The sequence below is a fragment of the Micromonospora fulviviridis genome (genome assembly GCF_014648395.1).
GTDB classification, from domain to species: domain Bacteria; phylum Actinomycetota; class Actinomycetes; order Mycobacteriales; family Micromonosporaceae; genus Micromonospora; species Micromonospora fulviviridis.
Window position 1 is genome coordinate 1 of the sequence record NZ_BMRA01000005.1, and the last position, 55,438, is coordinate 55,438.

General features: G+C 74.3%; 54 protein-coding genes (1 of these 54 cut by a window edge). 34 read left to right on the top strand and 20 right to left on the bottom strand.

From position 1 onward, the window contains the following. Positions 1 to 206 precede the first annotated feature (206 nt). Positions 207 to 860 (bottom strand): NADPH-dependent F420 reductase, encoded by a 654-nt coding sequence (locus tag IEY96_RS14110; RefSeq protein ID WP_189195299.1) that lies wholly within the window; start codon positions 858 to 860, stop codon positions 207 to 209. 164 nt (positions 861 to 1,024) lie between these two features. Between IEY96_RS14110 and IEY96_RS14115 the strand changes: the two genes are divergently transcribed. Beyond that, the gene (locus IEY96_RS14115) at positions 1,025 to 1,597 is read left to right on the top strand and encodes a TetR/AcrR family transcriptional regulator (protein ID WP_189195300.1); all 573 of its coding nucleotides are present in this window, start codon (positions 1,025 to 1,027) and stop codon (positions 1,595 to 1,597) included. Positions 1,598 to 1,642: 45 nt separating this feature from the next. Here IEY96_RS14115 and IEY96_RS14120 read toward each other — a convergent pair whose 3' ends face one another. Beyond that, positions 1,643 to 2,317, bottom strand: a complete 675-nt coding sequence (locus IEY96_RS14120) for a response regulator (protein ID WP_189195301.1) — start codon at positions 2,315 to 2,317, stop codon at positions 1,643 to 1,645. Beyond that, positions 2,314 to 3,960: a sensor histidine kinase gene (locus IEY96_RS14125; protein ID WP_229791597.1), complete on the bottom strand. Its 1,647-nt coding sequence runs from the start codon at positions 3,958 to 3,960 to the stop codon at positions 2,314 to 2,316. The genes IEY96_RS14120 and IEY96_RS14125 overlap by 4 nt, the downstream gene beginning before the upstream one ends. A 99-nt stretch (positions 3,961 to 4,059) precedes the next feature. Here IEY96_RS14125 and IEY96_RS14130 point away from each other — a divergent pair, with 99 nt between their 5' ends. The 6 genes from IEY96_RS14130 (at position 4,060) to rraA (ending at position 9,363) form a co-directional block, all read left to right on the top strand. After that, positions 4,060 to 5,067 carry a Bug family tripartite tricarboxylate transporter substrate binding protein gene (locus tag IEY96_RS14130; RefSeq protein ID WP_189195303.1) on the top strand — a complete coding sequence of 336 codons (1,008 nt, stop codon included), beginning with the start codon at positions 4,060 to 4,062 and terminating at the stop codon, positions 5,065 to 5,067. 5 nt (positions 5,068 to 5,072) lie between these two features. Then, positions 5,073 to 5,771: a tripartite tricarboxylate transporter TctB family protein gene (locus IEY96_RS14135; protein ID WP_229791598.1), complete on the top strand. Its 699-nt coding sequence runs from the start codon at positions 5,073 to 5,075 to the stop codon at positions 5,769 to 5,771. Beyond that, the gene (locus tag IEY96_RS14140) at positions 5,772 to 7,274 is read left to right on the top strand and encodes a tripartite tricarboxylate transporter permease (RefSeq protein WP_189195305.1); all 1,503 of its coding nucleotides are present in this window, start codon (positions 5,772 to 5,774) and stop codon (positions 7,272 to 7,274) included. Beyond that, positions 7,271 to 7,663, top strand: coding sequence for a universal stress protein (locus IEY96_RS14145; RefSeq protein WP_189195306.1), 393 nt, complete (start codon positions 7,271 to 7,273; stop codon positions 7,661 to 7,663). The genes IEY96_RS14140 and IEY96_RS14145 overlap by 4 nt, the downstream gene beginning before the upstream one ends. 70 nt (positions 7,664 to 7,733) lie before the next feature. Beyond that, entirely contained in the window at positions 7,734 to 8,867 is a 1,134-nt protein-coding gene (locus tag IEY96_RS14150; RefSeq protein WP_229791599.1) for an MFS transporter, read from the top strand. Positions 8,868 to 8,880: 13 nt separating this feature from the next. Continuing rightward, positions 8,881 to 9,363 (top strand): ribonuclease E activity regulator RraA, encoded by a 483-nt coding sequence (gene rraA / locus IEY96_RS14155; protein ID WP_189195307.1) that lies wholly within the window; start codon positions 8,881 to 8,883, stop codon positions 9,361 to 9,363. Here rraA and IEY96_RS14160 read toward each other — a convergent pair. Further along, positions 9,360 to 10,169 carry a DUF3109 family protein gene (locus IEY96_RS14160; RefSeq protein ID WP_107078047.1) on the bottom strand — a complete coding sequence of 270 codons (810 nt, stop codon included), beginning with the start codon at positions 10,167 to 10,169 and terminating at the stop codon, positions 9,360 to 9,362. The two genes, rraA and IEY96_RS14160, sit on opposite strands and share 4 nt — an antisense overlap. 74 nt (positions 10,170 to 10,243) lie before the next feature. On the opposite strand from IEY96_RS14160, the gene IEY96_RS14165 reads away from it, so the two are divergent. Then, positions 10,244 to 11,188, top strand: a complete 945-nt coding sequence (locus IEY96_RS14165) for a Ppx/GppA phosphatase family protein (RefSeq protein WP_189195308.1) — start codon at positions 10,244 to 10,246, stop codon at positions 11,186 to 11,188. A 97-nt stretch (positions 11,189 to 11,285) separates the two neighbouring features. Next, on the top strand, positions 11,286 to 12,092 hold the full coding sequence (locus tag IEY96_RS14170) for a sugar phosphate isomerase/epimerase family protein (protein WP_189195309.1): 807 nt from the start codon (positions 11,286 to 11,288) through the stop codon (positions 12,090 to 12,092). Positions 12,093 to 12,110: 18 nt separating this feature from the next. Here the strand turns inward: IEY96_RS14170 and IEY96_RS14175 are convergent, their stop codons facing one another. Genes IEY96_RS14175 through IEY96_RS14185 form a run of 3 tightly spaced genes read right to left on the bottom strand, consistent with a single transcriptional unit; the run spans position 12,111 to position 14,149 of the window. Continuing rightward, positions 12,111 to 12,686 carry a CGNR zinc finger domain-containing protein gene (locus tag IEY96_RS14175; RefSeq protein ID WP_189195310.1) on the bottom strand — a complete coding sequence of 192 codons (576 nt, stop codon included), beginning with the start codon at positions 12,684 to 12,686 and terminating at the stop codon, positions 12,111 to 12,113. Between the two features lie 19 nt (positions 12,687 to 12,705). Continuing rightward, entirely contained in the window at positions 12,706 to 13,872 is a 1,167-nt protein-coding gene (locus IEY96_RS14180; RefSeq protein WP_189195311.1) for a glutathionylspermidine synthase family protein, read from the bottom strand. Position 13,873: 1 nt separating this feature from the next. Then, positions 13,874 to 14,149, bottom strand: a complete 276-nt coding sequence (locus IEY96_RS14185) for a hypothetical protein (protein WP_189195312.1) — start codon at positions 14,147 to 14,149, stop codon at positions 13,874 to 13,876. 118 nt (positions 14,150 to 14,267) lie between these two features. Between IEY96_RS14185 and IEY96_RS14190 the strand changes: the two genes are divergently transcribed. After that, positions 14,268 to 15,188, top strand: coding sequence for a proline dehydrogenase family protein (locus IEY96_RS14190; protein WP_189195313.1), 921 nt, complete (start codon positions 14,268 to 14,270; stop codon positions 15,186 to 15,188). A gap of 1 nt (position 15,189) precedes the next feature. Here IEY96_RS14190 and IEY96_RS14195 read toward each other — a convergent pair whose 3' ends face one another. Then, positions 15,190 to 15,594 (bottom strand): VOC family protein, encoded by a 405-nt coding sequence (locus IEY96_RS14195; protein WP_189195314.1) that lies wholly within the window; start codon positions 15,592 to 15,594, stop codon positions 15,190 to 15,192. Positions 15,595 to 15,671: 77 nt separating this feature from the next. On the opposite strand from IEY96_RS14195, the gene IEY96_RS14200 reads away from it, so the two are divergent. The 11 genes from IEY96_RS14200 to IEY96_RS14250 all read left to right on the top strand — a co-directional run bounded on the left by IEY96_RS14200 (position 15,672) and on the right by IEY96_RS14250 (position 25,916). Next, a complete protein-coding gene (locus IEY96_RS14200) occupies positions 15,672 to 16,466 on the top strand; it encodes an alpha/beta fold hydrolase (protein ID WP_189195315.1) in 795 nt (264 codons plus the stop codon). Continuing rightward, entirely contained in the window at positions 16,459 to 17,028 is a 570-nt protein-coding gene (locus IEY96_RS14205) for a TetR-like C-terminal domain-containing protein (RefSeq protein ID WP_189195316.1), read from the top strand. The genes IEY96_RS14200 and IEY96_RS14205 overlap by 8 nt, the downstream gene beginning before the upstream one ends. After that, positions 17,025 to 17,360, top strand: a complete 336-nt coding sequence (locus tag IEY96_RS14210; RefSeq protein WP_189195317.1) for a YrdB family protein — start codon at positions 17,025 to 17,027, stop codon at positions 17,358 to 17,360. Before IEY96_RS14205 ends, IEY96_RS14210 begins: the two co-directional genes overlap by 4 nt. Before the next feature lie 211 nt (positions 17,361 to 17,571). Beyond that, entirely contained in the window at positions 17,572 to 19,266 is a 1,695-nt protein-coding gene (locus tag IEY96_RS14215) for a hypothetical protein (protein ID WP_229791600.1), read from the top strand. A gap of 29 nt (positions 19,267 to 19,295) precedes the next feature. Further along, positions 19,296 to 20,690, top strand: a complete 1,395-nt coding sequence (locus tag IEY96_RS14220) for an efflux RND transporter periplasmic adaptor subunit (RefSeq protein ID WP_189195318.1) — start codon at positions 19,296 to 19,298, stop codon at positions 20,688 to 20,690. Next, positions 20,687 to 21,565, top strand: a complete 879-nt coding sequence (locus IEY96_RS14225) for an ABC transporter ATP-binding protein (protein ID WP_189195319.1) — start codon at positions 20,687 to 20,689, stop codon at positions 21,563 to 21,565. Before IEY96_RS14220 ends, IEY96_RS14225 begins: the two co-directional genes overlap by 4 nt. Continuing rightward, positions 21,562 to 22,746 carry an ABC transporter permease gene (locus tag IEY96_RS14230; RefSeq protein WP_189195320.1) on the top strand — a complete coding sequence of 395 codons (1,185 nt, stop codon included), beginning with the start codon at positions 21,562 to 21,564 and terminating at the stop codon, positions 22,744 to 22,746. Before IEY96_RS14225 ends, IEY96_RS14230 begins: the two co-directional genes overlap by 4 nt. A gap of 229 nt (positions 22,747 to 22,975) precedes the next feature. After that, a complete protein-coding gene (locus IEY96_RS14235; RefSeq protein WP_046564428.1) occupies positions 22,976 to 23,185 on the top strand; it encodes a helix-turn-helix domain-containing protein in 210 nt (69 codons plus the stop codon). A gap of 221 nt (positions 23,186 to 23,406) precedes the next feature. Beyond that, a complete protein-coding gene (locus IEY96_RS14240) occupies positions 23,407 to 23,508 on the top strand; it encodes a 30S ribosomal protein bS22 (RefSeq protein WP_007465623.1) in 102 nt (33 codons plus the stop codon). 120 nt (positions 23,509 to 23,628) lie between these two features. Further along, the gene (locus IEY96_RS14245; protein WP_189195722.1) at positions 23,629 to 24,702 is read left to right on the top strand and encodes an NAD-dependent epimerase/dehydratase family protein; all 1,074 of its coding nucleotides are present in this window, start codon (positions 23,629 to 23,631) and stop codon (positions 24,700 to 24,702) included. A 356-nt stretch (positions 24,703 to 25,058) separates the two neighbouring features. Then, the gene (locus IEY96_RS14250) at positions 25,059 to 25,916 is read left to right on the top strand and encodes a lysophospholipid acyltransferase family protein (RefSeq protein WP_189195723.1); all 858 of its coding nucleotides are present in this window, start codon (positions 25,059 to 25,061) and stop codon (positions 25,914 to 25,916) included. 15 nt (positions 25,917 to 25,931) lie between these two features. Here the strand turns inward: IEY96_RS14250 and IEY96_RS14255 are convergent, their stop codons facing one another. The 3 genes from IEY96_RS14255 to IEY96_RS14265 all read right to left on the bottom strand — a co-directional run bounded on the left by IEY96_RS14255 (position 25,932) and on the right by IEY96_RS14265 (position 29,049). Beyond that, positions 25,932 to 26,864: an HAD family hydrolase gene (locus IEY96_RS14255; protein WP_308429913.1), complete on the bottom strand. Its 933-nt coding sequence runs from the start codon at positions 26,862 to 26,864 to the stop codon at positions 25,932 to 25,934. A gap of 60 nt (positions 26,865 to 26,924) precedes the next feature. Next, positions 26,925 to 27,779: a DUF5667 domain-containing protein gene (locus IEY96_RS14260; RefSeq protein WP_189195322.1), complete on the bottom strand. Its 855-nt coding sequence runs from the start codon at positions 27,777 to 27,779 to the stop codon at positions 26,925 to 26,927. 289 nt (positions 27,780 to 28,068) lie between these two features. Beyond that, entirely contained in the window at positions 28,069 to 29,049 is a 981-nt protein-coding gene (locus IEY96_RS14265) for an ECF subfamily RNA polymerase sigma factor, BldN family (RefSeq protein WP_189195323.1), read from the bottom strand. A gap of 619 nt (positions 29,050 to 29,668) precedes the next feature. Between IEY96_RS14265 and IEY96_RS14270 the strand changes: the two genes are divergently transcribed. The 3 genes from IEY96_RS14270 to IEY96_RS14280 are packed head-to-tail and all read left to right on the top strand — an operon-like array spanning position 29,669 to position 32,212. Beyond that, the gene (locus IEY96_RS14270) at positions 29,669 to 31,300 is read left to right on the top strand and encodes an AMP-binding protein (RefSeq protein ID WP_189195324.1); all 1,632 of its coding nucleotides are present in this window, start codon (positions 29,669 to 29,671) and stop codon (positions 31,298 to 31,300) included. Beyond that, positions 31,290 to 31,544: a glutaredoxin family protein gene (locus IEY96_RS14275; RefSeq protein WP_189195325.1), complete on the top strand. Its 255-nt coding sequence runs from the start codon at positions 31,290 to 31,292 to the stop codon at positions 31,542 to 31,544. Before IEY96_RS14270 ends, IEY96_RS14275 begins: the two co-directional genes overlap by 11 nt. Before the next feature lie 20 nt (positions 31,545 to 31,564). Beyond that, positions 31,565 to 32,212: an HAD family hydrolase gene (locus tag IEY96_RS14280; protein WP_189195326.1), complete on the top strand. Its 648-nt coding sequence runs from the start codon at positions 31,565 to 31,567 to the stop codon at positions 32,210 to 32,212. Between the two features lie 15 nt (positions 32,213 to 32,227). On the opposite strand, the gene IEY96_RS14285 is transcribed toward IEY96_RS14280, so the two are convergent. Further along, entirely contained in the window at positions 32,228 to 32,890 is a 663-nt protein-coding gene (locus tag IEY96_RS14285) for a response regulator (RefSeq protein WP_189195327.1), read from the bottom strand. Between the two features lie 98 nt (positions 32,891 to 32,988). Then, the gene (locus IEY96_RS14290) at positions 32,989 to 34,293 is read right to left on the bottom strand and encodes a sensor histidine kinase (RefSeq protein ID WP_189195328.1); all 1,305 of its coding nucleotides are present in this window, start codon (positions 34,291 to 34,293) and stop codon (positions 32,989 to 32,991) included. A 412-nt stretch (positions 34,294 to 34,705) separates the two neighbouring features. Here IEY96_RS14290 and IEY96_RS14295 point away from each other — a divergent pair, with 412 nt between their 5' ends. The 5 genes from IEY96_RS14295 to hemB are packed head-to-tail and all read left to right on the top strand — an operon-like array spanning position 34,706 to position 40,340. Further along, on the top strand, positions 34,706 to 35,443 hold the full coding sequence (locus tag IEY96_RS14295; protein ID WP_189195329.1) for a redox-sensing transcriptional repressor Rex: 738 nt from the start codon (positions 34,706 to 34,708) through the stop codon (positions 35,441 to 35,443). Then, positions 35,440 to 36,801: a glutamyl-tRNA reductase gene (locus IEY96_RS14300; RefSeq protein ID WP_189195330.1), complete on the top strand. Its 1,362-nt coding sequence runs from the start codon at positions 35,440 to 35,442 to the stop codon at positions 36,799 to 36,801. The genes IEY96_RS14295 and IEY96_RS14300 overlap by 4 nt, the downstream gene beginning before the upstream one ends. Continuing rightward, a complete protein-coding gene (gene hemC, locus IEY96_RS14305; RefSeq protein WP_189195331.1) occupies positions 36,798 to 37,766 on the top strand; it encodes a hydroxymethylbilane synthase in 969 nt (322 codons plus the stop codon). Before IEY96_RS14300 ends, hemC begins: the two co-directional genes overlap by 4 nt. Next, positions 37,763 to 39,343, top strand: coding sequence for a bifunctional uroporphyrinogen-III C-methyltransferase/uroporphyrinogen-III synthase (locus IEY96_RS14310; RefSeq protein WP_189195332.1), 1,581 nt, complete (start codon positions 37,763 to 37,765; stop codon positions 39,341 to 39,343). The genes hemC and IEY96_RS14310 overlap by 4 nt, the downstream gene beginning before the upstream one ends. 13 nt (positions 39,344 to 39,356) lie before the next feature. Continuing rightward, positions 39,357 to 40,340: a porphobilinogen synthase gene (hemB, locus tag IEY96_RS14315; protein ID WP_189195333.1), complete on the top strand. Its 984-nt coding sequence runs from the start codon at positions 39,357 to 39,359 to the stop codon at positions 40,338 to 40,340. On the opposite strand, the gene IEY96_RS14320 is transcribed toward hemB, so the two are convergent. Continuing rightward, entirely contained in the window at positions 40,334 to 41,500 is a 1,167-nt protein-coding gene (locus IEY96_RS14320; RefSeq protein WP_189195334.1) for a hypothetical protein, read from the bottom strand. The two genes, hemB and IEY96_RS14320, sit on opposite strands and share 7 nt — an antisense overlap. Positions 41,501 to 41,502: 2 nt before the next feature. Next, on the bottom strand, positions 41,503 to 42,036 hold the full coding sequence (locus IEY96_RS14325) for an RNA polymerase sigma factor (protein ID WP_189195335.1): 534 nt from the start codon (positions 42,034 to 42,036) through the stop codon (positions 41,503 to 41,505). A 505-nt stretch (positions 42,037 to 42,541) separates the two neighbouring features. Here IEY96_RS14325 and IEY96_RS14330 point away from each other — a divergent pair. Then, positions 42,542 to 43,114 carry a helix-turn-helix domain-containing protein gene (locus IEY96_RS14330; RefSeq protein ID WP_189195336.1) on the top strand — a complete coding sequence of 191 codons (573 nt, stop codon included), beginning with the start codon at positions 42,542 to 42,544 and terminating at the stop codon, positions 43,112 to 43,114. A gap of 33 nt (positions 43,115 to 43,147) precedes the next feature. Here the strand turns inward: IEY96_RS14330 and IEY96_RS14335 are convergent, their stop codons facing one another. The 3 genes from IEY96_RS14335 to IEY96_RS14345 form a co-directional block, all read right to left on the bottom strand. Continuing rightward, the gene (locus tag IEY96_RS14335) at positions 43,148 to 46,420 is read right to left on the bottom strand and encodes a lamin tail domain-containing protein (protein ID WP_189195337.1); all 3,273 of its coding nucleotides are present in this window, start codon (positions 46,418 to 46,420) and stop codon (positions 43,148 to 43,150) included. A 94-nt stretch (positions 46,421 to 46,514) separates the two neighbouring features. Further along, on the bottom strand, positions 46,515 to 47,531 hold the full coding sequence (locus IEY96_RS14340; RefSeq protein WP_189195724.1) for a GNAT family N-acetyltransferase: 1,017 nt from the start codon (positions 47,529 to 47,531) through the stop codon (positions 46,515 to 46,517). Between the two features lie 72 nt (positions 47,532 to 47,603). Beyond that, a complete protein-coding gene (locus IEY96_RS14345; protein ID WP_189195338.1) occupies positions 47,604 to 48,887 on the bottom strand; it encodes a lytic transglycosylase domain-containing protein in 1,284 nt (427 codons plus the stop codon). 38 nt (positions 48,888 to 48,925) lie between these two features. Between IEY96_RS14345 and IEY96_RS14350 the strand changes: the two genes are divergently transcribed. Both IEY96_RS14350 and IEY96_RS14355 read left to right on the top strand, forming a co-directional pair. Next, positions 48,926 to 49,147 carry an FmdB family zinc ribbon protein gene (locus IEY96_RS14350; RefSeq protein WP_107076575.1) on the top strand — a complete coding sequence of 74 codons (222 nt, stop codon included), beginning with the start codon at positions 48,926 to 48,928 and terminating at the stop codon, positions 49,145 to 49,147. A 156-nt stretch (positions 49,148 to 49,303) separates the two neighbouring features. Then, positions 49,304 to 52,102, top strand: a complete 2,799-nt coding sequence (locus tag IEY96_RS14355; RefSeq protein ID WP_189195339.1) for an ATP-binding protein — start codon at positions 49,304 to 49,306, stop codon at positions 52,100 to 52,102. 68 nt (positions 52,103 to 52,170) lie between these two features. On the opposite strand, the gene IEY96_RS14360 is transcribed toward IEY96_RS14355, so the two are convergent. Further along, positions 52,171 to 52,710, bottom strand: coding sequence for a phospholipase (locus tag IEY96_RS14360; RefSeq protein WP_189195340.1), 540 nt, complete (start codon positions 52,708 to 52,710; stop codon positions 52,171 to 52,173). 175 nt (positions 52,711 to 52,885) lie between these two features. Here IEY96_RS14360 and IEY96_RS14365 point away from each other — a divergent pair, with 175 nt between their 5' ends. Then, positions 52,886 to 53,659, top strand: coding sequence for a PadR family transcriptional regulator (locus IEY96_RS14365; RefSeq protein ID WP_189195341.1), 774 nt, complete (start codon positions 52,886 to 52,888; stop codon positions 53,657 to 53,659). Positions 53,660 to 53,822: 163 nt separating this feature from the next. After that, positions 53,823 to 54,509 carry a class I SAM-dependent methyltransferase gene (locus IEY96_RS14370; RefSeq protein WP_229791601.1) on the top strand — a complete coding sequence of 229 codons (687 nt, stop codon included), beginning with the start codon at positions 53,823 to 53,825 and terminating at the stop codon, positions 54,507 to 54,509. Positions 54,510 to 54,564: 55 nt separating this feature from the next. On the opposite strand, the gene IEY96_RS14375 is transcribed toward IEY96_RS14370, so the two are convergent. Beyond that, a protein-coding gene (locus IEY96_RS14375; protein WP_189195342.1) for a glycoside hydrolase family 10-like protein crosses the window boundary here: on the bottom strand, positions 54,565 to 55,438 show its 3' portion. Its footprint extends 785 nt past the window's final position; the window shows 874 of its 1,659 coding nt (coding positions 786-1,659); its start codon lies off the right edge, out of view; the stop codon is at positions 54,565 to 54,567.

Sequence of the window (55,438 nt, forward strand, 5' to 3'; positions counted from 1 at the left end):
GTCGGCCTACCCGGACGCGTACGCGCAGTGGGAGCAGCAGGCCGCCGACATCGTCGCCCACAACTGGAACAGCTGACACAACGAACGCTGGCCGGCACCCCGAACCAGGGGGTGCCGGCCAGCGGCCTCTCCGGATCTTGGACAGTTACCGTTTCAGGCGAACGGAAACTGTCCAAGATCTCGGGTGGAGCGGGCAGGACGTGGTGTCAGCGGACGACCTTGATGTTGAACAGGGCGGTGCCGAGCCCGCCGTACAGGCGCAGCCAGAGCGGTAGCAGCATCTCGGTGCCCCGGGCGGTGGTGATGTCGCCCAGGTCGATCACGTCGGTGTGGCCGAAGCTGGCGAGCAGTTCGGTGACCACCTTCTTCGCCTCCGCGTCGTCGCCGGAGACGAAGACGCTGTGGTCGCCGTCGGCGAGCTGCCGGGGGTGGGTCATCAGGTCGGCGGTGAGGGTGTTGAGCGCCTTCACCACCCGGGTACGCGGGAACGCCCGCTGGATCCGCTCGCCCAGCGAGTCGTCGTTCAGCACGGACAGGGTGGGCGGGAAACCCTTGCTGAAGTCGAGTGGGTTGGCGATGTCGAGCAGAACCTTGCCGGCCAGGTTCTCCTCGCCCGCGGCGGTCAGCGCGGGGAGGGCGCCGTCGCCGCTGGTCGCGTTCACCACCAGCTCGGCGTCGACCGTGGCGTCGGCGTAACCGGCCAGGTCGATGCCCGGGTGGGCGGTGGCCCAGTCGGCCCAGTCGCCGGCCCGGGTGGCCGCCACGTCGCGGGTGCCCACGGTGACGTCGTGGCCCAGCTCGGCCGCGCGCGCGGCGATCGCCCGACCGACCATGCCGGTGCCCAGTACTGCGATGCGCATGTCGAGTCCGTCCTCCGGTGATCGCGCGACGCCGATGCGACGCGCTCGGTGCGACCGAGACTAACAGACAGGTCTGTCTACCGCGATACCCGAAGTCAGGAGTGCATGGCGAGCTAGGCAGACGTACCGGTCTGTAGACTTCAGCGGAGATCAAGGGAGGACTGATGACGCGTACCCCCGCCGGCTCCGCCCGGGAGCGCATCCTGGACACCGCGTTCCGGCTCTTCTACGCCCACGGGCCGCGTGGCGTCGGGGTGGACACGGTGATCGCCGAGTCGGGCGTCGCCAAGGCCACCCTCTACAAGCACTTCCCGAGCAAGGACGAACTGGTGCTGGCGTACCTGGACAAGGTCGACCAGGCGTGGTTCGGGGCGCTGCGGGCCGCCGCCCGGGAGGCCGGGGACGACCCCCGGGAGCAGCTCGTCGGCATGTTCGACGCGCTGGGTGGGGCCTGCCGCCGGGAGGGCTACCACGGCTGTGCGTTCATCAACACCGCCGCCGAGTCACCGAGCGGCAGCCCGGTGCACGCCCGTACCGTCGAGCACAAGAACGTGGTCCGGGCCTGGGTGACCGACCTGGCCCGACGGGCCGGGGCGGCCGATCCCGAGCTGCTGGCCCGCCAGCTCACCCTGCTGATCGACGGCGGCCTGGCCAGCGGCGTACTGGACGCCGACCCGGCGGCCGCCGAGGCGGCCAAGCACACCGCCCGCGCCCTGGTCGCCGCCGCCACCGGCTGAGCCGGCGCCGCGCCGCCGGCGCAGGTCGACGTCGACCTGGACCGGTCAGGCCAGCCAGGTGTAGCGGCGCTCGGGGCGGCCGGCCGCGCCGTACTTGAGGGTCACCTCGGCCCGCCCGCTGACGGCGTAGTGCTCCAGGTAGCGGCGGGCGCTGACCCGGGAGATGCCCACCCGGTCGGCGCACTCGCTGGCCGAGAGCGTCCCCTCGTGCTCACGCAGGGCGCGCTCCACCAGCTCGGCCGTCTCCGGGCTGAGGCCCCGGGGCAGGATCGCGGTGGCGGCCGGCGAGCCGCTGCGGGACAGCACCCGGTCCACGTCCGCCTGGTCGGCGACGACGGCCGCGCGCAGCGCGGTGCGGCGGGTGGCGTACTGCTCCAGCCGGGTGCGCAGCTCGTCGAAGCCGAACGGCTTGAGCAGGTAGTTGACCGCGCCGTAGCGGACGGCCCGGCGGACCGCCTCGGCCTCCCGGGCGGCGCTGATCACCAGTACGTCGCAGTCGTGCCGGGCCGCCCGGATCCGGGTCACCACGTCGAGGCCGAACATGTCGGGCAGGTAGAGGTCGAGCAGGACCAGGTCGGGGCGGAGCCGGTCGACCGCGGCCACCGCCTCCTCGCCGGTGCTGGCGGTGCCGACCACCCGGAAGCCGTCGATCCGCTCGACGAAGCCCCGGTGGATCCGGGCCACCATGAAGTCGTCGTCGACGACGAGTACGTCGATCATCGCGCCCCCTCCGGCACGCCGCGCGGCACCGACATCCGGGCGGTGAACATCGCGCCCTCGTCGGTGTTGGTCACCGCGACCTCGCCCCCGCGACGGTGGCAGACCAGCCGGGTGAGCGCCAGGCCGATGCCGCGCTCACCGCCCTCGGCCGCCTTGGTGGTGAAGCCGTGGGTGAACACCTCCTGTGCCAGCTCCGGCGCCACCCCGGGGCCGGAGTCGCGGACCACGATCTCCACCGAGGCGGCGTCCTGGCGCAGCTCGGCCTCGACCCACGCCGGGCGGTCGGACGAGTGGGTGGCCACCGCCTCGACCGCGTTGTCCAGCAGGTTGCCGAGCACGGTGGCCACGTCGGCGGCCAGCTCCGGGGGCAGCCGGTCCAGCCCGGTCCGTTCGGAGACCCGCAGCTCCACCCGGCGCTCGGCGGCCACCGCCGACTTCGCCATGAGCAGCGCCGCCACCGCCGTGTCGTGGATCCGGCTGGTCACCGTGAGGTCGAGCGAGGCGCGGTGCCGGCTCAGCGCGTCGACGTACCGGACCACCTCGTCGTGCTCGCCGATCTGGATCAGCCCGGAGATGGTGTGCAACTGGTTGGCGAACTCGTGGGTCTGCGCCCGGAGCAGCTCGGTGGTGCTGCGGAACGAGCCGATCTCCTGCTCCAGGCGGGCCAGCTCGGTCCGGTCCCGCAGCGTGGTGACGGAGCCGAGCCGGCGGCCGTCCTTGCGGACCGTCATCCGGTTCATCACCAGCACCCGGCCGCCCCGGACCACCACCTGGTCCCGGGCCTCCGGTCCGCTGCCCGCGCCGGCCAGCACGTCCCGCAGGCGGCCGTTGATCCGTAGCTCGGCGAGGCTGCGGCCGAGGCTGTGTTCGGGCAGGTCGAGCAGGCGCCGGCCGACCGCGTTGACCAGGGTGACCCGGTGCTGCGGGTCCAGCGCGATCACCCCCTCGGCGATGCCGTGCAGCAGCGCCTCCCGGTGCTCGGCCAGCCCGGCGATCTCCCGGGGCTCCAGGCCGAGGGTCTGCCGCTTGATCCGGCGGGCCAGCAGCCACGACCCGACCACCCCGAGGCCGCAGGCGATGCCCAGGTAGGTGAGCAGGTACGACGACGCCCCGACGAGCCGCTGCGACCAGGTCCGCGACGCCTCGCCGACGACCACCACGCCGAGGTACCGGCCGAGGTTCTTCTTCGTCTTCGGGTCGTCGCCGAGCACCGGCACCTGGGCCGTCAACTCCTGGGACCCGTCGACCTCCAGCTCGCCGAACCAGCTCCGGCCCTGCGCCACCTCGGGGTCGCCGAGCACGACCCGGCTGCCCACCAGCGTCGGGTTCGTCGAGGCGACCACCCGGCCCCGGGCGTTCGCGACGGTCACCGACGTGACGCCGTACTGGGTGCGGATGTTCTGCACCAGCGGGGCGATCGCCTCGCCGGGCGCGGGCTGGTCGAGCTGGTCGCGGAGCAGGGGGCTGCCACCGAGCTGTTCGGCGAGGGTGGCGACGCGGCGCCCCTCGACCCGGTTGAAGGTCGCCGCGGACTGCGCCAGCGAGACGGCGGCCACCGCCACGAGCACCACGACGATGATCGCGAGCTGGAGGATCAGCAGCTGCCCGGCGAGCGTACGGCGCCGGGACGTGACCGCGACCACAAAGACCTCAACTTCCGCTGGTGACACAACGCAGACAAGCTGCCCGGGTGGAGGCCACCATCTTGCCGCTGGACTCATTCGAAACGGAAGAGAAACAAGATGGCAACTAGGAGAAACGTGCTGGTCATGGGGGTCGCCGCCGCCACGGCGCTGGCCCTGGCTGCCTGTGGCGCCACCGCCGACAAGAACGAGGGCGGCTCCAGCAACGACGGCAAGCCGGTCAGCGGACTGCGGATCATGGTCCCGAACACCCCGGGCGGCGGGTACGACACCACCGCCCGGACCGCCGCGAAGGTGATGGAGGACGCCAAGATCGCCTCCGGCGTCCAGGTGTTCAACCTGCCCGGCGCGGGCGGCACGGTCGGCCTCCAGCGGACCGTGAACGAGAAGGGCAACGGCAAGCTGGCCATGCAGATGGGCCTGGGCGTGGTCGGTGCCTCGTACACCTCCAAGTCGGCGGCGACGCTGACCCAGACCACCCCGCTCGCCAAGCTCATCGAGGAGGCCGGCGCCATCGTGGTGCCGAAGGACTCCCCGTACAAGACCATCAACGACCTGGTCACGGCGTGGAAGGCCAACCCGAAGGGCATCGCGGTCGGCGGCGGCTCCTCGCCCGGCGGCCCGGACCACCTGCTGCCCATGCAGCTCGCCAAGACCGTCGGCATCGACCCCCGCCAGGTCAACTTCGTCTCGTACGACGGCGGCGGCGAGCTGCTGCCCGCCGTCCTCGGCGGCAAGGTGGCCTTCGGCGCCAGCGGCTTCGGCGAGTTCCTCGACCAGGTCGAGGCCGGCCAGATCCGGGTCCTCGCGGTGACCAGCGAGGCGCCGATCGAGGCGCTCAAGGACGTGCCGACCCTGAAGTCCGCCGGCATCGACCTGGTCTTCACGAACTGGCGGGGCATCGTCGCGCCGCCCGGCATCAGCGACGCCGACAAGAAGGTCTGGATCGACGTGCTGACGAAGATGCACGAGTCGGAGGAGTGGAAGGCCGAGCTGAAGAAGCGCGGCTGGACCGACGCGTTCGTCACCGGCGACGAGTTCGGCACCTTCCTGACCGAGCAGGACAAGGCAGTGGCCGACGTGCTCAAGCAGCTCGGATTGGCATGAGCGGCATGACGACGCGACCGGACCGGGGCGGCGACCTGCCGCCCCGGCCCCCGGCCGTACCGGACATCCCGGCGCAGCCGGGCCCGGAGGCCGCCGCGGCCGGACCGCCGCCCGCTGCGGCGACAGCGCCGGGAGCGGACGACCCGGCCGCGGGGCGTACGCCGGAGGAGTCGCCGGCCGCCGACCCGGCGGCGGACGCCGTGGCGGAGCCGGCCCCGCGACCCGACCGGGCGCAGTACGGCGTGGTGGCGTTCCTCGCCCTGGTCGGCGGGCTGGTCATCTTCGACGCGACGACCCGGATCGGGCGCGCGATCAACACGGCCGACCCGATCGGCCCCAAGCCGGTGCCGATCCTGCTCGGCGTGCTGCTGCTCGTCATCGCGGTGATCTACGCGGTGGACGTGGCCCGCGGCGGCGCCGGCGAGCCGGAGGCCGGCGAGGACGTCGACCTGACCGTTCCCGTCGACTGGCGCACCGTGCTGCTGCTGATCGGCGCGTTCCTGGTCAACGCCGTGCTCATCGACCGGCTCGGCTGGGTGATCAGCGGGACGATCCTCTTCTGGGGATCGGCCTACGCCCTGGGCAACCGCCACTACGTGCGCAACCTGCTGATCGCCGTCGCGCTGTCGTTGATCACGTTCTACACCTTCGCCATCGGACTCGGTGTCGACCTGCCCGCCGGCGTGCTGCAAGGGATCCTGTAGATGGACAACTTCGCCAACCTGCTCGACGGGTTCGCCAACGTGCTGACCCCGATGAACCTGCTGTTCGCCCTGATCGGGGTGACCATCGGCACCGCCGTCGGCGTGCTGCCCGGCATCGGCCCGGCCATGACCGTGGCGCTGCTCCTGCCGGTCACCTACGGGATGGAGCCGGCCCAGGCGTTCATCATGTTCGCCGGCATCTTCTACGGCGGCATGTACGGCGGATCGACCACCTCGATCCTGCTGAACACCCCCGGCGAGTCCTCGTCGGTGGTGACCGCCATCGAGGGCAACAAGATGGCGAAGGCGGGCCGGGCCGCCCAGGCGCTGGCCACCGCCGCGATCGGCTCGTTCGTCGCCGGCACCATCGCCACCGTGCTGCTGGTGGTGGTCACCCCGCCGGTGGTGCAGTTCGCGATCAGCCTGGGCGCACCCGACTACTTCGCGCTGATGCTGCTGGCGTTCGTGTCCGTCACCGCGGTGCTCGGCGCGTCCCGGGTACGCGGCTTCGCCTCGCTGCTGCTCGGCCTGGTGATCGGTGTGATCGGCATCGACCAGTCCGGCCAGCAGCGGCTCACCTTCGGGCTGCCGCAGCTCGCCGACGGCATCGACGTGGTCGTGGTGGCGGTCGGCATCTTCGCCGTGGGCGAGGCGCTCTGGATCGCCGCGCACCTGCGCCGCAGGTCCGGCGAGGTGATCCCGGTGGGCCAGCCGTGGCTGGGGAAGCAGGACTGGAAGCGGTCCTGGAAGCCGTGGCTGCGAGGAACGGCGTTCGGGTTCCCGTTCGGCGCGGTGCCGGCGGGCGGGGCGGAGATCCCCACCTTCCTGTCGTACGTCACCGAGAAGAAGCTCTCGAAGCACCCGGAGGAGTTCGGCCGGGGGGCGATCGAGGGCGTCGCCGGGCCGGAGGCCGCGAACAACGCCTCGGCCGCCGGCACGCTGGTGCCGATGCTGGCGATCGGCCTGCCGACCAACGCCACCGCCGCGGTGATGCTGGCCGCCTTCGAGGGGTACGGCATCCAGCCCGGCCCGCTGCTGTTCACGCGGGAGTCCAGCCTGGTCTGGACGCTGATCGCCAGCCTGTTCGTGGGCAACCTGCTGCTGCTGGTGCTCAACCTGCCGCTCGCCCCGGCGTGGGCGCGGCTGCTCAGGATCCCGCGCCCCTACCTCTACGCCGGGATCCTCTTCTTCGCGTCGATGGGCGCGTACGCGGTCAACGCGCAGCCGTTCGACCTGTACCTGCTGCTCGCCCTCGGCCTGCTCGGCTTCGGCATGCGCCGCTTCGGGCTGCCGATCCTGCCGCTGATCGTCGGCGTCATCCTCGGCCCGCGTGCCGAGCTGCAGGGCCGGCGCGCGTTGCAGCTCTCCGGCGGTGAGCTGCACGGGCTGGTCGGCGGCTGGGTGTCCTGGCTGATCTACGCCACGATCGCCGTGGTGCTCCTCTGGCCGCTGATCGGCCGGTTCGTGGTCCGTCCGCTGCGCGGAAGGTTGGTGACGGCATGACGGTGCTGGTGGGGTACGTCCCCTCGCCGCTGGGCGAGGCGGCCCTGCGGGCCGCGATCGAGCAGGCCCGGTTCCGCGACGAGCCGGTGCTGGTGGTGAACACCTCGCGCGGCGAGGCGTACGCCGACCCGCGGCTGGCCCAGGAGCCGGACCTGGACCGGGTGGTCCGCGAACTGGTCGCCGCCGGGGTGCCGCACGACGTCCGGCAGCTCATGCGGGGGCGGGACGCGGCGGAGGAGATCGCCGAGATCGTCGAGACGGAGGACGTGTCGCTGGTCGTGATCGGCATCCGGCACCGCACCCCGGTCGGCAAGCTGATCATGGGCTCGACCGCGCAGGAGATCCTGCTCCGGGTGCCCTGCCCGGTGCTCGCCGTGAAGGCCGACTGAGTTGGCGCCCGGGGACCCCGCGGTCCCCGGGCGCGCCCAGACGGGCCTGCTCCTCACGCACACCGTCGCGGTGCAGGCGGTCACCTTCATGCTCCGGCCGGCGTCCGCGTACCGGGCGCTGGAGCTGGACGTGCCGGGGGCCTGGCTGGGCGTGCTCGGGGCCAGCTTCGCCGTCGTACCCCTGGTGCTGGCCGTGCCCTCCGGGCACGCCGTGGACCGGCTCGGCGAGCGCCGCGTCGCGCTCGCCGGGTCCGCGCTGCTGGTCGCCGCGGGCCTCGGCTTCGTGCTGCTCGCCGGCTCGGTGGCCGGCCTGGTCCTGGCCAGCATGGCGCTCGGCACCGCGCACCTCTGCGCGGTGGTCGCCCAGCAGGCGCTGGTCGCCAACCGCACCCCGGCCGACCGGTACGACGCCGCGTTCGGCTACTACACGTTCGCCGCCTCGCTGGGGCAGGCGCTCGGCCCCGGCCTGATCGTGCTCTTCGGCGGGGACCACCCGATCCCCGACACCCGGGCCATCTTCCTCGGCGCCACGGTGGTGGCGCTGCCGCTGCTGGTCGTGACGCTGTTCCTGCGCCCGTCCGGGCACCACCGGCAGGCCGCCGACGGTTCCAGCGCCGGTGGGCTGCGTGACCTGCTCCGCCAGCCCGGCCTGGTCCGCGCCCTCACGGTGAGCTGCGTCGTCCTGGCGGCGGTCGACATCACCCTGGTCTACCTGCCCGCGCTCGGCGCGGAACGCGGCATCGCCGCCGGTTCGATCGGCATCCTGCTCGGGGTCCGGGCGGTCGCCTCGATGGCGTCCCGGCTGCTGCTCGGGCGACTCGTGGCGGCCCTCGGCCGGCGGGTCGTGCTGGTCGGCACCGTGGCGCTCTCCGCCGTCGGGCTGGCCCTGCTGCTGCCACCGCTGCCCTTCGCGGTGCTGCTGGTGGTGGTCGCGGTGGCCGGGCTCGGGCTGGGCGCGGGCCAGCCGCTGACCATGTCGTTCCTGGCCGAGGTGGCTCCGCCCGGGCTGCGCGGCCGGGCGATGTCGCTGCGGCTCACCGGCAACCGGCTCGGCCAGGTGCTCATCCCCAGCGCCGCCGGCGCGCTCGCGGCCGGCACCGGCGCGGCCGGCGTCCTCGCCTGCACTGCGGCCGGCCTGGCCGGCGCGGCCGCCGCCGCCACCCGCCTGCACCGGGCACCGCCCGCGGCTCCCCACCCTGAGTGAGAGAAGGACGACCATGGAGACGACCACGACCGCCGACCTCTACGACCGGCACGGCGACGCCCTCGGCTCGTGCGACACCCAGTTGCGTCAGTTCGGCGGCGTCCGGGCGTTCGCCGGCCCGGCCGTCACGGTGCGCTGCTTCCAGGACAACGCCCTGATCAAGTCGATCGTGGCCGAGCCGGGGGAGGGTCGGGTGCTGGTGGTGGACGGCGGCGGCTCGCTGCACACCGCCCTGATGGGTGACCTCATCGCCGGCACGGCGGCGGAGAACGGCTGGGCCGGCGTGGTGATCAACGGCGCGGTCCGCGACGTCGTGGCCCTCGGCGCGCTGCCGATCGGCATCAAGGCGCTCGGCACGAACCCGCGCAAGAGCGCGAAGACCGGCGCCGGCGAGCGGGACGTGCCGGTGTCGTTCGGCGGCTGCGTCTTCGCGCCCGGCGCCGAGGTGCACAGCGACGACGACGGCGTCGTCGTGCTGCCGCTGGCCGGGGACTAGCCCTCGGTGGCGGGGTGCGGGGCGACCTGGCCCTGGCGGAGCCGGGCCGCGCAGAGCTCGGCCAGCTTCGCGTACGCGGGGGCGCCGATCAGCGCGGTCAGCTCCGGGCCGTAGGAGATGTACATGGGCTCGGCGCCGACGTGCGCGTCGGTGGAGGAGGTGCACCACCAGTCCAGGTCGTGACCGCCCGCGCCCCAGCCGCGCCGGTCGAACTCGGTGAGCGTCGAGATCAGCACCTTCGTGTTGTCCGGCCGCTTGTGCCAGTCCTGGTCACGGCGGATCGGCAGCTGCCAGCAGACGTCCGGCTTGTATTCCAGCGGGTGCACCCCGTCGCGCAGCGCCTGCGCGTGCAGGGCGCAGCCGCCCCCGCCCGGGAAGTCGGCGTCGTTGAGGAAGACGCAGGGCGCGTCGACGGCGCGGGTGGCCGTCCGCCGGGCGGGGTTCTTCCCGTCGATGGTGTCGTTCTCGGTCCAGTTCTTGAAGCCCCGCCGGAAGTGCTGCCAGGTCTCCGGGGTGAGCCGCTTGACCGCCGCCCGGACCCGCTTCTCGTCGTCGCCGTCGGTGAAGAACGCGCCGTGCGAGCAGCAGCCGTCCGCGGCGCGGCCCGCGATGATGCCGTGGCAGCCCCTGCCGAAGATGCACGTCCAGCGGGAGAGCAGCCAGGTCAGGTCGGCCCGCACCAGGTGCTTCGCATCGGCGGGGTCGACGAACTCGATCCACTCGCGCGGGAAGTCCAGCCCGACCTCCCGGCTGCGCGGGTCGTCGGGGTCGTCCACCAGCACGTGAAGCTCGATCTGCCCTGTCACCCGGACCAGCGTACGCGGGGTGACCCCGCCCGGCCGGCGAGCCGACGAAACGTGTTGGCCCTAGTGTCGTCAACATGCGACTGGGTGTCCTCGACGTCGGTTCCAACACGGTGCACCTGCTGGTGGTCGACGCCCATCACGGCGCCCACCCGTGGCCGGCGCACTCCGAGAAGGTGGTGCTCCGGCTGGCCGAGCAGATCGGCCCGGACGGCGCGCTGACCGACGGGGGCGCGGACGGGCTGGTCAAGGCCGTCGGCATGGCCCGGGCGGCGGCGGACGGGCTGGAGGCCGACGACCTGCTGGCCTTCGCCACCAGCGCGGTCCGCGACGCCACCAACGCCGGCGAGGTGCTGGCCCGGGTCCGGGACGAGACCGGCGTACGCCTGGAGGTGCTCTCCGGCGCGGACGAGGCGCGGATGACCTTCCTGGCCGTGCGGCGCTGGTTCGGCTGGTCCGCCGGCCGGCTGCTCGCGATGGACATCGGCGGCGGCTCGCTGGAGCTGGCCGCCGGCATCGACGAGGGTCCGGACGTGGCGGTCTCGCTGCCGCTGGGCGCGGGGCGGCTGAGCCGGGAGCGGCTGCGGGTCGACCCGTCCGGCGCCGTGCCGCCGTCGCCGGAGGCCGTCGAGGAGCTGCGGGAGTACGTCGACGCGCAGCTCGATCCGGTGGTGGAGCAGCTCACCGCGGTCGGCTGGGAACGTCCGGTGGCCACCTCGAAGACGTTCCGGACGCTGGCCCGCCTGGCCGGCGCGGCGCCCTCCGGGGCCGGGCTCTGGGCCCGGCGCAGCCTGACCCGCACCGGGCTGCGCCAGGTGCTCGGCTTCATCCGGCACATTCCGCCGGCCCAGCTGCCCGAGCTGGAGGGGGTCAGCGCGCAGCGGGCCCACCAGCTCCTCGCCGGGGCCGTGGTGGCCGAGGCGGTGCTGCGCCGGCTCGACGTGGACTGCCTGGACATCTGCCCCTGGGCGCTGCGCGAGGGGGTCATCCTGCGCCGGCTCGATCAGCTCGCGCCGATGTGATCCCGGTCCACCGTTCTGCGCGCCAAGCTGGAGTTGTCGTCCGCTTTGCGGATGCTCGTCCCGATGCTCGGTGGCGCGTGCGGCTACCCTGAGGGGTGTGACTTCCCGCGTTCCGGTGCTCCTGTCCACGTCCTCGGTCTTCCCTGAGCGGACGGCGGCGGCGTTCCAGCTGGCCTCGGCGCTCGGGTACGACGGCATCGAGGTGATGGTCTGGACCGACCCGGTCAGCCAGGACCCCGGCGCGCTGCGCGGCCTGTCCGAGCACTACGGCGTCCCGGTCCTCTCGGTGCACGCTCCCTGCCTGCTGGTCACCCAGCGGGTGTGGAGCCCCGACCCGTGGGAGCGGCTGCGCAAGGCCGCGGAGCTCGCCGAGGTCCTGGAGGCGCCCACCGTCGTCGTGCACCCGCCGTTCACCTGGCAGCGCGACTACGCCCGCAACTTCGCCGACGGGCTCGACCGGATCGCCGGCCGGTTCGGTGGGCTGCGCTTCGCCGTGGAGAACATGTACCCGGTGCGGATGGCCGGCCGGCAGTTCGTCCCGTACGTCCCGGGCTGGGATCCGACCGACACCGGCTACGCCGCGTACACGCTGGACCTGTCGCACTGCGCGGCGTCGCACACCGACGCACTGGCCATGGCCGACCGGATGGGGTCCGGCCTGGCCCACGTCCACCTGGGCGACGGCACCGGCGAGGGGCGCGACGAGCACCTGGTGCCCGGGCGGGGCGGCCAGCCCTGCGCCGAGCTGCTCCGCTCGCTGGCCGGCCGGGGCTTCACCGGCTCGGTGGCGGTCGAGGTGACCACCCGGGGCGCGAAGAGCCGCGCGGTCCGCGAGGCGGACCTGCGCGAGTCCCTCGAATTCGCCCGGGCCAACCTGACCGCCCCCTCCCCGGTCGACGCCTGAGGCCGGGGCTCGCCCCGGTCAGCTGACGGGGGCGAGCGGTTCCGGCTGCGCCGGGACGGTGACCTGCTCGCCGACGGCGGCCCGCTTGCGGGCCCGGTGCGCGGCCACGTGCGACCGGGTGGCGCAGCGCTCCGAGCAGAACCGCCGGCAGCAGTTCGACGAGGTGTCCAGGTAGACGTTGCCGCAGCGCTCGTCGGCGCAGACGCCGAACCGGGCGCTGCCGTACTCGCAGAGCCAGACCGACAGCCCCCAGACCGCGCCGGCCAGGTATTCGGAGCTGACCGAGGCGCCCCGGCTGGTCACGTGCATGTGCCAGTCGGAGGAGTCGTGGCCGGAGATGCGCGGCTGCACCGGGAACGCCTCCAGCAGCGCGTTCAGCTCCGTCACCGCCTCGGCGTCCCGGCCCGAGGTGCCGTAGTCGAAGATGTCGCGCAGGCGCTTCTGCGCCCGCCGGAAGATCGCCAGGTCCCGTTCGGCGACCTCGTCGCGCATCCACGCGTTGTCGTCGGGGAAGAGGGCCCGCAGGTCGTCGAGGTCGTCCAGGCGGGCGTTGACGAGATCAACACCGGTCCGGGCGTACGCGTCGAAGTTCACGACACCAACGGTAGACGACTCACGGGGCACGCGGCGCGTCGATGTAGTGGGGCAGGAACCGCGCGTAACCGTCCGTGATGAGGCTTTCGCTCTCCCGGACGCCCGCGCCGGCCGACTCGCCGTCCACGATCCAGCTGCCCAGCACCATCCGGCTGCCCGCGAACTCGGGCAACGCGCGGAACTCCTGGTAGCAGAAACCCTCGTCACCGTAGATCCCCGGGTTGGTGATCTCGGTGCCGCCGGTGACGATGCGTACCGAGCCGCCCTCCCGGCCGAGCAGCGGCTTGGCCACGTACTCGGCCATCCCGCGCGGCGAGTCCAGGTACGCGGGCAGCAGGTAGTCGTGACCGGGGTAGAGCTCCCAGAGCACCGCCAGCAGCGCCTTGTTCGACAGCAGCAGCTTCCAGGCCGGCTCGATCCAGGTGGTCGGGGTGCCCGGCTCCAGGGCCGGCGGCCCGTACGGCTCGGCCAGCATCCACTCCCAGGGGTAGAGCTTGAAGCAGGTGGTGATCGGCCGGTCGGCGGCGTCGACGAAGCGCCGCCCGTCCCAGCCGACCTGCTGGATCGGCATGAGCGTGACGTCCAGGCCGGCCTGGCGGGCGGTCTCGGCCAGGTAGCCGGCGGTGATCTGGTCCTCGCCCGACTCCTCCTCGGCGGACCAGACCACGTGCACCCGCGGGTCGTGCAGGCCGGCGCCGATCTTGGCCCAGGCGCCGACCAGCCGCTCGTGCAGGCTGTTCCACTGGTCCGCGTCCGGCCGGGTGTGCTCCAGCCAGTACCACTGCACGATGCTCGCCTCGACCAGCGCGGTCGGGGTGTCGGCGTTGTACTCCAGCAGCTTCGGCGGCCAGCTGCCGTCGTACCAGAGGTCGAAGCGGCCGTAGAGGGTCGGCGGGGCCTCCCGCAGGGACCGGGCGACCGCCTCGGCGGCCCAGTCCGGGATGCCGAACTCGGCGTACCGGTTGCGGGCCACGACGTGCTCGGCGGCGGCCACCGACATCCGGTGCAGCTCCTCGGTCGCCTCCTCCAGCCGGAGCACCTCGTCCAGCTCGAAGGCGTACGCCGCGGTCTCGTCCCAGTACGACATGACCCCGCCGTCGGGCAGCTCGGTGTCGACGTACACCAGGCCCTGGGCCCGGACCGTCGCGTCCCAGTCGGGGCGCGGGGTGCTGGCCTCGCGCCGCACCTCAGCCGCCGCAGGAGGCGAGGTGGGTGCCGAACCCGCCGCGCTCGGGCAGCGCCGCGGCGACCGGCGCCGGGGTGTCCCGGGCGGCGGCGGCCGGCGCGGGGACCCGCAGGGCCACGGCGACGGTGTCGCCGCCCCCGCCGGCCGGGCCGAGCGCGCAGTCGTCATCGTCGTCGTCGTAGCCGTTGTTGCAGCCGGAGAGCGCGAGGGCCAGGGCGGTCAGGGCGCCGAGCTGGACGGTGGCCGACCGGAGCCGGCGTCGGGGGCGTCGTTCCACGTGATCGTTGTAGCGGATCCCCGCCAGCCGGGCTGCCCCGCGGTCCCCGCCGGAACGCTGCGTGACGTTGCCCGCCGCCCCCCGGCGCGGGGCCACCGCCGGGCGTTACGCTCGGCTCATGCTCCGTTCCGTCATCCTCGCCGCCTCCCGGTCATCCCAGGTCGAGCGGCTCGTCGCGACGGCCCCGTTCACCCGGGACGTCGTCCGCCGGTTCGTCGCCGGCGCCGGCACCGACGACGCGCTGCGCGCGACCCGCGCCCTCGTCGCCGACGGCCAAGCGGTCACCCTCGACAACCTCGGCGAGGACACCGTCACCCCGGAGCAGGCGATCGCCATCCGGGACGAATACCTCAAGCTGCTGCGACTGCTGGGCGCCGCCGGGCTCACCCCGGCCGCCGAGGTCAGCGTCAAGCTCTCCGCGCTCGGGCAGATGTTCGACGAGCAGCTCGCGTACGACAACGCGCGGGCGATCTGCGCGGCGGCCGACGCGGCGGGCACCACGGTCACCCTGGACATGGAGGACCACACCACCACCGACTCGACCCTGGACATCCTCGCCAAGCTGCGCAAGGACTACCCGTCGACCGGGGCGGTGCTCCAGGCGTACCTGCGGCGGACCGAGTCGGACTGCCGCGAGCTGTCCGGCGCCGGCTCCCGGGTGCGGCTGTGCAAGGGCGCGTACAAGGAGCCCGAGTCGGTGGCCTACCAGTCCGCCCGCGAGGTCGACAAGTCGTACGTGCGCTGCATGAACGTGCTGATGTCCGGGGACGGCTACCCGATGCTGGCCACCCACGACCCGCGCCTGATCGCCATCGGCGAGGACCGGGCCCGCTGGTTCGACCGCGGCCCGGAGCGGTTCGAGTTCCAGATGCTGTTCGGCATCCGCCCCGAGGAGCAGAAGCGCCTCGTCGGCGACGGCTACACGGTGCGCACCTACGTCCCCTACGGCGACCAGTGGTACGGCTACCTCATGCGCCGGCTGGCCGAGCGCCCGGCCAACATGATGTTCTTCGGCCGCGCGCTGCTCTCGAAGAAGTGACTCAGTCGTTCGACCAGGTCCGGGTGCAGAGCACCAACCGGTAGCCGTCCGGATCGGCGAACGTCACCCCCCAGCGGTCCCAGTACGGGCCGGCGGAGACCCTGGTCCCGCCGGCCCGTTCCAGTCGGTCGGCCAGGTCGTCGTCGACCGGCCCGTCGAGATAGAGCACGAACAGGTCCTCCGCGGTGGGGCGCGGCGCGACGCTCAGGTGCGCGCCGCCGACCAGTTCGAGGTGCCAGCTCGCGCCCGGCCAGCCGAGCATCACGAGGTCGTGCTCGCCGGGCCCGTCGGCGGCGCCCCGGTAGAGCACGTCCAGGCCCAGGCCGTCGGCCCAGAACCGTTCGGCGGCGGCCAGGTCGCGGCTGGGACGGGCGAGGCGTACGTGGGTGTCTGCGGAGAGCGGCATGTGCGAGATCCTCCGACCTCCACTCGACTTGAGGTCAACTCTTGACGGCGAAAGCTAAGGGGGTTAGCTTTATGGCTATGACGATTAGCCAGGTGGCGCGGGACGGCGGAACCATCGCGTACGAGGTGCACGGGGAGGGACCGCTCGTGGTCCTCTCGCACGGCATGGGAGAGAACCGGGCGGCCTTCCGCCACCTGGTGCCCCGGCTGGTGACGGCCGGCTACCGGGTCGCCTCGGTGGATGTGCGCGGGCACGGGGACTCCAGCCCGCGCTGGTCCACCTACGCCCCGGCCGAGGTCGGCGGCGACCTGCTCGCCGTGGTCCGGGCGCTCGGCGGCGGCCCGGCCACCCTGGTCGGCAGCTCGTCCAGCGCCGCCGCCGTGGTCTTCGCCGCCGCCGACGCCCCCGCCCTGGTCAACGGCATCGTGCAGGTCAGCCCGTTCGTCGCCCCGCCGAACCCCAACCCGGTGCTGCGGGCGGCCCAGGCGGTCGTGCTGCGCAGCCCGCGGCTGTTCGGCATGTTCCACCGCACGCTGTTCCCCTGCGGGCGGCCCGCCGACGACGCCGCGTACCGGAAGGAGATGGTCGCCAAGCTGCGTGGCCGGATGGCCGCGGTGCGCGGCGTGGTCGCGCCGGTCGACCCGCACTGGAGGGAGCGGGCCCGGGAGGTGCGGCAGCCGGTGCTGGTGCTCATGGGCACGAAGGACCCGGACTTCCCGGACCCGGGCGCCGAGGCGCGCGCCGCCCGCCGGCTCTTCGCCACCGCCGAGGCCCGCATGATCGCCGACTCCGGCCACTACCCGCACGCCGACCAGCCCGACGCCACCGCCGCCGACCTGGTCGAGTTCCTGGCGGTGACCTCCGGTGCCTAGGGCCGGCCTGACCCCGCAGACCGTGGTCCGCGAGGCGGCCGTGCTCGCCGACGAGGTCGGCCACGACCGGCTCACCCTGGCCGCGCTCGCCGCCCGGCTCGGAGTCGCGCTGCCCAGCCTCTACAAGCACGTCCGGGGCGTGGACGCGCTGCACCAGAAGCTGGCCGTGCTCGCCACCGCCGAGATCGCCACCGAGCTGACCACCGCCGCCGCGGGCCGGGCCGGCGGCGACGCGCTGCGCGCCACCGCCACCGCCTTCCGGGAGTACGCCCGCCGGCACCCCGGCCGCTACCCGGCCACCCAGCGGGCGCCCGACCCCGACGACCCCGAGCACCTGGCCGCCGCCGAGCGGGCCGTCGGCGCGATCTACGCGATCCTGCGCGGTTACGACCTCGCCGGCGACGCGGCCGTCGACGCCACCAGGATGTTCCGGGCGGCGGTGCACGGGTTCATCACCCTCGAGGCGGCCGGCGGGTTCGGGCTGCCCCGGGACATCGACCGTTCCTTCGACGAGATGGTGGCCGCGCTGGACACCGCATACCGCAACTGGAGGTCCCGGTGAAGGCCGCCCTGCTCACGCTCATCTTCCTGCTGGAGTTGGCCATGCTCGCGGCCGCCGGATGGTGGGGATTCACCCTCGACGCCGGCTGGCCCGTACGGCTGCTCGCCGGTCTCGGCGCCCCGCTGGCGATCGCCGTGGTCTGGGGGCTCTTCTGCTCGCCCCGCGCCACCGTGACGCTGCCCGCGCCGGGCAAGCTGGGCGTGCAGGCCGCCTGCTTCCTCACCGGCGGCCTGCTGCTCGCCCTGGCCGGCCGGCCGGTGCCCGGCGCGGTGCTGGTGGCTCTCTGGGCGCTCGACAAGACCCTGCTCACCCTCTCCGGCGAAAAGATCTAACCCCGAGGCGGACTCCAGCCGCGGGCACCTTGCCTCGCCCTGGATCTTGGACGATTTCGGCCCCGGTAGGGGCCGTTTCCTACCAAGATCTCGCCGGGGTGGCGGTGTGCACGTGGTCTGGTCCGCCGAGGTGGAGTCGGGCGAGGACCAGATCCCGCGACGCGACGAGGGGACTCTTCCCGGATCGCCCGATTGGTCGTACCCTTCGCCGGTGACCGACGGTGACGAGCGGCCCGCCGGCCTGGCGGCGAGCGGCGACGAGCAGCCGGCCACCGTTCCGCAGGGCGGTGACGGTCCGGCCGGCCAACCGGCCGCTGCCAGCACCGGCGCCCCCGGCCCGGCAGCCGCGCCGACCGGTGCCCCGGCACCCACGGACGACTACGCCAACGGCCTCGGCCCAGCCGACGACGATCGCGCCAGGAGCGAGGGTCCCGCCGGGGACTACGACGCGCCCAACGACTCCGCTCCGGCCGACGACGGTCCCGCCAGGGGCGACGACGAAGTCAGGGGCGACGGGACAGCAGTCCAGCGCGCGCTCGCCGGTGCCGAGGACGCCGCTCCGAAGCCCGGGCCGCAGTCCGGCCCGGCGGGTCACCTGCCCACCGCTCCCGGCGTACCCCCGATCGTTGCCGCTGGGGGCCCGCCGCCGCAGCCCCCGACGCGGCGGCGGTGGCGGTTGTGGACCGTGCTGGGGCTGGTGCTCGTGCTGGTGGCGTGCGGGGTTCCCGGCGTACTCCTGCTGGGGCTGGTGCGCGACGCGGCCGGACGGCCGGCGGCGGGCCGGGACGACCGGGGCACGGCGGCCGAGCGGCGCCTCGGCGAGCGGATGGCGGCCCGGCTCGACCGGCAGGCCGCCGCGCTGCTCAACGGTGACCGGGCCGGCTTCCTCGCCGTCGCCGAACCCGCCGCCCGACCCGCGCTCACCCGGCGGTACGCGGCGCTGCGCGCGCTCCGGGTCACCGCTTGGCGGCCGGTGGCGGACGGGGTGCCGGAGGCGGTCGACCGGCGGCCGGGGGAGTGGCGGCTGACGGTGACCGTCGGCTACTGCTTCGTGGTGCCGGGCTGCACGCCGAGCAGCGTCGAGCTGGGCACCCGGTGGCGGGTGGCGGGGGAGGCCGAACCTCTGCTGACCGCCGTCGAGGAGTCCCGGGCGACGCCGGCCGGTGCGCGGCCCTGGGAGGTGAGCGACCTGGCCGTGGCGGTCGGGAAGCGGGCCGTGGTCGCGACCACGCCGGCGCTGCGGGGCCGGCTGCCCGGCCTGCTCGCCCAGGCCGAGGCCGCCGCCAGGGTCGCCGACCTGTACGCGGTGGCCGCGCCGCCGCCGGACCGCTACCTGGTCTACTACGCGGGGCGGGCCGAGTGGCAGCGCTGGTACGGCGGCGGCCGGCCGAAGTGGACCGCCGGGTACGCGGTCGGCGTCGGCGGCGGGCACCACGACGTCGTGCTGAACGCGCAGAGCCTGACCCCGACCGGCGTCGACGACCTGCTCCGGCACGAGCTGACCCACGCCGCGTCGCTGCCCGACCGGGGCTACGCGGACCGGTCGAGCTGGTGGCTGGTGGAGGGGCTGGCCGAGTACGCGGGCGCCGACGGCCAGCCGGTGGACCGCTACGAGGGCCTCGCCGAGGCGCGCAAGCTGGTCCGGGGCGGGTGGGGCGGCCGGCTCGACGCGCTGGCCCCGGCCGACGACGCGGCCGACGACCGGGTGGGCGGCGCCTACGGCATCGGTTACCTGGCCGTGCGCCACCTGGTCGACCGGTTCGGGGAGCAGCGGGTGCTGGACTTCTTCCGGGCCGTGGTGCACGAGCGCCGGTCGATGGACGAGGCCGCCGACGAGGTGTTCGGCGAGCCCTGGCCGGGGCTGCACGACGACTGCGTCGCCTACCTGCGCGCGGTCGCCGGCTGAGGCGTCGACGCTCGTCGACGGGTCGTAGCATGGGCCGGGTGGCCCGCACCCCCTCGCCGCGGCTGCCCGCGGCCCGCCGCCCCCGCCTCGTCACCGCCGTCCTCGCCGTGGTCGCGCTGACCGGCACCACCGCCGCCTCGTGCGGCGACGACGCGCCCGCGGTCACCGTGGCCGAGGTGGGCCGATCCCCGGTGGCCGAGGTGATCGACGCGCCGGCCACGGTGACCGCCCGGGCTGCCGCGACCCTCACCGCCCCCGCCGACGGCACCCTGGCCAGCCTGCGCGTCCAGCCCGGACAGCGGGTAACCCGGGGGCAGGTGCTCGCGGTGATCGACTCGCCGTCCGCCCAGGACCGGCTGAAGCAGGCCCGCGAGGCGCTCCGGGCCGCGAAGCGGGCGGGCCGGGGCGTCGGCACCGGCGACCTGGGTGGCCGCCGGCGGGACACCGACCGGGCCGCCGACGAGGCGTTCGCCGCCGCTCGCAAGGCCGCCGGGAAGATCGGCGACCCGCAGCTGCGGGCCGCGCTGCTGCTCCAGGTCGAGTCGGCGCAGCGGCAGTACGCGTCGGCCGCCCGCGCCGCCGACCGGGCGGTCAGCGCCGTGCAGCGCGGGGTGGCCGGCCTGAACAGCGCCGTCGGCGCGCTGTCGACCGCGCAGCGCCTCCAAGCCCAGCAGGCGTACGACCTGGCGAAGGCGACGGTCGACGCGCTGACCCTGCGCGCCCCGATTCCCGGCGTGGTGCAGCCGGGCGGGACCCGGGCGGCCACCCCGACCGACCTCAGCGGGCTGCTCGGTGCGGCCGGCGGTGCCGCGCCCGGCCTCGACCCGTCGGCCCTCGGCGCGGCCGGGCAGGGCGGCCCGCCGGCGGGGGTGGACGACGCGGTGCCGGCCGGTGGCCGGGTGACCGCGGGCACGCCGGTGCTGACCGTGGTGGACACCGGGCAGCTCGGCCTGCTCGCCGAGGTGGACGAGACGGATGTGCTGCTGGTCCGGGCCGGGGTGACCGCCACGGTCGAGCTGGACGCGGTGACCGGTGCGACGTACGACGCCACGGTCCGCTCGGTGGACGTGCTGCCGACCAGCTCGGCGCGGGGCGGGGTCACCTACCGGGTCCGGCTCAGCCTCGGCGCCGGGCGGCTCGGCGAGGGGGAGGCCGCCCCGGCGCCCCGCCCCGGCATGAACGCCGTGGTCCGTCTCCGGGTCCGCGAGGCGGCGGACGCGGTGGCCGTACCCGCCTCGGCGGTCTTCTCCGCCGACGGGCGGGACGCCGTCTGGGTGCTGCGGGACGGGAAGGCCGACCGGGTGCCGGTGACCGTGGGCGTGCAGGGGCAGGACCTGGTGCAGATCGTCAGCGGGGTGCGCGCCGGCGACCGCGTCGTGGTACGCGGTGCCGACCAGGTCCACGACGGCCAGGAACTCCGGTGACCGTCGCCGCGATCGAGGCGGTCGACGTGTCCCGCACGTACGAGCTGGACGGGGTGTCGGTGCCCGCGCTGCGCGGGGTGTCGCTCACCATCGCGCAGGGCGAGTACGTGGCGGTGATCGGGCCCTCCGGCTCGGGCAAGTCCACCCTCATGCACCTGCTCGGCGGGCTGGACCGGCCGACCGGCGGCCGGCTGGTGATCGGCGGCCGGGACGTGGCCACCCTGACCGCGCCGGAGCTGGCGACGCTGCGCAACGAGACCATCGGCTTCGTCTTCCAGGCGTTCCACCTGCTGCCGCGCACGTCCGCCGTGGACAACGTGGCCCTGCCCCTGGTCTACCGGGGCGTCGGTGCGCGGCAGCGGCGGGAACGCGCGGCGGCGATGCTCGGCCGGGTCGGGCTGGGACACCGGCTGACCCACCGCCCCAACCAGCTCTCCGGCGGCGAGCAGCAGCGCGTGGCGATCGCGCGGGCCCTGGTCACCGACCCGGCGGTGCTGCTCGCCGACGAGCCCACCGGCAACCTGGACAGCGCCACCGGCGAGGCGGTGCTGGAGCTGCTGGAACGGCTGAACGCCGAGTCCGGGGTGGCGCTGGTCATGGTGACCCACGACCCGGAGGTGGCGGTCCGGGCCCGCCGGCGGATCGCCGTCCGGGACGGGCTGATCCGCTCCGACACCGTTCATGATCGACCGCTGTCGGGTGGCGACGGCCGACCTGAGACACTGGACACCGCTCCCAGCGCGGAGCCCCGGTCCGCGTCCGGAAGCGGCCCGGGGCACCCGTCCGGTGGCTCCGGTGGCGCCACCGGAGCCACCGGACGCCTTCCGCGCACCGGCGGGACCGGCGCGCAGGCCGCGCCCGGAGGTGCCGGATGAGGGTGGCCGAAGCCTGGCGGGTGGCGCTGGACGCGCTGCGGGCCAACCGGATGCGCAGCGCGCTGACCATGCTCGGGGTGATCATCGGGGTTGCCTCGGTGGTGCTCCTGGTCGCCATCGGCACCGGCACCAAGCAGAAGGTCGAACAGCAGGTGGAGGGGCTCGGCTCGAACCTGCTCCTGGTGGTGCCGGGCAAGCTCGACGTGGGCACCGCCCCGGTGGTGTCGCCGCTGGACCTCAAGGACGTGGACGCTGTCTCCCGGGTGGTCGGCGACCCCGGCCGGGTGGCCGTCACCATCGCCTCCGGGGCGACCGCGCGGGCCGGCGCCCGGTCCGACTTCACCACGGTGCAGGGGGTCCTGGAGACCACCCCGACGGTCTTCACCCGCTCGCTGGCCCGCGGCCGCTACCTGACCGGGGCCGACGTGGACACCAGCCGCCGGGTGGCGGTGCTCGGCGCGTCCGTGGCCCGGGCGCTCTTCCCCGACCGGGACCCGCTCGGCCAGCAGGTCACCCTGGCCGGGGTCCGGTTCCGGGTGATCGGCGTCTTCAACCCGCTCGGGCAGAGCCTCGGCGTCGACCGGGACGACGAGGTGCACATCCCGGTGACCGCCGCGCAGCGGCTCTGGGGGACCCAGCGGATCGACGGCATCGCGGTCAAGGCGCCCGACCGGGAGCGGATCGACCAGCTCGGTGAGCGGATCGTCGCCGAGCTGTCCCGCCGGCACCCGGACACCGAGTTCAGCGCGGTCACCCAGCAGCAGATCCTCGGCGTGCTCGGCGACATCCTCGGTGTGCTCACCGGGGTGCTGGCCGCCATCGCCGGCATCTCGCTGCTGGTCGGCGGCGTGGGCGTCTCCAACATCATGCTGGTCTCGGTACGCGAACGGACCCGCGAGATCGGCCTGCGCAAGGCGGTCGGCGCGCGGCCCCGGGACATCGGCGTGCAGTTCCTGCTGGAGGCGGTGCTGCTCACCTCGATCGGCGGGCTGACCGGGATGGCGCTCGGGGTGGGCACCGCGCTGCTGGTCGACGCGGTCTCGCCGATCCCGGCGGCGATCACCTGGTGGTCGCTGGCGCTCGCCTTCGGCGTCTCGGCCGCGGTCGGCATCGTCTTCGGGGTGGTGCCCGCCCAGCGCGCCGGCCGGCTCGACCCCGTGGTGGCGTTGCGCGCCGAGTGACGTACCGGCGGCGGGGCGGGCTCCCGTGAACGGGACAGGCCACCCGTCCGGGCGAAAAACGCCAGCTCAACGCGGGGCGAACGGGCACCCGTCCATGATCAAAAGGAGGAAGGGATCGCGCCGGTCACAGCCGCCCCGCTACCGTACTGGTAACACGCGCGTCGCTCGTCGTGGCGGGAAGCAACCTGCTCGGCGGCACGCGCCGGGCATGGGAATGGGTCGGTGAGCCATGGCCGGGTCGCAGTCCGACGCTCGACTGTCGGATGTCAGGTTCCTGACCGTCGCCGAGGTGGCGACGGTCATGCGGGTGTCCAAGATGACGGTCTACCGTCTCGTGCACAGCGGTGAGCTGACCGCGGTACGGGTCGGCCGGTCGTTCCGGGTGCCCGAGCACGCCGTGCACGAATACCTCCGGGGCGCGTTCCAGGAAACCGCCTGACACGTCGCCCGGCCAGGCCGGCGAGTGCGACGTAACGGGCATCGACGGGGGCGCGTTGGTCCTGCTGACGCACTCCGGCTACCCTGGACCCCGACCGTGACCGCACCCGGGTGTGCCCTGCCCACCACGCTGGTCCGGTCCGTTGTCCGCAAGCGGTCACCGACGCCACTTCCCGTGGTGTCTCCCGGTCCGCCCCGCACGTTGCATCGAAAGGCTGTCGTATGGGCTCGGTGGTCAAGAAGCGCCGCAAGCGCATGGCTAAGAAGAAGCACCGCAAGCTGCTGCGCAAGACCCGCGTCCAGCGTCGTCGTCTCGGCAAGTGACCGGGGCCGGGCTGCGGCCCGGCACCCGGCACCACTTGCCACCTGCCGACCCTCGGAGGCTCAGGTGATCAGGCCGTGGACGTCCCGGCTCGATCCCGCCTGCCGGCCGAGGCGCACGACATGACCCCCGGCGGCACCTCAGGTGCTCCGGGGGTCGTCGTCGTGACCGGGGTCGGCCGCTACCTCGGCGCGCACGTCGCCGCCCGGCTCGCCGCCGACCCCCGCATCGAACGCGTCATCGGGGTCGACCCGGCCACCCCCAACCCGGAGCTCGCCGACCTGCTCTCCGGGGTCGAGCGGGTCCGCCTCGACCTCGACTCGCTCGGCGGCCTCCTGGTCGACCTCGACGTCGACGCCGTGGTGCACCTGGCGCTGGTCACCGCCCCCGATCCGCAGCAGGGCGGCCGATCGGCGATGAAGGAACAGAACGTCATCGGCACCATGCAGCTCCTCGCCGCCTGCCAGCGGGCGCCCCGGCTGCGCAAGCTCGTGGTCCGCTCGTCGACCGCCGCGTACGGGGTGTCGTTCCGCGATCCGGCCGTCTTCACCGAGGAGACCGAGCCGCGCGAGGTGCCGCGCGGCGGTTTCGGCCGCGACATCCTCGACATCGAGGGGTACGTCCGCGGGTTCCGCCGCCGCCGGCCCGACGTCACCGCGACCGTGCTGCGCTTCGCGCCGTTCATCGGCTCGACCGCCGACACCACGCTCACCCGGTACTTCTCCCAGCCGGTGGTGCCCACCGTCTTCGGCCGTGACCCGCGCCTGCAGTTCGTCCACTTCGACGACGCCCTGGAGGTGCTGCACCGGTCGGTCGCCGAGGAGCACGCCGGTACCTACAACGTGGCCGGGCCGGGGGTGCTCTCGCTGTCGCAGGCCATCCGCCGGGCCGGCCGGGTGGCCTTGCCGGTGCTGGAGCCGGGCCTCGCCGGGGTGGCCGCGATCGCCCGCAGCATGGGCTTCGGCCGCTACGGATTGGACCAGGTCGACCTCATCGTGCACGGTCGGGTGGTGGACACCACCAGACTGGAGCGCGAGTACGGCTTCACGCCCCGCTCGACCGCGGCCGCGTTCGACGACTTCATCCGCGCCCACCACGGCGGTGTCGTGGTGACCCGGGACCACCTCGCCACGGCCGAGCAGCTGGTGCTGGAGGGCATCCGGCAGGTCCGGGCCGCCGTGCGGGAGCGCTCGTGAGCGCCGGCGAGGAGCGGAACGAGGCGCGGTACGACGTACCGCTGACCGTGCCCGGGCCGGACGCCGAGCCGGCGCGGCGCAACGGACACCGACGGGCCGCGGCGGCCGCCGCCGAGCCGGCGATGAAGGCGGCGCCGGCGGCCCCCGACGAGCCCGACACCTCCGCCGACGAGCCGGCGCCGGCCCCGCGGACGGGCGCGCCGGGCGACGTCGCCCCGAAGAGGACCGTCGCCAAGAAGACCGTCGCGAAGAAGGCCGTGGCCAGGAAGGCCGTGGCCAGGAAGGCCGTGGCGGAGAAGCCGACGGACGAGCCCGGCGGAGGCGGGGCGGGCGACGCGACCCCGCCCGGACCCGCGGTGGCGGACCGGCCGGGGGACCACTGGGACCGGAAGGTCGCCAAGGGGCTGGCCTTCCTGCGGCGGCGGCTGGCCGGCGACTACGAGGTGGACGAGTTCGGCTTCGATCCGGACCTGACCGACGCCGTCTTCCACCCGCTGGTCCGGCTGCTCTACCGGGACTGGTTCCGCACCGAGGTCAGCGGCGTCGAGCACGTGCCCGCCGAGGGGGCCGGCCTCGTGGTCGGGAACCACTCCGGCACCGTGGCGCTGGACGCGCTGGTGCTCTCGACCGCGCTGCACGACCGGCACCCGGCGCGCCGCTACCTGCGACTGCTCGGCGCCGACCTGGTCTTCCGGATGCCGGTGGTCTCCGAGATCGCCCGCAAGACCGGCGGCACGGTGGCCTGCAACCCCGACGCGGAGCGGCTGCTCGGCAACGGCGAGCTGGTCGGCGTCTTCCCGGAGGGCTTCAAGGGGGTCGGCAAGCTCTACTCGGACCGCTACAAGCTCCAGCGCTTCGGGCGGGGCGGCTTCGTCTCGGCGGCGCTGCGGACCGGCACGCCGATCGTGCCCGTGGCGATCGTCGGCGGCGAGGAGATCTACCCGATGCTCGCCGACATCAAGCCGCTGGCCCGGCTGCTCAAGCTGCCATACTTCCCGGTCACGCCGACCTTCCCCTGGCTGGGGCCGCTGGGCATGGTGCCGCTGCCGAGCAAGTGGCTGATCGAGTTCTGCCCGCCGATCCCGACCGCGCACCTGCGCGACTCGGCCGACGATCCGCTGGTCGTGTTCAACCTCGCCGACCAGGTGCGGGAGACCATCCAGCAGACTCTGCACCGGCTGCTCGAACGCCGGCCGGACCCGTTCGGCCCCTGACGCGCGGGCCGCGCGTCAGTCGACGCGCTGGCGGCGGCGGTGCAGGGCCAGCCCGGCGGTGACGGCGCCGGCGACCAGCCCGGCGGCGGCCGTGGACGGCACGGCGATCTTCGCGGCCCGCCGGCCGGTGCGGAAGTCGCGGACGTCCCAGCCCCGCTCGCGGGCCTGCCGGAGCAGCGCGGGATCCGGGTTGATCGCCACGGGGCGCCCCACGGTGGAGAGCATCGGCAGGTCGTTGGCCGAGTCGCTGTACGCCGCGCAGCGGCTCAGCTCCAGCCCCTCCACCGCGGCGAGCTGGGTGATCGCCTCGGCCTTGGCCGGGCCGTGCATGAGGTCGCCGACGAGCCGGCCGGTGTACGCCCCGTCGACCACCTCGGCCACCGTGCCGATCGCCCCGGTCAGGCCGAGCCGGGTCGCGATCACCCGGCCGATCTCCACCGGGGCCGCGCTGACCAGCCAGACCCGCTCGCCCGCGTCGAGGTGGCGCTGGGCCAGCTTGCGGGTGCCGGCCCAGATGCGCGGGGCCATCAGCTCGTCGAAGATCTCCTCGGTGAGGCGTTCGACGTCGTCCACCCGCCAGCCCTGCACGAAGGCGAGCGCCGCCTCCTTCGCCTGCGACATGTCCCCGGCGTGCTCGGTGGCGAGCAGCCGGAACTTCGCCTGCTGCCAGGCGAACCGGGCCAGGTCACCGGTGGTGAAGTACTTGCGGGCGGCCAGCCCGCGGGCGAACCAGTAGATCGACGCGCCCTGCATCATCGTGTTGTCGACGTCGAAGAACGCGGCGGCCGTCGGGTCGGGGGTGGGGGTGGCCGGGGGTGCCTCCGGGGTCTCCGACCAGCCGGCGGTGTGCCCGTGGACGTCGGTGCTGACCGTCACCTTCCGGCTCCGGGTCACGACGACCTCCCCTCGACGACCGCGTACGCCCTCCGTACCGAGCCTATCCGGCATCGTGTGACGGGCGGATGTCCGGCGGGAGAAGTGTGGCGTGAACGGCTGTTCCGGGCGGGTTCAGCGGTCGCCGGGGCAGGTGGTCGGGGCGGGCCCGAGCGCGTCGCTGGCCGCCGGGGCCGGCAGCCCGCAGGCGATCGCCTCGCGGAGCGCGTCGGCGCGCCGGCCGGCCGCGTCGAGCAGGGCGAGCGAGCGGCGGGTGCGGTCCCGGTCGGCGTGGTCCGACCGGTCGAGCAGCCCGCTGACCGCCCGGCGCTGGCCGCCGAGGAACGTGTCGACGGCGTCCAGCGCCGCGGGGTCGGAGCGCTGCGCGGCCACCGTGGTCAACAGGCGTACGCCCTGCCGGGTGTCGGCGTCCATGTCGTCGAGCACGGCGCTGAAGCCGAGCCGGTCGTCGCGGACCGTGGCGGCCTCGTCGAGCCGGGTCCGGGCGAAGTCGAGGAAGAGCTGGCCCCGGCTGATGTCGGAGCTGGCCAGGGCGAGCTGGGCGCGCTCGGTCGAGCGCTTCATGCCGTAGAGGGCGTCGCCGGGCACCGCGTTCTCGCTGGCGGCGGAGATGCCGGAGAGGGCGATCGCGCCGGCGGCCACGCCGACCAGGATCGCGCCCCGGGCCCGGGCCCGTCGCCCGGTCATCGCCGGCAGCAGGGAACCCCGGACGCCGGTGCCGGTCTTCGCCGGGGCACCCACGCCCTCGCGCTCGGCCGTGGCGACGAGCATCGCCCGCAGTCCGGTGCGGAATTCGCCGTCCACCTCGACGTCGGGCCGGTCGGCGGTGAGCCGCCGGCTCACCGCGACGAGCGCCGCGAGTTCGTCGTCGGACCGGGAACGGACGTGGTGCCGCCGGCCGCCGTTGGCCTCGTCGAGGAGTTGCGCGAAGCGCTCGGCACGCCGACGGGAGAAGAGGTCGCTGTCCACCGCAGGCACCCCCTCTCGCTGGTCACGGCCGCTCTGGCCGTCGTCGTCACCAGCGACCGGTGGCAGCGTGTGGCCGATGTCGACCGGGACGGCCGACCTGACCCACCGGACCGGGTGGCCCGGGGGACGCCGGGACAACCACTGGTCGCACCCGGAGAAACGGTTCGCGCCGGTAGCCGGTTACGGCCCGGTCGGTGGCGAAATCACCAAGAGTGATCGCCGTCACGGGCTTCGGAGGGTGCGCTGGTCCGCGCCCGGGGGCTCGCCGGGCGGGAGGGAACGGGTCGGATCAGGGCTGGAAACCGTCCGGCAGCAGCCGGGCCAGGGCCCGGACCGCCCGGTACTGCAACGCCTTGATGGCGCCCTCGTTCTTGCCCATGGCGCGGGCCGTCTCGGCCACCGAGAAGCCCTGGAGGAAGCGGAGCACGATGCACTCCTGCTGCTCCGGGTTGAGCTGCTTCACGGCGGTGAGCAGGGCGACGTTGGTGATGTGCTCGACCACCGCCGCCTCCGGGCTGCCCTCGGGCCCCCGGTCCTCCCGGTCGGCGTCGAGCACGTCGCCGGTGGTCACCTCCAGCCGGTAGCGGCCGGACTTGAAGTGGTCGGCGACCAGGTTGCGGGCGATGGTGACCAGCCAGGCGCCGAGGTCGCGGCCCTGCCAGGTGAAGCTGCCGATCCGCTTGAGCGCCCGGAGGAACGTGTCGGAGGTGAGGTCCTCGGCGAGCTGGCGGTTGCCGACCCGGAAGTAGACGAACCGGAAGACGGTGTCGACGTACCGGTCGTAGATCAGGCCGAACGCCTCGGCCTCGCCGGCCTGCGCCCGCTCGACCAGTGCCCAGACCTCGGTGGCCGGGTCGGACGGGTCGGGGCGGCTCGGGAAGCCGGTGGCCGGTGCGGCGGTCGCCGGGACGGCCGGCAGCACCGCCGTGTCGGCGGCGGTCACCGCGGGCAGCACGGCGGTCTCGGCGGCTGAGGGCTCGCTGTTCGCCGTCGCCTCACCGCGCCGGCCCTGGGCCGGCATGGTGGGCCGGGACGGGGCGCCGAGCCGGCCGGCGGCGGGCTTCGCGTTGCCCCCGGGCGTCGCGGGGCGCGGCGGCGCCTCGTTGTGGTGTGTGCGGTTGCGGACCCGCCGCCCCTCGCCGCGTACCGCGAGGCCGCGCATTCCGTCGGCGGCCGCCCGTGGAGCGGGCTCCAGGCGTTCGTTGACGGGTGTTCGCTGGGTCGGGCCGGTCACTCCGGCCGGCCGGTCCGCGTAACCGAAGGTGGTCACCGCGCCTCCCCGATCCAGGCGGGGCACGGCCGCACCGGCCGCCGGGGCGTCACGGCGGGACCGGGTACGCCCCGGCCGCGTGCGGCCGTTCCGGGACGTGCCGACGGGCGGCACGTCTCCTTGAGGTGCTGGTCCAATGCGCTCACAGGCACGGGGGCCTCCTCGGGCTGAGGGGTGTCGACTCACGGCAAATGGGGTGAGCCGACCCGAGTGATGATAGGGCCAACGTCACCCGCGCGTGGCAAGTCCGTTACACAGAGCGGAAGTATTTCCGGTCCCGTCGCACAAATGGCGGACCCCTTGTCCGTCGTGTGCGGTTGACTTTCGCGTCGCTACCTGGTCCGGAGTGGAAAGTCCTGGTCGGAGCCAATTTTGTTGCGCCCTCGGCGTGTCGCGGTGGCGGCCCGGCCGGGGCGGTTCCGGCTGCCCGGGCGACCCCGGCGGCCGACCGGTGGAGGGCCCCTTCCCACGTTCGGGAATCCTTCCTGGCGGGGTGGACAGTCCCGCCGGGGGGACCGGGGTCCGGCGTGTCCGATGCGGCCGGCCGTTTGCCCGCCACGCGGCGGGCCCGGCGTTGGGGCGTGGCCGGGCGGACGCGGCTGTGCCAGACTCAGCCACCGTGCAGGACGCAGCCCACAGCTCCGCGCCGAACCTCGCCGACCGGCTCCACCGGACGGCCGCCGTCGACGGTGACCGTCCCGCGCTGCACTGGCGCGACCGGACGCTGACCTGGTCCGCTCTGGACGCCTCGGTGACCGCCACCGCCCGCGCGCTGGCCGCGGCGGTGCCGCCGTCCGCTCCGGACGGCCATCCGCCCCGGGTGGCGATCGCCTTCGGCAACACCCCGGACTTCGTGGTCACCTACCTGGCCGTGCTCCGCGCCTGCCTCGTGGCGGTGCCGGTCAACCCGGGCTTCACCGCCCGGGAGCTACGGCACGTGCTCGCCGACTCCGGGGCCGCCGTGCTGGTCGGCGCGGCCCCGGTGGTCGACCGGGCGCCCACCGGCGACCTGCCCGCGCTCACCGCGGTGCACACCACCCCGCCGGTCGCCGACGGTGACGGGGCGTTTGGCTTTCCGGCCCGGGGCGGGGACGACCTCGCCGTCCTGCTCTACACCTCCGGCACCGAGGGCCGGCCCAAGGGGGCGATGCTGTCGCACCGGGCCCTGGCCGCCAACCACGCCCAGGTCGACCGGATCGATCCGCCGGTGGTCGGCCCCGACGACACCGTGCTGCTCGCCCTGCCGCTCTTCCACGCGTACGGGTTGAACTCCGGGCTCGGGGCCGTGGTGCACCACGGCGCGACCGGGGTGCTGGTCGACGAGCCGGGCCCGACCGGGGCGCTCGACGAGATCGCCCGGCACCGGGTCAGCGTGCTGGTGGGCGTACCGTCGATGTTCCTGGCCTGGGCCGACGCGGCGGGCGACCACCCCGCGGCGCTGGATTCGGTGCGGGTCGCGGTGTGCGGTGCCGCGCCGCTGCCGCCGGCCGTCGGGGCGCGCTTCACCGAGGTCACCGGGCACCCGGTGCACGTCGGGTACGGGCTCACCGAGACCGCCCCGGTGCTCACCTCCACCCTGGTCGGGGGCGAGCCGAAGCCGGGCTCCATCGGCCGCCCGCTGCCCGGCGTCGAGCTGCGCCTGGTCGGGTCGGACGGCGCGGAGCTGTGGCGCGACGGGGTGCCCACGGCCGAGGAGGACGCCGACGAGCTGCACCTCTCCGACGACCCGACGGGCACCGACCCGGGGCAGATCGTGGTGCGCGGCGACAACCTCTTCGACGGCTACTGGCCGGACGGGCGCGGCGGCCCGGACCCGGACGGCTGGTGGCCCACGGGCGACGTGGCGTACGCCGACTCCGACGGTGATCTCTTCCTGGTCGACCGGCTCGGCGAGCTGATCCTGGTCAACGGCTTCAACGTCTACCCGCACGAGGTGGAGCTGGTGCTCCAGGCGCACCCCGGGGTGGCCGAGTCGGCCGTCCTGGGTATGCCGCACCCGCGGACCGGCGAGACTGTCCGGGCGTACGTGGTGCGGGCGGCCGGCTCGACGGTGACGGCGGAGGAGCTGCTCGGCCACTGCGCGCGTAACCTGGCCCGGTTCAAGTGCCCGACCGCCGTCGAGTTCGTCGACGACCTGCCCCACTCGGCGATCGGCAAGGTACGCAAGACCGAGCTCCGCCCCGCGGCGCCCCCGGTGCCCGCGCCCGCGCCGCCGATCGAGATCCGCACGGAGGTATCCGATGTCCAGTGACGCCCGGCTCACCCTGATCACCCGGCCCGACTGCCACCTCTGCGAGGACGCGAAGGCGGCGCTCGACCGGGTGGTGGCGGTGACCGGCGACCGCTGGATCGAGAAGGACGTGACGGGCGACCTGGAGCTGGAACGCGAGTACGGCGACCGGCTGCCGGTGGTGCTGCTCGACGGCAAGGAGCACGGCTACTGGCGGGTCGAGGAGGAGCGGCTGCTGCGGGACCTCACCACCCCGCAGCTCTGAGCGCCCCTTACAGTGCAGCGATGACCGCTGCGCGCCGCCACCTGGTGTGGGACTGGAACGGAACCCTCCTCGACGACCTCGACCTGGTGGTGCGAGCCACCAACGTCGCCTTCGCCAGCGCCGGCGGTCCGGTGGTCACCGCCGACGAGCACCGGGTCCGGTTCCGCCGCCCGATCGCCGACTACTACGCGGAGATGCTCGGCCAGGCGATCGACGACGAGGCGTTCGGCCGGCTCGACCGGATCTTCCACGAGGCGTACCGGGCCGGGTTGACCAGCTGCGCGCTGGCCGCCGACGCCACCGCCGCGATCGCCGCCTGGCCGGGCAGCCAGTCGCTGCTGTCCATGTGGTTCCACGACGAGCTGGTGCCCACGGTGCACACGTACGGGCTGACCCCGCACTTCACCCGGGTGGACGGGCTGCGCGCCGCGGTCGGCGGCGGCCCGAAGGCGGAGTGGCTGGAGAAGCACCTCGCCGAGCTGGGCCTCGACGGCCGTGAGGTGGTGCTGATCGGCGACTCCCTGGACGACGCCGACGCCGCGGCCTCGGTGGGGGCCGCCTGCGTCCTCTACACCGGTGGCCTCTCCGACCCCGCCCGCCTCCGCACCTCCGCCCACCCGGTCGCCGACACCCTCACCCAGGCCGTCGCCCTCGCCCGGGAGTGCTGACCGACGCCCGGTGGCTCAGGCCCGGAGGTGGGTGAGGACGGCCAGCACCCGGCGGTGGTGGTTGGTGGCGTCGGGGGGCAGGTCGAGCTTGGTGAAGATGTTGCGGACGTGCTTCTCGACGGCGCCGTCGCTGACCACCAGGGCACGGGCGATGGCGGTGTTGGAGCGGCCCTCGGCCATGAGAGCGAGCACCTCGCGTTCGCGGGGGGTCAGCTCGGCCAGCGGGTCGTTCCGGCGGCGCCGGACCAGCAGCTGGCTGATCACCTCCGGGTCGAGCACCGTGCCGCCGGCCGCGACCCGGGCCAGCGCGTCCAGGAACTCGTCGATCGCGGCCACCCGGTCCTTGAGCAGGTAGCCGATCCCGCCCCCGCCGGCCCCGCCGCCGGTGGTGGCGAGCAGGTCGTCGGCGTACGACACCTCGACGTACTGGGAGAGCACCAGGACCGGCGTACGCGGCACCCGCCGGCGCGCCTCCACGGCCGCCCGCAGCCCCTCGTCGGTGTGCGACGGCGGCATCCGCACGTCCACCACCGAGACGTCCGGCCGGTGCGCCACCACCGCCTCGACCAGGGCGTCCCCGTCGCCGACGGCGGCTACCACCTCGTGCCCCGACTCGGTGAGCAACCGGACCAGCCCCTCCCGGAGCAGTACGGCGTCGTCCGCGATCACTATCCGCATGGGTCCGGTGTCTACCACGTCCTGGACCCACAGCGCGGCCTCGTTCCGGTCCGGAGCGCCACCGGGCGCCGCGGCGGCCGGATGACGGCCGTCCGGCGTCACCGGGGGAGTTCCGCGTGGATCCGGGTCGGCCCGCCGTTCGGGCTGGCCACCTCCAGGGTCCCCCCGGCGGCCCGGACCCGGTCGGCGATGCCGCTCAGCCCGTGCCCCTTGGCCAGGTGTGCGCCGCCGATCCCGTCGTCGGCGACGGTGATCTCCAGCCGGCCGACCTTCCGGGTCACCTCGACCCGGCAGGCGGCTGCCCGGCTGTGCTTGGAGACGTTGGTCAGCGCCTCGGCCACCACGAAGTACGCGGTGCTCTCCAGCCCCGGGTCGAGCCGCCCGTCGGCGGTGCCCAGCTCGTCGTCGACCACCAGTTCGGTGGGGACCAGGGCACGGGCGGCGAGCGCGGCCAGCGCGCTGGGCAGGCCCCGGTCGACCAGGATCGGCGGGGCGATGCCCCGGGAGAGGGCGCGCAGCTCGTCGAGGGTGTCCCGGGTCTGGCTGACCGCCTCGTCCAGGGTCCGGCGGGCCGCCTCGGGGTCGGCGGCGAGCTGCTGGCGGGCCCGGCTGAGGTCCATGGCGAGGCGGACCAGGCGCTGCTGCGGGCCGTCGTGGATGTCCCGCTCCAGCCGGCGCAGGGCGGACGCCTCGGCGGACGCGGCGGCCCGCTTCTGCTCCTCCAGCGTGGTGATCCGCTGCCGCATCTCGGCCACCCCGGTGAGCAGCGAGTACGCCAGGGCGGCCTGGATCCGGGCGCAGGCCCTGGCCACCAGGGGCAGGGTGAACAGGGCGAACAGCCCGATCGCGGTGTTCAGGGCGACCCGCGCACCGCTCCCGTCGCCCATCCCGAGCAGCTGGCTCAGGTCCTGGTCGCCGGGGCCGCGCGGGATCGCCCAGTCGTACGCGGCGTAGAGCGTGCCGGCGGCGGCCAGCGCCCACCAGACGAGCACCACCACGAAGGTGGGCAGGGTCACCAGCAGCCGGACGAAGGCGTGCAGCAGGTCGAGCCAGGACTGCGGGTCGCGCATCGGGGTCAGGACCCGCCGCCAGAAGCCCGCGCCCCGCTCGGGGGCCAGGTAGATCGGGCGGACCTGGGGCTGGCGCAGCACGGCGGGCAGCCGCAGCCGTTCCAGGTCGGCGAGCCCCCGGGCCGCGTACAGGGTGCCGGCGAGGACCGGCAGGCCGAGCGTGGTGACCAGCAGCCCGGCGGTGAGTGAGATCCCGGCCACGGCCAGGACGAAGCCGACCAGCGCCAGCGGGAGGCCGAAGAGCACGTAGCCGGAGTCGCGCAGGAGCTGGCGGACGAGGCCCCGGACGGGTGTGGTGGGGGTGGGCGCGGCGCCCAGCGGTACGGCGGTCATGCTCCGAGGCTATGGGCCGGGGACGGCCCGACCCATCCCGTGCGCGGGCCTCTCCGGGGTGGGGTTCTCCCTACCTGAGCCGGCGGTGGCACCCCTGCCGGACGTGAGACGCGCCTCTCCCCGACGGTGACACAGCGCTACCGGGCGCGCGCGATTGGTCAGAGAAGTCGGGATTGAGCAATAATCGCCACGCGGCGCCGAGGGAGCTCCGTCTATCGATCTTGTTGGAATGGAGGGGCAGGTGGAGGCGCGTCGCGAGCTTTCAAGATCGCGATTTGTGCACCTCTTCACAAGCGCCTACTCTGTAGTTCCGACGCGCCCTGCTAGCACAGCCGGCAACATCGGTCGCCAGCGGGAGTCCCGGAACGACCGGTCACCGTCGCTGGTCGAGGATCGCACCGCACGGAGTCTCATGAGTCAGCACCGTCACCCTGGCGCGCCCGGCCGAGCCGGTGCCGTGCCGGCGCTCCCGGAACTGCCCGAGGCGACCGTCGCGCGGCTGCCGGAATACCTCCGTGCCCTGCACGCCATCGCCGAGACCGGCCACGAGACGGTCTCCAGCGAGGGGCTGGCCAACGCCGCCGGGGTCAACTCGGCGAAGCTCCGCAAGGACCTCTCCCACCTCGGCTCGTACGGCACCCGGGGCGTCGGCTACGACGTCGCGCTGCTGATCGAGCAGATCGAGTCGGTGCTCGGGCTCACCCAGTGCCGCTCGGTCGCGCTGGTCGGCGTGGGTAATCTCGGTCACGCCCTGGCCGGCTACGACGGCTTCGCCAGCCGCGGCTTCCGGATCGCCGCGCTTCTCGACGCGGACCCGTCCCGGGTCGGCGAGGAGATCAACGGGCTGGTCGTCCGGCACGTCGACGAGCTGCCCCGGGTCGCCGTCGAGGAGTCGATCTCGATCGGCGTGATCGCCACCCCCGCGCCGGCCGCCCAGGCGGTCGCGGATCAGCTCGTGGCGGTCGGCGTGACGAGCATCCTCAACTTCGCGCCCTGCGTACTCTCGGTTCCGGAGGGGGTCGACGTGCGCAAGGTCGACCTCGCCATCGAGCTGCAGATCCTGTCCTTCCACGAGCACCGCAAGGCGTCGCTGACCGCGCTCCCCGGCGGGCTCGCGGCCACCGACACCCAGGAGGCGATCGGCACGTGAAACTGCTCGTCGTCGGCGCGTCCTACCGCACCGCCCCGGTCGCCGCGCTGGAGCAGCTGGCGGTTCCGCCCGCGGACCTCACCCGCACCCTGGACCGCCTGGTCGCCCAGCCGTACGTCGCCGAGGCCGTGCTCGTCTCCACCTGCAACCGGGTCGAGGTGTACGCCGCCGTCTCCGGCTTCCACGGCGGCCTCGGAGACATCTGCGCGGTCCTGGCCGAGCAGGCCGGCGTCCCGCCGGCGGCGCTCGCCGCCCACCTCTACGTGCACTACGACGTCGCCGCCGTGGACCACGTCTTCCGGGTGGCCACCGGGCTCGACTCGATGGTCGTCGGCGAGGCGCAGATCCTCGGCCAGCTCCGCGACGCGTACCACTCGGCCAGCGGCGCCGACTCCGCCGGGCGGCTGCTGCACGAGCTGATGCAGCAGGCGCTGCGGGTGGGCAAGCGCGCCCACGCCGAGACCAACATCGACCGGGCCGGCCAGAGCGTGGTCACCGCCGCCCTCGACCTGGCCGCCGGCCTGCTCGACGGCGGCCTGACCGGCCGGCCCGCCATGGTGGTCGGCGCCGGGGCGATGGGCTCGTTGAGCGTGGCCACCCTCTCCCGGCTGGGCGCCGGCCCGCTCACCGTCACCAACCGGGGCGCCGCGCGGGCCGTCCGGCTGGCCGAGTCGTACGGCGCGGCCGCCGTGCCGATGGCCGAGCTGGTCGACGCGCTCACCACGGTGGACGTCGTGGTGGCCGCCACCGCGGCCACCGAACCGGTCCTCACCCGCGACGTGGTCACCCGGGCGCTGGCCCGCCGGGACGCCGCCCGGGGCCCGCTGGTCCTGCTCGACCTGGCCGTCCCGCGCGACGTCGAGGAGGGCGTCGCCGCCCTGCCCGGCGTCGAGGTGATCGACATCGACCGGATGGCGGCGATCCTCGCCGACGGCCCGGCCGCCGCCGACGCCGCCGAGGTGGCCCGGATCGTGGCCGGCGAGGTCGAGGCGTTCCTGAGCTGGCTGCGCGGCGCCGACGTGGCCCCCACCGTGGCGGCCCTGCGCGGGCGCGCCGACGACGTGGTCACCGCCGAGCTGCGCCGGCTCGCCCAGCGCCGCCCCGAGTTCACCGACGACCAGCGCGCCGAGGTCGCCCGCACGGTGCACCGGGTGGTGCAGCGGCTGCTGCACCAGCCGACCGTCCGGGTCCGCCAGCTCGCCGCCGAGCCCGGCGGCGACCAGTACGCCGCCCTGCTGCGCGAGCTGTTCGACCTCGAGGTCCCGCAGACCTCCCCGGTCGACACCGTCCCCGACGTGGTGGAGGCGGAGATCGCCGTGCCGGCCGACACCACCCCGCTCACCGGAGGTGCGCGATGACCGCCCCCCTGCGCCTCGGCACCCGGGGCAGCGCCCTGGCGATCGCCCAGTCCGGCCATGTCGCCGAGGCCCTCACCGCGGCCACCGGCCGCCCGGTCGAGCTGGTCGAGGTGGTGACCGCCGGCGACCGCTCCACGGCCCCGGTGCACCGGCTCGGCATCGGCGTCTTCGTCTCCGCGCTGCGGGACGCGCTGACCGCCCGGGAGATCGACTTCGCCGTCCACTCGTACAAGGACCTGCCCACCGCGGCGGCGCCCGGCCTGCACATCGCCGCCGTGCCGCAACGGCAGGACCCGCGGGACGCGCTGATCGCCCGGGACGGCCGTACCCTCGCCGAGCTGCCGCCCGGCGCGCGGGTGGGCACCGGCGCGCTGCGCCGCATCGCCCAGCTGCACGCCCTCGGCATGCAGCTGGAGGTCACCCCGATCCGGGGCAACGTCGACACCCGCCTCGGCCGGGTGCTCGGCCCCGACGCCGACCTCGACGCCGTGGTGCTGGCCCGGGCGGGGCTCGCCCGCCTCGGCCGGACCGACGTCATCACCGAGACGCTCGATCCGATGCTGATGCTGCCGGCGCCCGCCCAGGGCGCGCTGGCGGTGGAGTGCCGGATCGACGATCAGGACCTGGTCGAGCTGCTCGGCGTGCTCGACCACGCACCGTCCCGTGCCGCGGTCGTCGCGGAGCGGGCACTGCTGGCCACCCTGGAGGCCGGGTGCAGCGCACCCGTCGCCGCCTACGGCGAACTCGCCGAGGGTGACGCCGGTGAGGAGATCTACCTGCGCGGGGCGGTGATCAGCCCGGACGGTACCCGTGACCTCCGGCTGTCCCGCACCGGAACGCCCGCCGACGCGGCGGAGATCGGCAAGGCACTCGCCGCCGAACTCCTCGAACTCGGCGCCGACTCGATCCTCGGCCAAGAAGGACACGCCGGCCCGGGGACCCAGCAATTTGGGAGCACAGAATGACCCGCACCCGTAAGCCCGTAGGCCGGATCGCGTTCGTCGGGGCCGGCCCCGGCGACCCGGGCCTGCTGACCCGCCGGGCGCTGGACGCCCTGGTCGAGGCCGACCAGGTGGTGTACGACCGGGGAGTCCCCGAGTCGCTGCTCGAACACGTCCGCGCCCAGGCCAGGTCCGACGCCGAGTTCAGCCCCGCCGAGGGTGTGCCGGGGGACGTGGCGAAGGTGCTGATCTCCGCGGCCCGGTCCGGCCAGAACGCCGTGCACCTGGTCGCCGGTGACCCGTTCGGCCACGACTCGGTGGTCAAGGAGGTGCAGGCGGTGGCACGTACCGCCGCGCACTTCGAGGTGGTGCCGGGCGTCGGCCAGGCCGAGGGCGTGGCCACCTACGCCGGCGTGCCGCTGCCCGGGGTACGCACCGCCGCCGACGTCGAGGACGTCACCACGCTGGACTTCGACGCGCTGGCCGCGGCCGTGGCCCGCGGTTCGCTGGCCGTCGCGGTGGACGCGGGTGACCTGGCCGCCATCCGGGACGGCCTGCTGGCCGCCGGCGTGGACGGCGCCACCGCCGTCGGGGTGACCGGCGACGGCACCGGCGAGACGCAGTACACCACCACGTCGACCGTGGACTCGTTCGTCGCGGCGGCGCTCGGCTTCACCGGCCGGGTGGTGCTCACCGTCGGCGCGGGCGTCTCCGACCGCGACAAGCTGAGCTGGTGGGAGAACCGGCCGCTGTACGGCTGGAAGGTGCTGGTCCCCCGCACCAAGGAGCAGGCCGGCGCGATGAGCGCGCGACTGCGCGCGTACGGGGCGATCCCGTGCGAGGTGCCGACCATCGCGGTCGAGCCGCCGCGCACCCCCGCCCAGATGGAGCGGGCGGTCAAGGGCCTGGTCGACGGCCGGTACGCCTGGGTGATCTTCACCTCGGTCAACGCGGTCCGGGCGGTCTGGGAGAAGTTCGCCGAGCACGGCCTGGACGCCCGCCACTTCGGCGGCGTCAAGATCGCCTGCATCGGCGAGGCCACCGCCGAGGCGGTCCGCGCCTTCGGCATCCAGCCGGAGCTGATCCCGTCCGGGGAGCAGTCCTCCGAGGGCCTGCTGGCCGAGTTCTCGCCGCACGACGAGATCCTCGACCCGGTCGGCCGGGTGCTGCTGCCGCGCGCCGACATCGCCACCGAGACCCTGGCCGCCGGGCTCACCGAGCGCGGCTGGGAGGTCGACGACGTGACCGCGTACCGGACCGTCCGGGCCGCGCCGCCGCCGGCCGAGATCCGCGACGCCATCAAGTCGGGCGGGTTCGACGCGGTGCTCTTCACCTCGTCCTCCACCGTCCGGAACCTGGTCGGCATCGCCGGGAAGCCGCACGCGCGTACCGTTGTTGCCGTCATCGGGCCCAAGACGGCGGAGACCGCCACGGAGTTCGGCCTGCGGGTCGACGTGCAGCCGCCGCACGCCTCGGTGCCCGACCTGGTGGAGGCGCTCGCCGCCTACGCCGTCGAGCTGCGCGAGAAGCTCGCCGCCATGCCGGCCAAGCAGCGCCGGGGCTCGAAGGTGCAGGGCCCGACCGCCCTGAGGTTCCGCTGACAGGAGGCCCGTCATGTCGTACCCCGAGATCCGGCCCCGCCGGCTGCGCCGCAACGCGGCCGTGCGGCGGCTGGTCTCCGAGACCCGCGTCGACCCGGCCGAACTGGTCGTGCCGATGTTCGTCAAGGAGGGGCTGACCGAGCCGCGGGCCGTGGCGTCGCTCCCGGGGGTGCTCCAGCACTCCCGGGACTCGCTGCGCAAGGCCGCCGTCGAGGCGGTCCAGGCCGGGGTCGGCGGGATCATGCTCTTCGGGGTGCCGGCGTCGCGGGACGAGACCGGGTCGGGCGGCATCGACCCGGACGGCATCCTCAACGTGGCCATCCGGGACGTGATCGCCGAGGTCGGCGACGCCACCGTGGTGATGAGTGACCTCTGCCTGGACGAGTTCACCTCGCACGGGCACTGTGGCGTGCTCACCCCCGACGGCGCCGTGGACAACGACGCCACCCTGTCGGCGTACGCCCGGATGGCGGTCGCCCAGGCCGACGCCGGGGTCCACGTGGTCGGGCCGTCCGGGATGATGGACGGCCAGGTCGGCGCGGTCCGCCGGGCCCTGGACGCCGCCGGGCACCAGGACGTCTCGGTGCTCGCGTACGCCGTGAAGTACGCCTCCGCCTTCTTCGGCCCGTTCCGCGACGCCGTGGAGTCGGCGCTCGAGGGCGACCGGCGCACCTACCAGCAGGACCCGGCGAACCTGCGGGAGTCGCTGCGCGAGGTCGCGCTGGACGTGGCCGAGGGCGCCGACATGGTGATGGTCAAGCCCGCCCTGCCCTACCTCGACGTGGTGGCGGCGGTCCGGGCCGCGGTCGACGTCCCGGTCGCCGCCTACCAGGTCTCCGGCGAGTACGCGACGGTCGAGGCGGCCGCCGCGAACGGCTGGATCGACCGCGAGCGGGTGATCATGGAGACGCTCACCTCGATCCGCCGGGCCGGGGCGCAGATCATCCTCACCTACTGGGCGGTCGAGGCGGCCCAGTTGCTCCGCCAGCGCTACTGAACGCTGACGGTCACCACCCGGGCCAGCTCCGCCACGCGATAGACCTTCCGGGGCGGGTCCGGTAGCTGCGCCCACACCACGCGGACGGTGGTGTCGTCGACCCAGGCGGCACCCCAGGTCCCGCCGCCCGTCAGGCCGTAGGTCGGGCTGGCCGTCCCGAGCGGCTGGTCGGCCCGGAGCTGCCCGGTAGCGGTGTCCAGGATCGCCAGCCGGTAATCGAGGTTCCGACCGTTCGGGCGGCGGTAGGGGACCGCGACGAGGCTGCCGTCCGGGGAGAGCCGGACCGACGGGGCACAGTCCCCGGCCACCGTCAGCCGCGACAGCCGGCTCCCACCGGCCAGCCGGCGTACGTCGAGCTGGCAGCGGGTCATGTCGGCCGGGCCGGTCACCGACACCACGCGGCCGGCCGTCACGTCGGCCTCACGGAACGGCAGCTCGCCGTCGACCTTCGTCGGCACCCGGATCAGGGTCTTCTCCCGGCCGGTGGTCAGCTCGTGGGACACCAGGCCCACCCCGTCCCGGACCAGGTAGGCGTACCGTGCGTCGGCGCCGGCCAGTCCGAGGGCCTGGCCCCTGACCCGGATCTCCCGGCTGACCTCGACGCGTCCGTCCGCGCTGAGCACCGTGAGCTTGATGGAGAGGCCGGCCACGTCCGGGCCGTCCGTCCGCCGCACGCCGGGCATGAGGTCGGTGAGCTTGAGGCCGACCAGCCGTCCGTCGGGCAGCGCCACGGTCTCCTGCCAGCCGGCGGGGACCCGGTGCCGGACCACCGAGCCGTCGCTGCGCAGCTCGTCCGCGGCGCCGCCGATCAGGCCGATCTCCGGGCCGGCCCGGTGCGGTCGCACGGTGCCGCCATCGCCGCTCAGCAGCAGCCGCTGGGCCGGCGCGGGGGTCGGCGGCGGCGAGCCGGGAACGGTCGGCGACGGCGACGGCGACGGCGCGGCCAGCGGCGCGGCCGGCCGGTGGTCGCCGACGAGCAGCGGCACGGTACCGCCGGTGAGCGCGACCAGGACCACCAGGCCCGCCACGGCCGTCGCGGTCCGCCGACGTCGGCGGGCGCGGGCGCGGCCGCGGACCGTCGCCAGGTCCGCCGGGTACGGCGCGGTCGCGCGAGCGGCGCGGTGAACCAGCTCGGCCACGTCCTCGGGTACGACGTCCACGGTCACTCCTCCTCGGCCAGCGCGGCCCGCAGCTCGGCCAGCCCCCGGGAGAGGCGGCTGCGGACGGTGCCCTCGGTCAGGTCCAACACGGCAGCGGTCTCGGCGGTGGAGAGGTCCAGCAGCACCCGGCAGACGATCACGGTGCGCCGGCTCACGGGCAGCAGTTCCAGGGCCGACCGGGCGGCCAGCCCGGCGGGATCCGGGGCGGCTGTCGCCGGGTGCCGGTCCTCGGCCGGTGGCCGTTCCCGGCGTACCTTCCGCCACCAGGAGGTGGCCCAGTTCAGCCCGACCCGGAAGACCCAGCCACCGGGGTTGTCCAGCCGGCGCACCCGGTCCCACCGGGCGTACGCCCGGGCCATCGCCTCGTCGGTCGCCTCCCGGGCGACCGCGGTGTCCCCGACGGACAGCGCGAGGGCGCGGTGGATCCGGTCCACATGGTCTCGATAGAACTGCTCGAACGGCAGGTGCGAGGACGTGTCGCGGTCGCGCGGCAACACGTCCGGCGGACCGGCCGGCGCCGGGGGGTGGCTTCCCATGTCCGGTACACGCTCCGAGGGCGGCTTTCGTTCCCGGATCGTGGCGGGGATGGAATGACCGGTAGTCGCATCGGAGCCCGTCGGCTCGGTGCGGCGCGGGACAGGTGGCCGTGCATGGTCACTGTGCGTTCCGTGGATCCGTGCCCCCGACCCTTGCCCGCGCCCCGCTTTGCTCTGCAGCCATCGGCGCAGCGGCAACCCTCCGTGTCCGTTGCCCATATGGCTGCAGAGCAAAGCGGGGTGGAGCGGGTAGGGCGACCACGACGAACGTGTCGTCTTCGCCCGGATTGCGGCCCTCCATAGGCCGAGTTGCTCGAACAGGGACCGACGGCGACTCACGTTGAGTGACCCTCTGCCTTCATTACTTTCAGTAGCGATTTCGGGCTACAGGGCCGGGATGCGGACGGATCATCGGCGTGGCGCGGCCTGTCCACAGCCACCTTGGTTGTCCACAGCCGGACCGGTCGGGGTTGCCGCGTTCCGGGCACGGGGCGAGTGTGGCCGCATGAGCGCCCCCGCCACCCCCGACGAGCCGGCGGTCACGACCGATGAGCCTGTCGAGCCGCCCACGATGCTCACCGACCCCTTCGACATCCCCTGGCCCGCCCCGGGCATCGTCCGGGCGGTCCGCCGCCGGGCCGACGCCAGCCAGCGGGAGCTCGCCCGCGTTGCCCGGGTCCATCCGTCGACCATCGGGCGGATCGAGGCCGGCACGCTGACCCCGAGCATCGCCATGCTGCGTCGGATCATCGGCGTGGCCGGGTTCCGTCTCGCCGTGGTCGACGAGTTCGGCCGGGTGCTTGCGCCGATGCGGGACCGCGACGACCTGCGAGACGGCGCCGACCGCCGATATCCGTCCCACCTCGACGTGATCGCCGACCCGGAGCCGGGGGAGTGGTGGGCCGACCTCTACGGGCTGGCCCGCCCGCCGGAGACCTTCTACCGGGACCGGGCATACCGCGACGCCCTCCGTCGGCGCAGCCAGTGGGAGGTGCGGGTGGCCAAGTACCGGGGCGTACCGCCGCCGCGGGACCCGCAGCGATGCGGATACCGCAACGGCCCGTCGTCCGGCTGGTGAGCCGGGCGACGGGCCGCTGCGCGGACCGGATCGTCAGTCGTCGTCGCGGATGGTGCCGACGCCGACCGGGTCGGCGAGCCGGAGGCCCGGCACGCCCGCCACGTACAGCTTGAGCTGCTCGTCCGCCTCGCGCTTCCGGTCACCGCGGACGGTCACCGGGAAGGTCAGCGAGGTCTGGCCGGCGGCCAGGGTCTTGCAGCCCACGTACGGGTCGTAGTCCGACCCGGCCTGCGCAGTGGTGCCGTAGGTGGTGGCGCAGAGCAGGGCCGGCTCCGAGAGCGGGCGGGAGACGGTCACCGTGAACGTCATGGTGCTGTCGCCCTTGTCGCCCTCGGCCACCGCCGCGTCGGAGACGCTCAGCGACGCGCGGGAGAGGAACCGGGCCACCTGCGGGTCGTGGTCGCTGGCCCCGCGGTCACCCAGGCCCTCGGCGTCGGTGGGGTAGTCGGCGTTGATGTGCGCCGTGCGTACCTGCACCAGGTCCTCGTGCAGCGGGTCGTTGACGAAGAGGTTGTCCAGCGTCTGCGCCTGGCCGTCGTAGGTGTACGAGTACGCCGCCGCCGGCACATCCGCCACCAGGTCGTCCCACAGGTTGTGCAGGCCGGCCTGGTACAGCGGGGCGAGCTGGTCCGACGGCGTCGGGTTCGCCGCCGTGGCGATCGGGTCGTCCGGACGCGGGAAGACGTTCAGGTCACCGCCGTAGATCACCCGCGCGTTCGGGTCGGCCGCCTCGACGGCCTGCACCAGCGCCGCCCCGTACGCGGCCTGCTCCCGCCGCTGCCCGACCCGGCTGTCCGGCCCGGACGAGAAGTGGTTGGTGGCCGCCCAGAGCGTGAAGTGCTCGGTCGAGCCGGGCGCCGCCGCCACGGTGAACCTGGCCAGCTGGACGGCCCGGGTGTAGACGTTGCTGCCGTCCACCCCGGTCGAGCGGTCCACGTCGGCCGGCAGCACGGCGTTGAACCCCTTCGGGTTCTGCACGTCCGCGTTCGACGGCAGGGCCGCCGAGCGGTACTGCACGGTCGGCGCCGAGCCCAGCAGCGGGTCGCCGGCGCTCGCCTCGGCCAGCGTCAGCCGGTCGGTGCGGTAGAGGAACGCCGAGGCGATGCCCCGGGCGTCCGCGCCGGTCCGGTCGTACGCCGCCGCGTAGGCGGGGCCGCCGTTGGCCGCGATGGCCAGCGCCAGCTCCTGGACCGTGTCCGGCGCGCCGTCGGCGTTGTTCGTGTCGCCGCAGACCAGCTTGCCGTCGGTCACCGCGCAGATGTCCTGGTCCTCGGCCTCCTGCACGAGCAGCAGGTCCGGGCTGTGCAGGGCACCGATGATCTGCCGGGCCTGTACACCCAGCTTCTCGGTGTACGCCGCCTCGCTGGCCGGCACGTAGTCGAACGGCGGGCTGACCCCGGGGCAACCCGAGTTGCCGGCGAAGTCGCAGCCGTCGAACGGGTCGTCCCGGTAGTCGTACAGGTTCTCGACGTTGTAGGTGGCGACCGCGACCTCGCTGCCCCGGTCGGCCGGCTGCGGCGGGTTGTTCTCCGCCGGGTCCGCGCCGCCGGTCAGGGTGAGCTGCTCGGGCTGCACGCTGTACTTGCTGAACGCGTACGAGATGGCGCCGTAGGCGTCCTCGGTCAGCGTGTCGTAGGTGCGGGCCTCGGGCAGCAGCGCGGTCGAGTCCCCGGCGGTCGCCTTCACGCCGCCGGCGCCCAGCAGGATCCGCTGGTTGTTGCCGTTGTCGAAGAGCGTGCCCGGGATGTCGTCCAGCGGGTGCGCGTCCCGGAACACCCGGCGGGCGTACGGGTCGGACCGCTTCATGATCGGGTCCTCGCGGTCCAGCACGTAGACCTCCGAGTCCAGGGTGGACGCGAAGATGTGCCGCGGGGCGGAGACCCCGCTGCCGGAGCGGACCCGCATCCGCTCGCCCTCGTGCCGCTCCCAGAACAGGCCGGCGGCGGCCGCGTCGGCCGGGGGCCGGGCGTCGTCCACGCGGACGGAGGTGTCCACGTCCAGCCCGGAGTCGAGCTTGCGCACCAGGGAGGCGCTGGAGAGCTGGGTCTGGTTGAAGTACTCGGAGACCCGGCCGCGCAGCACCACCTCGTCGCCGACGGTCGGTGCGTAGCCGCCGATCAGCGTGGTGAACGAGCCCATGAAGACGAAGATGCCGTCCGAGGTGAGCGGGTCGCCGTCCTCGGCGCCGGTGCGGCTCTGCAGGTAGAAGCCCCACTGGTCGGCCCCCGCGGAGGTGCGGGTCAGCGACTTCTGGGTGATCACACCCCGCACGTCGTAGAGCGTGGAGCTGGTGCCGTTGCCGCTGGCCGGGGCGAGCGGCGACCGGTCAGTGCGGCCGTTCTCGTCATCACCGGTGCGGCCCTGCACCTCGCCGACCGACAGCACGGCGGTGGCCTGCACGGTCAGCGTGCAGGTCGCGGTGCCGCCCTCGGCGTCGGTCGAGGTCACGGTGACCGAGTAGGCGCCGGCCGGGAGGCCGGTGGCGGTCAGCGTGGCGGTCGCCGTGCCGCCGGCCGCGGTGGCCGGGGTGAACGCGGTACGGCTGATCGAGCCGCTCGCCGGCGCCGGGTTGACCGCGGTGACCGCGAGGTCGGTGACGGTGTCGTCGGCGTCGGTGGCGGTGACCTCGCGGGTCGCGGTGGCGCCGGCCTCCAGCGTCAGCGTGCCGCCGCAGGTCAGCGTCGGCGCCTGGTCGACCGGGCCGCCGCCGTCGATGCTGTGACTGCCCAGCCCGTCGAAGGTGTCGCTGGCGAAGCCCGCCCACTGGATGGCCGGGTCGAACGGGTCGGTCGGCTCGGTGTCGCCGGCGCTCACCGAGGGCAGCCGCCGCAGGGTGTTGTCCGCGGTGCTGGTGAGCCCGGTGCCCCACTCGGAGCCGGGATCGACGCCGACCTGGCCGATCGAGTCGACCACGGTCGTGCCCTTGCGCAGCACGATCGCGTCGTCGCCGTTGTAGAGCGAGCCGCCGTACGTCTGGTCGGCCTGAGCGAGGATCGTGGGCGCGGCCGTCGACGCGGCGAAGACGAAGGCGTCACCGGCGGCGACCGTGCCGGTCAGCGGCACGTTGGTCGAGGTGGTGGCGCCGTTGAAGTAGAGCTGGAGCTGGTAGCCGGAGGCCGCCAGGTCGATCGGGGCGCCGGTGCCGTTGTAGAGCTCGACGGCCTTGTTGTTGGACGAGCCCTCTACGTACTCGGAGATGAACAGGTCGGTGGGCGCGGCGCTGGCCGCGGGGGGTGCGATCCCGATGGCCGTGACGGAGACGGCGGCGGTGGTCGCGAGCGCGGCGAGGGTGCGGCGCGGGCGCATGAAGCCTCCACGATGGGTGGACAGGAACTAACGCACGTTAAGTGCCGTTACGGTCCGCCGTCCATCCCCCGGGCAGCCGTTTGGTGAATATCCGTCAGCGTGGGCTGTCGAGCCGGTGCACCAGCTCGGCCACGTCCACGCTGTATTCGCACCAGTCCCGGTCGGGGCGGTAGCCCAGCTCCGCGTTGACCTTCAGCATCGCCTCGTTGGCCTGCGCGTTCCAGGTCTGCACCTCGGCCAGCTCGGGCTCCGCGGACCGCAGCTCCAGCAGCATCCGGGCCTTGATGGCCCGGTCGATGCCGTAGCCCCGGTGGTCGCGGACCACGATGGTGTCGTACTGGTCGGCCCGGGTCGGGTGCTGCGCCGGCACCACCACCTCGGTCAGCCCGGCCACCTCGCCGGTCTGTTCGTGCAGGGCCAGCACGATGTAGGGCTTCATGCCCCGCCGGTGCAGCGTGTCGAGGCTCTCCCGCAGCCGCTGCGGGTCATAGGAGCTGGGCCGCAGCTCGCCGTCGTCCACGTCCCGCACCTCGGCCTTGGCCCGCGCGTACGCCTCGATCAGGTCGTCCGGCGGCCCGCCCGGGCAGAACTCGACGTGGTAGCCGGCACCCACCTCGGTGGCCATCTCGGCCAGCGCCGGCCACTCCACCGCGCCCAGGTCGAGCACGCTGCGGGTCTCGACGTATTCCTTCGTGAAGCCGAGCGCCTCGTAGAACGCCACGGCCGGGGTGTCGCCGACCACCTCCACACCGATCGACTGGAAGCCCTCGTCCCAGACCCGGCGGGCGGCCACCCGGACCAGCTCACGGCCGAGCCCGCTGCGCCGCAGTGTCGGGTGCACCAGCACCTCCAGCACACCGATGCCGCCGAGGAGCAGCACGTTGACGTGACCGAGCATCCGCCCGGGGGTGCCGTCGGCGGCGGGGTCGGCCTCGGCGACCCAGGAGATCCGGCGCTCGCCCGGCATCACCTCGGAGAGGTATTCCCGCAGGGAGCTCTCCCGCCAGGGCGGATCCTGCGGCAGGTCGGCCGCCAGCACCGCGTTGAGCGTGTCCAGCAGCGACGCGATCTCGGCGGACGACGCGGTCCGAGGGTCCCACTCGCGCACCATCACCCGTCTAGCTTGCCGTCAACGGCTGCCCGGGGGAAGGGTCCAGTCCGTGAATGTACGCGACCGGTCACGTCACGTACCGCTCAGCCGTCCGTATTCGTCGGCCTTGTCGAAGACGTCCTGGGCGTAGCGGCGTACATCGTTGTAGGACAGGATGGCGCCCCACCAGTCGCCCGGGATGGTCATGTTCCGGCCGCCCTTGCACAGGTAGCGGCCGGCGGCGAGGGCCGCGTCGTCGATGTCGTGCGGGTTCTTGACGCCGTCGTTGTCGGCGTCCGCGCCGATCTCCTGCCAGGTGCTCGGGATGAACTGCATGGGGCCGAGCGCCTTGTCGTAGACCCGGTCGTGGTCGAGCTGCCCCTGGTCGGTGTCGAGGATCCGGGAGCGGCCACCCTGCCCGTCCAGCGGGGCGCCGAGGATCTCCGGCGCGGCCACACCGTCGGGTCGGAGGGTGGCGTCGTCGAACGAACCGTGCGCGGACTCGACGTAGCCGATCGCGGCCAGCGTGGTCCAGCTCAGCTGGCAGCTCCGCTGCGTCTGGGCGAGCACCAGCTCGGCGTAGCCGTACGCCTGCAGTGCGACCGGCGGGATGCGGGTGGTCGCGCTGACCCGCTGCGCCCAGTCGGCCAGCGCGTCGGCCGGCCGGCCGGGGACCGCCGGGCCGACCACCGGACCGGTCGGCGTGCCTCCGGGGGTGGCCGTGCCGGTCGGGCCGAGCGTGCCGGGGAATCCGGTCGCGCCGGGCCCCACCGGCACGCCGGTCGCCCCGGGGACCACGCCGGCCTGGGGTACGCCCTGCACCGGGGCGTTCGTGGTGGCGTCGACGGCCACCGGCTGCGGCTTGCGGACCGCCGCGGGCACCAGCAGCGCGCCGGCCGTGGCGGTGGCCGCCACCAGGACGAGCAGGAAGAGAGCGGGCAGCGTGGTGCGCCCGCTCGGACGGCGCGACCAGGCGCGGGTGGCCCGGGCCGCGCCGACGGCGAGCTGCCTCGGCGGCGGCACCCGGCCCGCGTGCGCGAACGGCATCCGCCGACGTCGACCGCCTGCCGGTGCGGCCTCCGCAGCAACCGGCTCCGCTTCCGGGGCGATTGGCTTGGCCTTCAGCTCGGCCGACTCCGCCTCCGGAGCGAGCGGCTTGGCCTTCGGCTCGGCCGGCTCCGACTTCGGCTCGACCCGCTTGGCCGCCGGGTCGACGGGCGCCGTCTTCGGGTCCGCCTTGCTGTCGGCGGCCGGGTCGGGTGCCGGGTTGCTGCGAGGGCGGGGGACGGGGCCGGCGCCGCCGTCGGGCGCGGCCGGTCGCAGGGGCCGAACCGTCGATCGCTGCTCGCCGTCCACCACCCGTCGAGTATCACCCATGGCTGTCGAGTCGTCAGGTCCGGTCGTACGCTGATGGCATGCCCCGCTACGAGTTCCGCTGCCGCGCCTGCGGCGACACCTTCGAGGTCAACCGCCCGATGGCCGAGGCCGCTCAGCCGGCCTCCTGCCCGCAGGGACACGCCGACACGGTGAAGCTGCTGTCCACCGTGGCGGTCACCGGCCGGGGCGGCTCCGGGCCGGTCGGCGGGGCGTCGGCCCCGGCCGGCGGCGGCTGCTGCGGTGGCGCCTGCGGCTGCTGACGGCCCGCCCACCCTCGGCCCGCCGGTCGATCCGGCCTGCCGCCCGTGTGATCCTTTGGCACCTTGAGTCGGAATCTGCCCGGCCGTTCTCACGATGCGTGACCGCGTGACCATAGGGCAGCATGAAGCCGACGTCACGGGGCGGAGGTTCCACGCATGTCGCCACGGATCGACCTCCCGAGCGGATGGGTGACCTTCGTCTTCACCGACATCGAGGGCTCCACGCGCCTGGCCCAGCTGCTCGGTCCGGGCTACCGCCCGGTGCTGCGGGAACACCGCCGGCTGCTGCGCCACACGCTGGCCGGCACCGATGGGGCGGAACTGCTGACCGAGGGCGACTCGTTCTTCCTCGCCTTCCCGGACGCGGCCACGGCGGTGCATGCCTGCCTCACCGCGCAACGCGCGCTGGCCGGCCACGACTGGCCCACCCCGGAGGCCGCGCCCCGGGTCCGGATGGGCCTGCACACCGGCTACGCCGAACCCCGCGACGGCGAGTACGCCAGCCCCGAGGTCCACCGCGCGGCCCGGGTGGCCGCCGCCGCCCACGGTGGACAGGTGCTCTGCTCGGCCGCGACCGCCCGGCACGCCGACCCCCTGCCCGACGGGGCGTCCCTGTTGGACCTCGGGCTGCACCGGCTGCGGGGCTTCGACGACCGGGAGCGGTTGTTCCAGCTCGTCGCGCCCGGCCTGGAGCGGAGCTTCCCGCGGCCGCGTACCGCCGACGCGGCTGCGCACAACCTGCCCACCCAGGTCACCTCGTTCGTCGGCCGGGAGGCCGAGCGGGCCGAGCTGCGGCGGCTGGTCGAGACGTACCGGCTGGTGACCGTGCTGGGCGCGGGCGGGGCCGGCAAGACCCGGCTGGCGGTGGAACTGGCCTCCGGGATCGTCGAGGCGTACCCGGACGGGGTGTGGTTCGTCGACGTCGCCGCGGTGACCGATCCGGGGCTGGTCGCGTTCGAGATCGCCGCCGTGCTCGGGCTCCGCCCGGAGCCCGGCCGTCCCATGGTGGACACCCTCGTCGAGTACGCGGCGGCCCGGCGGATGCTGGTCGTGCTGGACACCTGCGACGCCCAGCCGGCCGCCTCGGCCGAGGTGATCTCCCGGCTGCTGGCCGGTGGCCGGGGCGTGCGGGTGCTGGCCACCAGCCGGGAGTCGTTCGGCGTGCCCGGCGAGGTGGTGTGGCGGATCCCGCCGCTCTCGGTGGACCCGGGCCCGGACGGCCGGGCGAGCGACGCGGTGGCCCTGCTGCTGGACCGCACCACGGCGGCCCGTGGCGGCCGGGCGCCGGGCCCCGCCGAGCAGGCCGACCTGCGCCGGGTGGTGCGCCGGCTGGACGGTCTGCCGCTCGCCATCGAGCTGGCCGCCGCGCGGTTGCGGGTGCTCTCGGCCGGGCAGCTCGCCGAGCGTCTCGACGACATGCTGGGCACCCTGGACGCCGGGCGGGAGGAGCTGGAGCCGGCCCCGGTGGAGGCCGGCTGGACCGGCAACCAGCAGGACACCGTCGACCTGGTGGCCGCCGCGACCGGGGCCGCCCCGGCCACCCCGGCGAGCCGGGCGGTGCAGCGCTCGGCGAACGAGCGGCACCTGACCATGCAGGCCACGGTCACCTGGTCGTACCGGACGCTGGGGGCGCGCTCGGCCCGGCTGCTGCGCTGGCTGGCCGTCTTCGCGGGTCCGGTGGACCTGCCGACCGTGCAGTGGCTGCTCGACGACGACCCGCTCGACCCGCTGTCGGTGCTGGTGGACAAGTCGATGGTGCTGGCCGAGCCGCACGCCTCGGGCAGCACCTACCGGATGCTGGACCCGATCCGGGCGTACGCGGCCCGGCGGCTCATCGAGGCCGGCGAGGAGCAGACCGCCCGGGACCGGCACGTCGCCTGGTCCCGGCACGCCCTGGACCGCGCCCACCTGGGCCCGGACGGCCGGCCGGTCACCCTCTCCCTGTACGCGCTCGACCCGCTCGCCGTGGAGTTGCGGGCCGCGCTGCGCTGGTGCGCCACCGGCGGGAGCGCCCGATCCGGGCTGCGGCTGGCCGGCGGGCTGGACCAGTGGTGGCGGGAGCGCGGGCTGGCCCGGGAGGGGCGGCTCTGGCTGTTCCGGCTCTACGGCCGGATCGCCGAAACCGGGGAGCCGATCCCGGAGGCCGAGCTGGCGGCGGCGTACCACATGCACTCGCTGCACGCCGGTGCGGACGGCGAGTTCGCCGAGGAGCTGCGCTACTCGCAGCGGGCCGAGGCGGCCGCCCGGCAGGCCGGCGACCTGGGGCTGCTGGCCCGGGTGCTCGCGGGACGGGCCGCGCCGCTTGTCGACATGGGACAGTTCGTCGAGGCGGAACGGGTCTGCCGGGAGGTCATCGACTGGGCGTACGCCCAGGACGTGGTCTCCGACGCGCTGCTCGCCGTCTACAACCTCGCCGAGCTGCTCTGGCGGCGGGGCGCGCTGGACGAGGCGGCCGAGGTGCTCGGCGCGGCCCGCCCGGTGGAGGCGGCCCGCCCGGTCGAGCGGGGTCGCCGCTCGGTGGACATGCTGCTCGGCCTGGTGGCGCTGGCCCGGGGCGATCTGGTCGCCGCGCACGAGCACCTGCTGGTGGCACTCCGGTCCCGGATGAGCCACGGCTACCTGGGCCGGGCCTGCGACACGTTGAACGCGATCGCGGTGCGCTGCGCGCTGGGCGGGGAGCCGGTGAGCGCCGCCCGGCTCTTCGGCGCGGCCCAGGCCACCCGGGCCAGCCTGCGCGCCACGCCGGGCATCTACGGCCCGTACTGGCTGGCCCGCCAGGCGGAACTGCGGCGCACCCTCGGCGACGCCGCGTTCGACGCCGCCTACGCCACCGGCGCCGCCCTCCGTCTGGAGGAGGCCGCCGCCCTGGCCCTCGACCTGGAACACCCCGACCTGACGACGCCCGACTCCCCGCGCTTCACGGCCCCCGCCCCGCGCCGCTCCACGGCGAGTTGACCAAGAGGTTCGCGTCGGGATCCGGGCTTCCGGTGACGCGAACCTCTTGGTCGACGACGAGAAGAGGGTCAGCGCAGGGCGGCTTGGCGTTCGGCGTTGGCCTTCATGCGGGCGGCGCGGTCGATGTCGGCCTGTCGCACCGCGGCGACGGAGCCGAAGGCGCTGACCGCCTGGTAGTAGGTCCAGGCCAGGCTGTAGCAGGCCGGCCGGACGATGGAGCTGTACGTGGCGCAGACCCGCTTCAGGTCCTCGTAGAAGGCGCTGTCCAGCCGGGACTTGTTGGCCGCGAAGATGCCCATCGCCTTGTGGTTGCGGTAGCCGAAGTCGTGCCGGTAGCAGGAGAGGCTGAAGTTGAAGCCGAGCGGGTTGTCCGGGCTCGACGAGCAGTAGTCGGTCGACCAGTCGAAGGCGTACTCGGTCCAGGCGGACTTGTTCAGCCGGGCGGAGTTCCAGGCGTTGTAACTGGTGGCGCTGGTCTGGGTCCAGCTGGAGAGCACGGCGAGCTTCTGCTCGGTGCTCACCGCGGCGGCGGCGGGGGTGGCCACGCCGATGGCGGTGAGCAGGGCGATCGTGCCGGCGGCGAGCAGAGTGGCGAGACGTCGGGTCACGGGTACCTCCCCGGGGGTGTGGGTCAGATGTCGATGATTTTCGATCACCTGCGGAACCGGGGGCGATGGTCCGGGCGACGTGTTGGTGACATACGTCGAAACAGACGAATGCCTTGCCAGCGGGGCGCTCGAGCGTAATACTCGTCTACGAGTAATCGGCGACGAGGAGGCGGCGGTGGCGAAGCGACGCCGGGTGGGGAACCTGCTGGCCCTCGCCGTGCTCGCGGCACTGGTCGAGCGGCCCCGCCACCCCTACGAGATCGCCGCCGTGCTGCGGGCCCGCGGCAAGGACCAGGACATGCCGATCAAGTGGGGCTCGCTCTACACGGTGGTGGCGAACCTGGAGCGGCACGGCCTCGTGGCGGCGGTGGAGAGCGGCCGGCAGGGGCGGCGCCCCGAGCGCACCGTCTACCGGATCACCGAGGCCGGCCGCGCGGAACTCGTCGACTGGACGCGGGAACTGGTCGCCGTCCCGGAGCGGGAGCAACCCCGGTTCGAGGCCGGCCTCTCGGTGCTCGGCGTCCTCAGGCCCGACGAGGCGCTGGAGCTGCTGCGGCAGCGCCTCGACCGGCTGGAGGCCCAGCTCGCCGCGCAGCGGGCGGCGCTGGCCGGGCACGCCCGTGAGGTGCCCCGGATCTTCCTCATCGAGGCCGAGTACGACCTCGCCGTCCGGGAGGCCGAGGCGACCTGGGTGCGCGGCCTGCTCGACGAGCTGACGACCGGCGCGCTGCCGGGGCTGGCCGAGTGGCGGGCCTGGCACGAGACCGGCGCGGTGCCGCCCGAGTGGGCGGACCTGGCGGACCGCGGGACCGAGCCGCACGGAGGCCTGGCGGACCTGGCGGACCGCGGGACCGAGCCGCACGGAGACCTGGCGGACCTGGCGGACCGCGGGACCGAGCCGCACGGAGACCTGGCGGACCTGGCGGAGAGGGGGACCGAGCCGCACTGACAGTGGACCCCGGCGGGGTGCGGGAACACCACCGCCGGGGCCCTGACCTGCGAACCGAGACCGCGGGAACGGCAACCCGGCCGCAAGGTGGCAACCGCAACGATAACCGGGCTCCCGTCCCCGGGTCGGTTCGTGCCCGCACGACCCGAGACCGGAGGAAGAGATGAGCACGAAGGACCTACGTGCGCCCAAGCGCAAGCTGCTGCCCGAGATGGAGGGGCGGACCGCCCGCTGGTACGCCCGCAACCGCGGCTCCGCCGCGCAACTGGCCGAGTACCGGCGGCAGGCCGCCCGGCTGGCCGAGGGGCTGCCGCCCGGGGCGGCGGTGCTGGAGGTGGCGCCCGGCCCCGGCTACCTGGCGATCGAGCTGGCCCGGCTGGGGGCGTACCGGATCACCGGGCTGGACGTCAGCCACACGTTCGTGGAGCTGGCGGGGGAGGCCGCCCGGCGCGCCGGCGTCGAGGTGACCTTCCGCCAGGGCGACGTGCACGAGCTGCCGTTCCCGGCGGACTCGTTCGACCTGGTGGTCTGCCAGGCCGCGTTCAAGAACTTCGTCCGCCCCGTGCGGGCGCTGGACGAGCTGCACCGGGTGCTCCGGCCGGGCGGCCGGGCGGTGATCCACGACCTGCGGGCGGACGCCACTCCGGCGGACATCGAGCGGGAGGTGGCCCGGATGGGGCTGGGTGGGCTGGACGCCTTCTGGACCCGCTCCGCGCTGCGGATGCTGCGGCGGCGGGCGGTCACCGCCGACGCCTTCGCCCGGCTCGCCGGGGCGAGCGCCTTCGGCGGCGCCGAGGTGGACCGGGACGGGCTGGTCGGGCTGGAGGTGCGGCTGCGCAAGGCCGCCTGAGACGCCGGGACGCCCGGGGCGGGTGCCCCGGGCGTCCCCTGTCGTGCGGGTCAGGTCAGCGCACGAAGTGCGGCGGGCTGACCGGGCCTTCGTTCCAGACCCGGTCCAGCGCGGTCACGTAGTAGGTGTGCGCGCCGTCCGTCGCGGTGGTGTCCACCCAGGACTGCACGCCGCCGTCCGTGCCGCGGACGGTGGCGACCAGGTGGGACGCGTCGGCGAAGTCGCAGCGGTCGGCCAGGCCGACGCCGTCGAACCGGTAGATCGCGTACGCGGTGGCCTCGCCGAACGGGCCCTGGCCGTCGGCCGGCTGCCGCCAGCTCAGGCGCACCCCGTCGTCCTGCCGCTCGGCGCGGGTGACCACCGGGGGAAGCAGCGGCTTGGCGGGCAGCTGCGACATGGTCGGCACCAGCGCCGGGCGCGAGTAGTGCTCGGCCGCGTAGATGTCGGTGGCGCCGAGCCGGTTCGCCCGCACCTGCACCGCGGAGAAGTGCACGTTGCCGAGCACCTCCGGGTACGACCGGTTGAGCGTCAGGTGGTTCGACAGCTCCCGCGGGTTCATCCAGAACGAGCCGTACGCCGGGTCGCCGCTCTTGTAGTCGGCCTGCCCGATGTAGAGCTGCACGTTCGTGCCGCGCACGGTCTCCGCCCACCACGGCACGAGCCGGGCGTAGTCGGCGGCCGGGTACTGGCCGATGTACCAGTAGAGCTGCGGCACCACGTAGTCGATCCACTCCTCCTTGACCCACTTGCGGGTGTCGGCGGAGATGATGTCGTACGACTGCGAGCCGGTGGTGTCCGAGCCGTTCGGGTCCGCCGACTTGTTGCGCCAGATGCCGAACGGGCTGACCCCGAACTTCACCCACGGCTTCGCCGCCTTGATCTTGCCGTTCATCTCCTGGATCAGCAGGTTGATGTTGTCCCGCCGCCAG

Excerpts from the sequence above, each read along its gene's own strand:
- IEY96_RS14345 (WP_189195338.1), bottom strand. The coding sequence starts at position 48,887 with ATGGGTGATACTCGACGGGTGGTGGACGGCGAGCAGCGATCGACGGTT.
- IEY96_RS14275 (WP_189195325.1), top strand. The coding sequence starts at position 31,290 with ATGTCCAGTGACGCCCGGCTCACCCTGATCACCCGGCCCGACTGCCAC.
- IEY96_RS14340 (WP_189195724.1), bottom strand. The coding sequence starts at position 47,531 with ATGGTGCGCGAGTGGGACCCTCGGACCGCGTCGTCCGCCGAGATCGCG.
- IEY96_RS14120 (WP_189195301.1), bottom strand. The coding sequence starts at position 2,317 with ATGATCGACGTACTCGTCGTCGACGACGACTTCATGGTGGCCCGGATC.
- IEY96_RS14335 (WP_189195337.1), bottom strand. The coding sequence starts at position 46,420 with ATGCGCCCGCGCCGCACCCTCGCCGCGCTCGCGACCACCGCCGCCGTC.
- IEY96_RS14285 (WP_189195327.1), bottom strand. The coding sequence starts at position 32,890 with ATGCGGATAGTGATCGCGGACGACGCCGTACTGCTCCGGGAGGGGCTG.
- IEY96_RS14190 (WP_189195313.1), top strand. The coding sequence starts at position 14,268 with ATGCTCCGTTCCGTCATCCTCGCCGCCTCCCGGTCATCCCAGGTCGAG.
- IEY96_RS14330 (WP_189195336.1), top strand. The coding sequence starts at position 42,542 with ATGAGCGCCCCCGCCACCCCCGACGAGCCGGCGGTCACGACCGATGAG.
- IEY96_RS14310 (WP_189195332.1), top strand. The coding sequence starts at position 37,763 with ATGACCCGCACCCGTAAGCCCGTAGGCCGGATCGCGTTCGTCGGGGCC.
- IEY96_RS14255 (WP_308429913.1), bottom strand. The coding sequence starts at position 26,864 with ATGCCGGATAGGCTCGGTACGGAGGGCGTACGCGGTCGTCGAGGGGAG.
- IEY96_RS14140 (WP_189195305.1), top strand. The coding sequence starts at position 5,772 with ATGGACAACTTCGCCAACCTGCTCGACGGGTTCGCCAACGTGCTGACC.
- IEY96_RS14165 (WP_189195308.1), top strand. The coding sequence starts at position 10,244 with ATGCGACTGGGTGTCCTCGACGTCGGTTCCAACACGGTGCACCTGCTG.
- IEY96_RS14370 (WP_229791601.1), top strand. The coding sequence starts at position 53,823 with ATGAGCACGAAGGACCTACGTGCGCCCAAGCGCAAGCTGCTGCCCGAG.
- IEY96_RS14195 (WP_189195314.1), bottom strand. The coding sequence starts at position 15,594 with ATGCCGCTCTCCGCAGACACCCACGTACGCCTCGCCCGTCCCAGCCGC.
- IEY96_RS14350 (WP_107076575.1), top strand. The coding sequence starts at position 48,926 with ATGCCCCGCTACGAGTTCCGCTGCCGCGCCTGCGGCGACACCTTCGAG.
- IEY96_RS14110 (WP_189195299.1), bottom strand. The coding sequence starts at position 860 with ATGCGCATCGCAGTACTGGGCACCGGCATGGTCGGTCGGGCGATCGCC.
- IEY96_RS14295 (WP_189195329.1), top strand. The coding sequence starts at position 34,706 with ATGAGTCAGCACCGTCACCCTGGCGCGCCCGGCCGAGCCGGTGCCGTG.
- IEY96_RS14130 (WP_189195303.1), top strand. The coding sequence starts at position 4,060 with ATGGCAACTAGGAGAAACGTGCTGGTCATGGGGGTCGCCGCCGCCACG.
- IEY96_RS14325 (WP_189195335.1), bottom strand. The coding sequence starts at position 42,036 with ATGGGAAGCCACCCCCCGGCGCCGGCCGGTCCGCCGGACGTGTTGCCG.
- IEY96_RS14240 (WP_007465623.1), top strand. The coding sequence starts at position 23,407 with ATGGGCTCGGTGGTCAAGAAGCGCCGCAAGCGCATGGCTAAGAAGAAG.
- IEY96_RS14145 (WP_189195306.1), top strand. The coding sequence starts at position 7,271 with ATGACGGTGCTGGTGGGGTACGTCCCCTCGCCGCTGGGCGAGGCGGCC.
- IEY96_RS14280 (WP_189195326.1), top strand. The coding sequence starts at position 31,565 with ATGACCGCTGCGCGCCGCCACCTGGTGTGGGACTGGAACGGAACCCTC.
- IEY96_RS14230 (WP_189195320.1), top strand. The coding sequence starts at position 21,562 with ATGAGGGTGGCCGAAGCCTGGCGGGTGGCGCTGGACGCGCTGCGGGCC.
- IEY96_RS14200 (WP_189195315.1), top strand. The coding sequence starts at position 15,672 with ATGACGATTAGCCAGGTGGCGCGGGACGGCGGAACCATCGCGTACGAG.
- rraA (WP_189195307.1), top strand. The coding sequence starts at position 8,881 with ATGGAGACGACCACGACCGCCGACCTCTACGACCGGCACGGCGACGCC.
- IEY96_RS14355 (WP_189195339.1), top strand. The coding sequence starts at position 49,304 with ATGTCGCCACGGATCGACCTCCCGAGCGGATGGGTGACCTTCGTCTTC.
- hemC (WP_189195331.1), top strand. The coding sequence starts at position 36,798 with ATGACCGCCCCCCTGCGCCTCGGCACCCGGGGCAGCGCCCTGGCGATC.
- IEY96_RS14135 (WP_229791598.1), top strand. The coding sequence starts at position 5,073 with ATGACGACGCGACCGGACCGGGGCGGCGACCTGCCGCCCCGGCCCCCG.
- IEY96_RS14235 (WP_046564428.1), top strand. The coding sequence starts at position 22,976 with ATGGCCGGGTCGCAGTCCGACGCTCGACTGTCGGATGTCAGGTTCCTG.
- IEY96_RS14220 (WP_189195318.1), top strand. The coding sequence starts at position 19,296 with ATGGGCCGGGTGGCCCGCACCCCCTCGCCGCGGCTGCCCGCGGCCCGC.
- IEY96_RS14115 (WP_189195300.1), top strand. The coding sequence starts at position 1,025 with ATGACGCGTACCCCCGCCGGCTCCGCCCGGGAGCGCATCCTGGACACC.
- IEY96_RS14290 (WP_189195328.1), bottom strand. The coding sequence starts at position 34,293 with ATGACCGCCGTACCGCTGGGCGCCGCGCCCACCCCCACCACACCCGTC.
- IEY96_RS14245 (WP_189195722.1), top strand. The coding sequence starts at position 23,629 with ATGACCCCCGGCGGCACCTCAGGTGCTCCGGGGGTCGTCGTCGTGACC.
- hemB (WP_189195333.1), top strand. The coding sequence starts at position 39,357 with ATGTCGTACCCCGAGATCCGGCCCCGCCGGCTGCGCCGCAACGCGGCC.